This is a genomic window from Streptomyces sp. NPDC006552 (assembly GCF_040611655.1).
Classification (GTDB): Bacteria; Actinomycetota; Actinomycetes; order Streptomycetales; family Streptomycetaceae; genus Streptomyces.
The window spans coordinates 1-57671 of the sequence record NZ_JBEXOS010000037.1 but is presented as its reverse complement, the minus strand read 5'-3'; the positions used below and the strand labels follow the sequence as shown (position 1 = coordinate 57671).

At 71.0% G+C, this 57671-nt stretch carries 55 protein-coding genes and 1 riboswitch; of the genes, 19 read left to right on the top strand and 36 right to left on the bottom strand.

Annotated features, from left to right (window positions below; genetic code table 11):
* Positions 1-101: 101 nt before the first annotated feature.
* Positions 102-605 carry a DUF1990 domain-containing protein gene (locus ABZY33_RS21645; protein WP_356493245.1) on the bottom strand — a complete coding sequence of 168 codons (504 nt, stop codon included), beginning with the start codon at positions 603-605 and terminating at the stop codon, positions 102-104.
* The gene (locus ABZY33_RS21640; RefSeq protein WP_356493244.1) at positions 602-2053 is read right to left on the bottom strand and encodes a gamma-aminobutyraldehyde dehydrogenase; all 1452 of its coding nucleotides are present in this window, start codon (positions 2051-2053) and stop codon (positions 602-604) included. The genes ABZY33_RS21645 and ABZY33_RS21640 overlap by 4 nt, the downstream gene beginning before the upstream one ends.
* A gap of 164 nt (positions 2054-2217) precedes the next feature.
* On the opposite strand from ABZY33_RS21640, the gene ABZY33_RS21635 reads away from it, so the two are divergent.
* The 7 genes from ABZY33_RS21635 (at position 2218) to ABZY33_RS21605 (ending at position 8787) form a co-directional block, all read left to right on the top strand.
* Complete coding sequence (locus ABZY33_RS21635) at positions 2218-2733, top strand: Lrp/AsnC family transcriptional regulator (protein ID WP_356493243.1); 516 nt, start codon at positions 2218-2220, stop codon at positions 2731-2733.
* The gene (locus ABZY33_RS21630) at positions 2718-4097 is read left to right on the top strand and encodes an aspartate aminotransferase family protein (RefSeq protein ID WP_356493242.1); all 1380 of its coding nucleotides are present in this window, start codon (positions 2718-2720) and stop codon (positions 4095-4097) included. The genes ABZY33_RS21635 and ABZY33_RS21630 overlap by 16 nt, the downstream gene beginning before the upstream one ends.
* Positions 4098-4283: 186 nt before the next feature.
* Positions 4284-5024 carry an ATP-binding cassette domain-containing protein gene (locus tag ABZY33_RS21625; protein WP_356493241.1) on the top strand — a complete coding sequence of 247 codons (741 nt, stop codon included), beginning with the start codon at positions 4284-4286 and terminating at the stop codon, positions 5022-5024.
* Entirely contained in the window at positions 5006-6208 is a 1203-nt protein-coding gene (locus ABZY33_RS21620; RefSeq protein WP_356493240.1) for a hypothetical protein, read from the top strand. Before ABZY33_RS21625 ends, ABZY33_RS21620 begins: the two co-directional genes overlap by 19 nt.
* 72 nt (positions 6209-6280) lie before the next feature.
* Positions 6281-6688, top strand: coding sequence for a VOC family protein (locus ABZY33_RS21615; RefSeq protein WP_356493239.1), 408 nt, complete (start codon positions 6281-6283; stop codon positions 6686-6688).
* A 56-nt stretch (positions 6689-6744) separates the two neighbouring features.
* Positions 6745-7887 (top strand): LOG family protein, encoded by a 1143-nt coding sequence (locus tag ABZY33_RS21610; RefSeq protein ID WP_356493238.1) that lies wholly within the window; start codon positions 6745-6747, stop codon positions 7885-7887.
* A 201-nt stretch (positions 7888-8088) separates the two neighbouring features.
* Positions 8089-8787 (top strand): LAETG motif-containing sortase-dependent surface protein, encoded by a 699-nt coding sequence (locus ABZY33_RS21605; RefSeq protein ID WP_356493237.1) that lies wholly within the window; start codon positions 8089-8091, stop codon positions 8785-8787.
* A 100-nt stretch (positions 8788-8887) separates the two neighbouring features.
* Here ABZY33_RS21605 and ABZY33_RS21600 read toward each other — a convergent pair whose 3' ends face one another.
* The 5 genes from ABZY33_RS21600 to rlmN all read right to left on the bottom strand — a co-directional run bounded on the left by ABZY33_RS21600 (position 8888) and on the right by rlmN (position 14852).
* Positions 8888-9697, bottom strand: coding sequence for a maleylpyruvate isomerase N-terminal domain-containing protein (locus ABZY33_RS21600; RefSeq protein WP_356493236.1), 810 nt, complete (start codon positions 9695-9697; stop codon positions 8888-8890).
* Positions 9698-9706: 9 nt separating this feature from the next.
* Entirely contained in the window at positions 9707-10759 is a 1053-nt protein-coding gene (locus tag ABZY33_RS21595) for an ABC transporter ATP-binding protein (protein ID WP_356493266.1), read from the bottom strand.
* Positions 10756-12441 (bottom strand): iron ABC transporter permease, encoded by a 1686-nt coding sequence (locus ABZY33_RS21590; RefSeq protein ID WP_356493235.1) that lies wholly within the window; start codon positions 12439-12441, stop codon positions 10756-10758. The genes ABZY33_RS21595 and ABZY33_RS21590 overlap by 4 nt, the downstream gene beginning before the upstream one ends.
* A complete protein-coding gene (locus ABZY33_RS21585; protein WP_356493234.1) occupies positions 12417-13523 on the bottom strand; it encodes a thiamine ABC transporter substrate-binding protein in 1107 nt (368 codons plus the stop codon). The genes ABZY33_RS21590 and ABZY33_RS21585 overlap by 25 nt, the downstream gene beginning before the upstream one ends.
* A gap of 81 nt (positions 13524-13604) precedes the next feature.
* A riboswitch (TPP riboswitch) is annotated at positions 13605-13721 on the bottom strand.
* Positions 13722-13745: 24 nt separating this feature from the next.
* Positions 13746-14852, bottom strand: coding sequence for a 23S rRNA (adenine(2503)-C(2))-methyltransferase RlmN (rlmN, locus tag ABZY33_RS21580; RefSeq protein ID WP_356493233.1), 1107 nt, complete (start codon positions 14850-14852; stop codon positions 13746-13748).
* A 300-nt stretch (positions 14853-15152) separates the two neighbouring features.
* Here rlmN and ABZY33_RS21575 point away from each other — a divergent pair, with 300 nt between their 5' ends.
* Entirely contained in the window at positions 15153-15986 is an 834-nt protein-coding gene (locus ABZY33_RS21575) for a hypothetical protein (RefSeq protein ID WP_356493232.1), read from the top strand.
* A gap of 79 nt (positions 15987-16065) precedes the next feature.
* Here ABZY33_RS21575 and ABZY33_RS21570 read toward each other — a convergent pair whose 3' ends face one another.
* The 5 genes from ABZY33_RS21570 to rpsB form a co-directional block, all read right to left on the bottom strand.
* Positions 16066-17277: a phosphatidate cytidylyltransferase gene (locus ABZY33_RS21570; RefSeq protein WP_356493231.1), complete on the bottom strand. Its 1212-nt coding sequence runs from the start codon at positions 17275-17277 to the stop codon at positions 16066-16068.
* 32 nt (positions 17278-17309) lie between these two features.
* Complete coding sequence (frr, locus tag ABZY33_RS21565) at positions 17310-17867, bottom strand: ribosome recycling factor (RefSeq protein ID WP_356493230.1); 558 nt, start codon at positions 17865-17867, stop codon at positions 17310-17312.
* A gap of 165 nt (positions 17868-18032) precedes the next feature.
* Positions 18033-18803: a UMP kinase gene (gene pyrH / locus ABZY33_RS21560; RefSeq protein ID WP_356493229.1), complete on the bottom strand. Its 771-nt coding sequence runs from the start codon at positions 18801-18803 to the stop codon at positions 18033-18035.
* Between the two features lie 179 nt (positions 18804-18982).
* Positions 18983-19819, bottom strand: coding sequence for a translation elongation factor Ts (gene tsf, locus ABZY33_RS21555; RefSeq protein ID WP_356493228.1), 837 nt, complete (start codon positions 19817-19819; stop codon positions 18983-18985).
* Between the two features lie 117 nt (positions 19820-19936).
* A complete protein-coding gene (gene rpsB, locus ABZY33_RS21550; RefSeq protein ID WP_356493227.1) occupies positions 19937-20860 on the bottom strand; it encodes a 30S ribosomal protein S2 in 924 nt (307 codons plus the stop codon).
* Positions 20861-21240: 380 nt separating this feature from the next.
* On the opposite strand from rpsB, the gene ABZY33_RS21545 reads away from it, so the two are divergent.
* Positions 21241-21963: a M23 family metallopeptidase gene (locus ABZY33_RS21545; protein ID WP_356493265.1), complete on the top strand. Its 723-nt coding sequence runs from the start codon at positions 21241-21243 to the stop codon at positions 21961-21963.
* A 596-nt stretch (positions 21964-22559) separates the two neighbouring features.
* Here ABZY33_RS21545 and ABZY33_RS21540 read toward each other — a convergent pair.
* The 18 genes from ABZY33_RS21540 to proS form a co-directional block, all read right to left on the bottom strand.
* Positions 22560-23117, bottom strand: coding sequence for a helix-turn-helix domain-containing protein (locus ABZY33_RS21540; RefSeq protein WP_356493264.1), 558 nt, complete (start codon positions 23115-23117; stop codon positions 22560-22562).
* Positions 23118-23278: 161 nt separating this feature from the next.
* Positions 23279-24118 (bottom strand): RNA polymerase sigma factor WhiG, encoded by an 840-nt coding sequence (gene whiG, locus ABZY33_RS21535; protein WP_356493226.1) that lies wholly within the window; start codon positions 24116-24118, stop codon positions 23279-23281.
* A 363-nt stretch (positions 24119-24481) separates the two neighbouring features.
* Positions 24482-25663, bottom strand: coding sequence for a DNA-processing protein DprA (dprA, locus tag ABZY33_RS21530; RefSeq protein ID WP_356493225.1), 1182 nt, complete (start codon positions 25661-25663; stop codon positions 24482-24484).
* Positions 25660-27270, bottom strand: coding sequence for a YifB family Mg chelatase-like AAA ATPase (locus ABZY33_RS21525; RefSeq protein ID WP_356493224.1), 1611 nt, complete (start codon positions 27268-27270; stop codon positions 25660-25662). The genes dprA and ABZY33_RS21525 overlap by 4 nt, the downstream gene beginning before the upstream one ends.
* Positions 27270-27629 carry a YraN family protein gene (locus ABZY33_RS21520; protein WP_356493263.1) on the bottom strand — a complete coding sequence of 120 codons (360 nt, stop codon included), beginning with the start codon at positions 27627-27629 and terminating at the stop codon, positions 27270-27272. The genes ABZY33_RS21525 and ABZY33_RS21520 overlap by 1 nt, the downstream gene beginning before the upstream one ends.
* A 174-nt stretch (positions 27630-27803) precedes the next feature.
* Positions 27804-28112, bottom strand: coding sequence for a DUF2469 domain-containing protein (locus tag ABZY33_RS21515; RefSeq protein WP_005311352.1), 309 nt, complete (start codon positions 28110-28112; stop codon positions 27804-27806).
* Between the two features lie 55 nt (positions 28113-28167).
* The gene (locus ABZY33_RS21510) at positions 28168-28677 is read right to left on the bottom strand and encodes an NUDIX hydrolase (protein ID WP_356493223.1); all 510 of its coding nucleotides are present in this window, start codon (positions 28675-28677) and stop codon (positions 28168-28170) included.
* Positions 28670-29410: a signal peptidase I gene (gene lepB / locus ABZY33_RS21505; RefSeq protein WP_356493222.1), complete on the bottom strand. Its 741-nt coding sequence runs from the start codon at positions 29408-29410 to the stop codon at positions 28670-28672. Before lepB (ABZY33_RS21505) ends, ABZY33_RS21510 begins: the two co-directional genes overlap by 8 nt.
* A 90-nt stretch (positions 29411-29500) precedes the next feature.
* Positions 29501-30478, bottom strand: a complete 978-nt coding sequence (lepB, locus tag ABZY33_RS21500) for a signal peptidase I (protein ID WP_356493221.1) — start codon at positions 30476-30478, stop codon at positions 29501-29503.
* Positions 30366-31490: a signal peptidase I gene (gene lepB / locus ABZY33_RS21495; protein WP_356493220.1), complete on the bottom strand. Its 1125-nt coding sequence runs from the start codon at positions 31488-31490 to the stop codon at positions 30366-30368. The genes lepB (ABZY33_RS21500) and lepB (ABZY33_RS21495) overlap by 113 nt, the downstream gene beginning before the upstream one ends.
* A complete protein-coding gene (gene lepB, locus ABZY33_RS21490) occupies positions 31474-32178 on the bottom strand; it encodes a signal peptidase I (RefSeq protein ID WP_356493219.1) in 705 nt (234 codons plus the stop codon). The genes lepB (ABZY33_RS21495) and lepB (ABZY33_RS21490) overlap by 17 nt, the downstream gene beginning before the upstream one ends.
* 66 nt (positions 32179-32244) lie before the next feature.
* On the bottom strand, positions 32245-32595 hold the full coding sequence (gene rplS / locus ABZY33_RS21485; protein WP_356493218.1) for a 50S ribosomal protein L19: 351 nt from the start codon (positions 32593-32595) through the stop codon (positions 32245-32247).
* Between the two features lie 132 nt (positions 32596-32727).
* Positions 32728-33549 carry a tRNA (guanosine(37)-N1)-methyltransferase TrmD gene (gene trmD, locus ABZY33_RS21480; RefSeq protein WP_356493217.1) on the bottom strand — a complete coding sequence of 274 codons (822 nt, stop codon included), beginning with the start codon at positions 33547-33549 and terminating at the stop codon, positions 32728-32730.
* Positions 33546-34109, bottom strand: coding sequence for a ribosome maturation factor RimM (rimM, locus tag ABZY33_RS21475; protein WP_356493216.1), 564 nt, complete (start codon positions 34107-34109; stop codon positions 33546-33548). The genes trmD and rimM overlap by 4 nt, the downstream gene beginning before the upstream one ends.
* A 91-nt stretch (positions 34110-34200) precedes the next feature.
* Positions 34201-34440: an RNA-binding protein gene (locus ABZY33_RS21470; protein WP_356493215.1), complete on the bottom strand. Its 240-nt coding sequence runs from the start codon at positions 34438-34440 to the stop codon at positions 34201-34203.
* A 2-nt stretch (positions 34441-34442) separates the two neighbouring features.
* Positions 34443-34865 carry a 30S ribosomal protein S16 gene (gene rpsP / locus ABZY33_RS21465; protein ID WP_356493214.1) on the bottom strand — a complete coding sequence of 141 codons (423 nt, stop codon included), beginning with the start codon at positions 34863-34865 and terminating at the stop codon, positions 34443-34445.
* Between the two features lie 251 nt (positions 34866-35116).
* The gene (locus ABZY33_RS21460; RefSeq protein WP_356493213.1) at positions 35117-35713 is read right to left on the bottom strand and encodes a hypothetical protein; all 597 of its coding nucleotides are present in this window, start codon (positions 35711-35713) and stop codon (positions 35117-35119) included.
* Positions 35714-35969: 256 nt separating this feature from the next.
* Positions 35970-37385, bottom strand: a complete 1416-nt coding sequence (gene proS, locus ABZY33_RS21455; RefSeq protein ID WP_356493212.1) for a proline--tRNA ligase — start codon at positions 37383-37385, stop codon at positions 35970-35972.
* A 261-nt stretch (positions 37386-37646) separates the two neighbouring features.
* On the opposite strand from proS, the gene ABZY33_RS21450 reads away from it, so the two are divergent.
* On the top strand, positions 37647-38522 hold the full coding sequence (locus ABZY33_RS21450; RefSeq protein ID WP_356493211.1) for an SAM-dependent methyltransferase: 876 nt from the start codon (positions 37647-37649) through the stop codon (positions 38520-38522).
* Positions 38523-38588: 66 nt separating this feature from the next.
* Here the strand turns inward: ABZY33_RS21450 and ftsH are convergent, their stop codons facing one another.
* Positions 38589-40529 (bottom strand): ATP-dependent zinc metalloprotease FtsH, encoded by a 1941-nt coding sequence (ftsH, locus tag ABZY33_RS21445; protein WP_356493210.1) that lies wholly within the window; start codon positions 40527-40529, stop codon positions 38589-38591.
* A gap of 121 nt (positions 40530-40650) precedes the next feature.
* Between ftsH and yhfZ the strand changes: the two genes are divergently transcribed.
* The 8 genes from yhfZ (at position 40651) to ABZY33_RS21405 (ending at position 48540) form a co-directional block, all read left to right on the top strand.
* On the top strand, positions 40651-41595 hold the full coding sequence (gene yhfZ / locus ABZY33_RS21440) for a GntR family transcriptional regulator YhfZ (RefSeq protein ID WP_356493209.1): 945 nt from the start codon (positions 40651-40653) through the stop codon (positions 41593-41595).
* Positions 41596-41683: 88 nt separating this feature from the next.
* A complete protein-coding gene (locus ABZY33_RS21435; RefSeq protein ID WP_356493208.1) occupies positions 41684-42058 on the top strand; it encodes a PRD domain-containing protein in 375 nt (124 codons plus the stop codon).
* Between the two features lie 55 nt (positions 42059-42113).
* Complete coding sequence (locus tag ABZY33_RS21430; protein WP_356493207.1) at positions 42114-42470, top strand: DUF2620 domain-containing protein; 357 nt, start codon at positions 42114-42116, stop codon at positions 42468-42470.
* Between the two features lie 17 nt (positions 42471-42487).
* Positions 42488-43843, top strand: coding sequence for a YhfT family protein (locus tag ABZY33_RS21425; protein WP_356493206.1), 1356 nt, complete (start codon positions 42488-42490; stop codon positions 43841-43843).
* A 214-nt stretch (positions 43844-44057) separates the two neighbouring features.
* Positions 44058-45002 carry a phosphotriesterase gene (locus ABZY33_RS21420; RefSeq protein ID WP_356493205.1) on the top strand — a complete coding sequence of 315 codons (945 nt, stop codon included), beginning with the start codon at positions 44058-44060 and terminating at the stop codon, positions 45000-45002.
* Positions 45003-45004: 2 nt separating this feature from the next.
* The gene (locus ABZY33_RS21415) at positions 45005-46135 is read left to right on the top strand and encodes an aminotransferase class V-fold PLP-dependent enzyme (RefSeq protein ID WP_356493204.1); all 1131 of its coding nucleotides are present in this window, start codon (positions 45005-45007) and stop codon (positions 46133-46135) included.
* Between the two features lie 6 nt (positions 46136-46141).
* The gene (locus ABZY33_RS21410) at positions 46142-47308 is read left to right on the top strand and encodes an alanine racemase (RefSeq protein WP_356493203.1); all 1167 of its coding nucleotides are present in this window, start codon (positions 46142-46144) and stop codon (positions 47306-47308) included.
* Complete coding sequence (locus ABZY33_RS21405; RefSeq protein ID WP_356493202.1) at positions 47305-48540, top strand: phosphopentomutase; 1236 nt, start codon at positions 47305-47307, stop codon at positions 48538-48540. The genes ABZY33_RS21410 and ABZY33_RS21405 overlap by 4 nt, the downstream gene beginning before the upstream one ends.
* Before the next feature lie 86 nt (positions 48541-48626).
* Here the strand turns inward: ABZY33_RS21405 and ffh are convergent, their stop codons facing one another.
* The 5 genes from ffh to ABZY33_RS21380 all read right to left on the bottom strand — a co-directional run bounded on the left by ffh (position 48627) and on the right by ABZY33_RS21380 (position 56450).
* Positions 48627-50180, bottom strand: a complete 1554-nt coding sequence (gene ffh / locus ABZY33_RS21400) for a signal recognition particle protein (RefSeq protein ID WP_356493201.1) — start codon at positions 50178-50180, stop codon at positions 48627-48629.
* Between the two features lie 189 nt (positions 50181-50369).
* On the bottom strand, positions 50370-52931 hold the full coding sequence (locus ABZY33_RS21395; protein ID WP_356493200.1) for a [protein-PII] uridylyltransferase: 2562 nt from the start codon (positions 52929-52931) through the stop codon (positions 50370-50372).
* Positions 52932-52962: 31 nt separating this feature from the next.
* Positions 52963-53301, bottom strand: coding sequence for a P-II family nitrogen regulator (locus ABZY33_RS21390; protein WP_356493199.1), 339 nt, complete (start codon positions 53299-53301; stop codon positions 52963-52965).
* On the bottom strand, positions 53298-54650 hold the full coding sequence (locus ABZY33_RS21385; protein ID WP_356493198.1) for an ammonium transporter: 1353 nt from the start codon (positions 54648-54650) through the stop codon (positions 53298-53300). The genes ABZY33_RS21390 and ABZY33_RS21385 overlap by 4 nt, the downstream gene beginning before the upstream one ends.
* A 318-nt stretch (positions 54651-54968) precedes the next feature.
* Entirely contained in the window at positions 54969-56450 is a 1482-nt protein-coding gene (locus tag ABZY33_RS21380; protein WP_356493197.1) for a hypothetical protein, read from the bottom strand.
* A 460-nt stretch (positions 56451-56910) separates the two neighbouring features.
* Here ABZY33_RS21380 and ABZY33_RS21375 point away from each other — a divergent pair, with 460 nt between their 5' ends.
* Complete coding sequence (locus ABZY33_RS21375; RefSeq protein ID WP_356493196.1) at positions 56911-57579, top strand: bifunctional DNA primase/polymerase; 669 nt, start codon at positions 56911-56913, stop codon at positions 57577-57579.
* Positions 57580-57671 lie beyond the last annotated feature (92 nt).

Genomic DNA, 57671 nt, shown 5'->3' with positions numbered 1-57671 from the left:
GGCAGGATGCCGTCGCCGCCGGGGCCCGGGCAATGGACGCTGCGTCGAGCGGGCGGGTCCGCAGCCGACACCCTGTCGATCCGGGGCCGGGCGCCGGGGATTCAGGGCGCCGGACGGTCCCGGCAGGTGGCGGCCACGGCCCGCAGGTAGCGCCGGGTGGCCCACAGCTGGAAGCCCCGGGCGACCGGTCCGGCGAGCCGGGTGTACCAGCGTCCGGGCCGCGAGAACGCCCGGATGCGGAACCACACGGAGCCGTCCGCCTCCCGCGTCACGAGGAACGCCTCCTCGCCGCGCTCCGGGTGCCCCGGCAGCGTCCCGTAGGCGAACCCGATGCGGGAGGCGGAGCGGACGACCCCCACCACCCGGCAGGGGATGCGCAGCCACAGCAGGCGCAGGACGACGTCCGCGCCCTCGCGCGCGTCGCCGCCGGGCGCGACGCGCAGTCCGGCCCCGCGCTGGGCGCCCCACGCGAGCACCGCCGCGCCCGCCCGCTCGAAGCACTGCGGCCCCGAGCCGAGCCGGACGCGGCGGTCCAGGTGCGCGTACCCCGGCGGGAGTTCTCCCTCCGCCAGGGTCGCGCCCACTTCCTCGTAGGTGAGGCTCACGCGTCCAGCGACGTCATCACGTGCTTGATGCGCGTGTAGTCGTCGAAGCCGTAGCCGGACAGGTCCTTGCCGTAGCCGGACTTCTTGAAGCCGCCGTGCGGCATCTCGGCGACCAGCGGGATGTGGGTGTTGATCCACACACAGCCGAAGTCGAGCACCTTGGACATGCGCATCGCGCGCGCGTGGTCCTTGGTCCACACCGAGGAGGCCAGCGCGTAGTCCACGCCGTTGGCCCACTCGGTGGCCTGCGCCTCGTCGGTGAAGGACTGGACGGTGATGACGGGGCCGAAGACCTCGTTCTGGATGATCTCGTCGTCCTGCTTGAGGCCGGAGACGACGGTCGGGGCGTAGAAGAAGCCCACCTCGCCGACGCGGTGGCCGCCGGCCTCGACCTTGGCGTGCGCGGGCAGCCGCTCGATGAACCCGGAGACCTGCTTGAGCTGGTTGGGGTTGTTCAGCGGGCCGTAGAGCACGTCCTCGTCGTCCGGCTGCCCCGTCTTGGTGTCGGCGGCGGCCTTGGCGAGCGCGGTCACGAACTCGTCGTGGATCGACTCCTGGACCAGCACGCGCGTGGCGGCCGTGCAGTCCTGGCCGGCGTTGAAGAAGCCCGCCACCGAGATGTCCTCGACGGCCTTGGCGATATCGGTGTCCTCGAAGACGACGACCGGCGCCTTGCCGCCGAGCTCCAGGTGGACGCGCTTGAGGTCCTTGGCGGCGGACTCGGCGACCTGCATGCCGGCGCGCACGGAGCCGGTGATGGAGGCCATCGCCGGGGTCTCGTGCTCGACCATCATGCGGCCGGTGTCGCGGTCGCCGCACACCACGTTGAAGACGCCCTTGGGGACGATGGAGCCGATGATCTCGGCCATCAGGACCGTCGAGGCGGGGGTGGTGTCGGACGGCTTGAGGACGACGGTGTTGCCCGCGGCGAGCGCCGGGGCGAACTTCCACACGCCCATCATCATCGGGTAGTTCCACGGCGCGACCTGCGCGCAGACGCCGATCGGCTCGCGGCGCACGATGGAGGTGAGGCCCTCCATGTACTCCCCGGCGGCGCGGCCCTCGAGCATCCGGGCCGCGCCCGCGAAGAAGCGGATCTGGTCGACCATCGGCGGGATCTCTTCGGAGCGGGTCAGCCCGATGGGCTTGCCCGTGTTCTCCACCTCGGCCGCGATCAGCTCCTCGGCCCGCTCCTCGAACGCGTCCGCGATCTTGAGGAGGACCTTCTGCCGCTCGGCGGGGGTCTGGTCGCGCCAGGCCGGGAACGCGGCCGCGGCGGCGGCCATGGCGGCGTCGATGTCGGCCTGTCCGGACAGCGGTGCGGTCGCGTACGCGTCGCCCGTGACGGGGTTGACCACCTCGGTGGTCCGTCCGTCGGCGGCGTCCCGGAACTCGCCAGCGATGTAGTTCCGTAGTTTCCGCAGCTGACGCAGTTCACTGGTGGTCACTGACCGGCCTCCTTGTCGGGATGTCCACTGCTTGAGACACCACCCTAAGGCGTGGGCCGACGCTTTCAACACCCCCCACCGCTCCCGATCAACGAAATCCGCGACTATTGAGGCCGCAGACAACGGATTACATCGATCCGGGCTTGCGAAACCGACGAGTCCTCGTGCAGAGTGAAGTCGTGGCCAGTCGCAGCGCAGACCCCAAGGGACCCCGTTCGAGAAGCGGCGGGAGTCCGCCGCTGGACGCCGTCTCCCTCGCCATCATCGAGCAGCTCCAGGAGGACGGCAGGCGTCCGTACGCCGCCATCGGCAAGGCCGTGGGCCTCTCCGAGGCGGCCGTGCGCCAGCGCGTCCAGAAGCTGCTCGACCAGGGCGTGATGCAGATCGTCGCCGTCACGGACCCGCTCACCGTGGGATTCCGGCGCCAGGCGATGGTCGGCATACATGTCGAGGGCGACCTCGACCCGGTGGCGGACGCGCTGACGGCCATGCCGGAGTGCGAGTACGTCGTGATGACCGCGGGCTCGTTCGACCTGATGGTGGAGGTCGTCTGCGAGGACGACGACCACCTTCTGGAGGTCATCAACCGACGCATCCGGGCCCTTCCCGGAGTGCGCTCCACCGAGAGCTTCGTCTACCTCAAGCTCAAGAAGCAGACCTACATGTGGGGAACCCGATAGCCGTGAGCCAGGACCTCAGCCGAACCGCGTACGACCACCTGTGGATGCACTTCACGCGCATGTCGTCGTACGAGAACGCGCCCGTTCCCACCATCGTGCGTGGCGAGGGCACCTACATCTACGACGACAAGGGCAAGAAGTACCTCGACGGGCTCGCGGGCCTCTTCGTGGTCCAGGCCGGCCACGGCCGCCGCGAGCTGGCCGAGGTCGCCGCCAAGCAAGCCGCCGAGCTGGCCTTCTTCCCCATCTGGTCGTACGCCCACCCCAAGGCCGTGGAGCTGGCCGAGCGCCTGGCGCACTACGCGCCGGGCGACCTCAACAAGGTCTTCTTCACCACCGGCGGCGGCGAGGCCGTCGAGACCGCGTGGAAGCTGGCGAAGCAGTACCACAAGCTCACCGGCAACCACACGAAGTACAAGGTCATCTCCCGCGCGGTCGCCTACCACGGCACCCCGCAGGGCGCCCTGTCGATCACCGGTCTGCCCGCGCTCAAGGCCCCCTTCGAGCCGCTCGTCCCGGGCGCGCACAAGGTGCCGAACACGAACATCTACCGCGCGCCGATCCACGGCGACGACCCCGTGGCGTTCGGCCGCTGGGCCGCCGACCAGATCGAGCAGGAGATCCTCTTCGAGGGCCCGGAGACGGTCGCGGCCGTCTTCCTGGAGCCGGTCCAGAACGCGGGCGGCTGCTTCCCGCCCCCGCCCGGCTACTTCCAGCGCGTGCGCGAGATCTGCGACAAGTACGGCGTGCTGCTCGTCTCGGACGAGGTCATCTGCGCCTTCGGCCGCCTCGGCACGATGTTCGCCTGCGACAAGTTCGGCTACATCCCCGACATCATCACCTGCGCCAAGGGCATGACCTCGGGCTACTCCCCGATCGGCGCCGCGATCGTCTCGGACCGGATCGCCGAGCCGTTCTACAAGGGCGACAACACCTTCCTGCACGGCTACACCTTCGGCGGCCACCCGGTCTCCGCGGCGGTGGGCCTCGCCAACCTCGACGTGTTCGAGCGCGAGGGCCTCAACCAGCACGTGCTCGACAACGAGGCCAACTTCCTCCAGACGCTGGAGAAGCTGCACGACCTGCCGATCGTCGGCGACATCCGCGGCAACGGCTTCTTCTACGGCATCGAGCTCGTCAAGGACAAGGCCACCAAGGAGACCTTCACGGACGAGGAGTCGGAGCGCGTGCTCTACGGCTTCGTCTCCAAGAAGCTCTTCGAGTACGGCCTGTACTGCCGCGCCGACGACCGTGGCGACCCGGTCATCCAGCTCTCCCCGCCGCTGATCGCGGACCAGTCGACGTTCGACGAGATCGAGTCCATCGTCCGCCAGGTCCTCACGGAGGCCTGGGAGAAGATCTGATCACCCCGCCGGCCACGGCCCGGCCGCGCCCATCCGAGTGAGATGGGCGCGGCCGGGCCGCGTCTTTTGCGGACGCGTGGCCCGGAAAACCTAGCGTGCCCTGTGACCGATCGGCCCTGCCTTCGTTCCCCCGTACGGGGGACGGGAACTTCCCCGGCACAACTGATCTGAACCGAGGTGTACGCCATGGTGGCCCCGCCGGACAACGACGTGCTGTGGGCACGCGCCCTGCACTTCTCCCACAACGGCTCCCCCGCGCTCACGGGCGTCTCGCTGGAGATCCGCGACGGGGAGATCCTCGCGGTCACCGGTCCGCGCGGCGCGGGCAAGACGACGCTGCTGCGGTGCCTGTCCGGCCAGCTCCTGCCGCGCCAGGGCGAGGTGTGGTTCAACAGCACCCCGGTGCACACCATGGGCGCGCCCGCGCGTGAGCGGCTGCGCCGCGACCGGTTCGGCTGGATCGACCCCGAGCCCGTCCTCGTGCCCGAACTGAACGTGTGGGAGAACACGGCCCTGCCGCTGATGCTCCGCGGCACCGGCCGGCGCCCCGCGAAGAGCGCCGCCCAGGAGTGGCTCGACCGGCTCGACGTGGGCCACCTCGCCCGCAAGCGGCCCGGCGCCCTGCGGATGGCGGAGCGGCAGCGCGTCGCCATCGCCCGCGCCCTGGTGCACGACCCGGACGTGGTCTTCGCCGACGAGCCCACCGCGACCCTGCACCGCACCGACCGGGCGCACGTCCTGCGGACGCTGACGGCGGCGGCCCGCTCGCACGCCGTCACCGTCGTCCTGGCCACCCACGACCCCGAGGTCGGCGCGCTCGCCGACCGGACGGTGCCGCTGCTCGACGGACGCCGCGTCACCACCGTGCACCTGCCGGCCGCGGCCACCGACCCGGAAGGCCGTACCGCGTGCTCGCTCTCCGTCTAGTCCGCGGCGGACACCCCCTGGTCCAGCTCCGCAGGCTGCTGGTGGCCGCCGCGTCGGCGGGCACCGGCTTCCTGCTGCTGTGCACGCTGGGGTACGCGCTCGGCCACCCCGGCGCCCCCACGGCCGCCGTGCTACGCCTGTCCTGGTGCCTGGTTCCGCTCGCCGCCACCGTGTACCTCGCCGTCGCCGTGGCCCGCTCGGACCCGGGCACCCAGCTCCGCTCCGGCCTCAGCGCGGTCGGCCTCGGCCCGGCCCGCCTCACGCTGCTCGCCGCCGTCTCCACCGCGCTGGCCTGCGGGCTCGGCTCGATGCTGGCGCTGCTCTGCTTCCTGCATCTGCGCGGTGACCTCACAAGCCTCCCGTTCGGCGGCGCGGCGCGCCGGCTCCTCGCCGCCGACCGGCCGCTGCCGCTCGCCGCCACGCTCACGCTGCTGACCTTCGTACCGCTGGCCGCCTCCGCCGCCTGCGCCTTCGTGCTGCGCCCCCGCCGGACCGCGTCGGCGCGGCCCGCCCCCGCCGGCGCCGCGGACCCGGACGAGCCGGAGGAGCCGTTCGCCGCGCCCGTCGCCGCGCCGGCCGGGCTGCCCTGGGGCGTGGCCCTGCTCGCCGCCGGGCTCGCCGTGGAGACGTACACCTCGCACGCGCGCGCCGAGGACGGGCCCCCGATGCCGGGCGGTCTCGGCGGCAGCCCGGGCGGGGTGCTGGCCGGCTGGGCGCTGACCGCGCTCGGCCTCGCGCTGGTCGGGCCCGGTCTCGCTCATCTGTGCGGGCGGGCCCTGCAGGCCCTCCGGCCGGGCGCCGTGCGGCTGCTCGCCGGGCGCGTCCTGCAGGAGGAGGCGGGGCGCATCGGCCGCCCGCTCGGTGTCGTCTGCGCGGTGGCCTCGGGCGCCTACGCGGCCAACGCCCTGTACGGGCACGCCGGGCACGCCTCCCCCGGTCTCGGCCCGCTGACGGCGCTCGGTGCGACGCTCGTCGCCGGCTGCACCCTCGCCACGCTGCTGACCGCGGCCGTGGAGGCGCGCCAGGCGCGCCGGCACACCTACACCGCGCTGCTGCGGCTCGGCGCCCCCGCGGCGAAGCTGCGCGCCGCCGCCGCGGTGCGCGCGGTCACGTTGCTGGCCGTTTTCGCGCCGCTAACGTGGGCCGTCGCACAACTTTCGGCCGTTCCGCTGCTGTCCCGATGACTTTTGCCACCCCGGCCCGTCTATCCCTGCGTACACACGACACCGACCCACACAGAAGGCGACGGGCCTCCCATGTACCAGCAGATGATCTTCGTGAACCTGGCCGTGAACGACCTGGACGCCGCCAAGAAGTTCTACTCGGAGCTCGGGTACACCATCAACCAGCAGTTCACGGACGAGACCGCCTCCGCCGTGCAGCTCAGCGACACCATCGTGTTCATGCTGATGACCAAGGAGAAGTACGCGGGCTTCACTCACAAGACGATCGTCGACTCGACGCGCAGCAGCGAGGTGCTGCTGTGTCTGAGCGCCGAGAGCCGGGAGAAGGTCGACGAGCTGGTCGAGCAGGCGCTCGCGGCCGGCGGCACCGAGCACGGTGAGAAGCAGGACCACGGCTTCATGTACGGCCGCGCCTTCGACGACCTGGACGGCCACACCATCGAGGTGGCGTGGATGGACCCCTCGGCCATCGAGGGCTGAGCGGCCGCGGGCCGCCCGGGCATCGGGGCGCGGGGGCGGGCTCTTAGCATGGGCGGATGCAGCCGACCTCAGCAGAGTCCCCCGTGCCCGCCCGTCCCAGGACCACTTCCGACCGCGAGATCGAGACGCTCGCCGAGTTCGACACGACCCTCGCCCGAGGCGGCACGCTCGCCCATCACCGGGTGCAGGCCGTCGATCTGACGGAGCGTACGGACCGGCTGCTCGCCGCCGAGGTGGCGGGCGCCGTCTTCCTCGGCTGCCCGATGGAGCCGGCGGCGGCCGCGCGGGTCAGGGCCGCCGGGGCGCTCGTCTTCCCGCCGGTCCCGGGGTTGCCGTTCGACCCGTACCGGGGCCACCTGTACACCCCCGACGAGCTCTTCGACGGGCTGTCCGACCCGCAGGGGTACGACGCGACACCGGACGCCCGCGCGTACGCCTGGTTCCAGCGGACCAAGGACGACGGCGATGTGTTCGCGTCCATGCTGCGGGCCGTGCACGACGACTCGGTCTCGGACGCCCTCGACGAACTCCTCGTCGGGGAGCGGGTGGTGGGCGTCATGGGCGGCCACGCGATGATGCGCGGCACCGAGGAGTACGCCGGGGCGGCCCGGCTCGGCCGGACGCTCACCCGGGCCGGTCTCACCGTCGCGACGGGCGGCGGCCCCGGCGCCATGGAGGCCGCGAACCTCGGCGGGTACGCGGCACCGTTCGCCGACAGCATCCTGGACCAGGCGCTGCAAATCCTGGGCAAGACACCGTCGTTCACCCCCTCGGTCACCGACTGGGCGGCCGCCGCCTTCGAGGTGCGCGGCCGCTGGCCGGGCGGCGGTGCCTCGGTCGGCATCCCCACCTGGTTCTACGGGCACGAGCCGCCCAACGCGTTCGCCGCGCATCTCGCCAAGTACTTCGCCAACGCCACGCGGGAGGACGGCCTGTTGGCCCGGTCGAACGCGGGCGTCATCTTCCTGCCGGGCGCGGCCGGGACCGTGCAGGAGATCTTCGACAACGCCACTCCGAACTACTACGAGTCGCGCGGCGAGCCGACCCCGATGGTCCTCGTCGACCGTGACCACTGGACGCAACAGCTGCCCGCCTGGCCGCTGTTGCGGGCGCTCGCGCGCGGACGGGCGATGGAGTCGCGCATCGCGCTCGTCGACTCGGTGGACGAGGCGGGCGAGGCGCTGGCCCGGATGGTCTGAACGCGGTGTCCGGTAAAGCGGCTTTCAAACGTCGGTAGGGTCAAGTGCGGGTCAAGTCTCGATACCAAGTGCCGTCAGCATATTGACGTTGCGTTATAGGCGCTTGTAGACGTGAGGTGTCCGTGAGGACGCTGAGGCGAGAGCCACGCGTTCCCTCACGGCATCCGTCTCTTTTCTGCACTTACCCCGTGAAGGACAACTGTGTCCGTAACCCCCCGTATATCCGCACGTACCGCGCGCTTCGCCGGTGTGGCGGCCGCCGCCACCGCGCTCACCCTGGGCGTCGCCGGCTCCGCTTCCGCGTGCAACATCAGCGAGTTCAGCGCCGAGGCGATCTGCGACGGTGACCAGGGCGTCATCACCGTGAAGGACGTCGACTCCTCCGGAACGCTCGCCACCGTCACCCTGTTCACCGGGGAAGGCAGCGCCGAGAAGCTCGTCGGCACCAAGACCGTGGCGGGTTCCCGCGAGGGCACCACCATCACGTTCGCCGAGAACTGGGCGCCGAACACGCACTACCGCATCCACGTGAAGACCAAGCAGTACAACGTGGACGACGACATCAAGGGTGGCGTCACCACCCCGTCGACGGCCTGCGCCACCGAGAAGCCGACCACGCCGCCGGCCACCCCGGAGCCGTCCTCCCCGGCGCCGAGCGATGCGACGCCGAGCGCCTCGACCCCGGCGGAGACGGCCACGCCGTCCCCGTCGGTCGCGGAGTCCACCTCCCCGGCGGCCCCGGCCCCGGCCAACTCGGCTTCCCCGGCCGGTGGTTCGGACCTCGCCGAGACCGGTGCGAACAGCAACACCGGCCTCTTCGCCGGCATCGCCGCGGCCCTGGTCGTGGCGGGTGGCGGCGTGGTGTTCGCCCTGCGCAAGCGCGGTGCGGCCCAGCGCTAACACTCTGAAGGGGTCGTACGGGCGTCACCGGCCGGGCAGGCGGGCCGGGCGCGCCTCGTACGGCCCCTTTTCGCGTTCCGCCCGCTCCTGCCCGCTCCGGTCAGCCGAACGAGGCCCGCTCCAGCCAGAACTCCAGCAGCGACCGGTCGCCGAGCACCTCGACGTCTCCGCTGTCGAGCGGCGCGCGCCGGTAGAAGGCGAGCAGCACGGCCGTCAGCGGGCCGCGCAGGGCGACGTCGGCTCTGGCGTGGTCGCGACGCCACACGACGCCTTCGTCCCGCAGTTCGATCAGCCATTCGGCCGCCGCCTCCGGAGCCGTGTCGGTGGCGTGCAGATGGAGCGTGCGCCCGCCCGCCTTCAGCTCCTGGGCCGAGTCCCGCGCGTCGATGTCCTGGACGAACCGCACGATCCGCAGCCACTCGTCGACGGCGTCGGCGGCGATCTCCGGCGCCACGTCGTAGCCGGCCCCGGCGGCGAGCGCCGCGTCGGCCCGGTGGATCGCCGTCTCGTGGGTCATCCGGCGGGCCCAGAACCCGGCGTCCTGCTGCCAGGCCCAGCTCCAGCAGGCGGCGTCGGGCCCCGCCTCGCGCAGCGTCCGCGCGAGGCGTCCGGCCCCCTCGTCGAGCCAGTCGCGCAGGGTGGCGGGAGCGTCGTCCGCGGGTGCGCGGCCGGGCACCTGGTCCTCGGGCAGCGCCGCGGTGGCCCGGGTGCGCACCATCGCCTCGGCCCAGCGGTGGGCCCGCCCGACGTGCTGGGCGAGTTCCCGGACGCTCCACTCCGGGCAGGTGGGCACGGTCGCGGTGAGGTCGGCCTCGGCCAGTTGACCGGTCAACAGGCGTGTCTGCGCCACGATTTCGTCGCAGAACCGGTCATGCCCGAGCTGCCCGTGCGGCGGCGGAGAAGTCGTCATGCGCCGACCCTACGCAGCCGCGCCGCCGCCCAGCAGCACGATTTCCGCCGCGTCGAACGCGACGCCGACCTCGGCCCCCTGTTCCGGCGCCGCGCGCAGCGCGCACGCCGCTTCGAGCCGGGGCGCGTCGCGGGGCTGCAGGTGCAGCGCCACGTGCGTGCCGCGGAAGGTGCGGGCGGCGACGGTACAGGTCAGCTGGGCGTCGGCGGGGTCGACCAGGCGGACGCCGGCGGGCCGGACGAGGAGCCGGCCGGGCCCCTGCGGCGAGCCGGCCGGGACCGGCACCTTGCCCCACGGGGTGTCCGCGGCGTCGCCCGAGACGGAGACGGTCGCCTCGACGACGTTGTCGAAGCCGAGGAAGCGGGCCACGAACGCGTCGGCCGGATGGCGCCACACGTCGAGCGGTGTGCCGGACTGGGCGATCCGTCCGTCGCGCATGACGACGACCCGGTCGGCGAGCGCGAACGCCTCGCCCTGGTCGTGGGTGACGGCCAGCACGGTGGTGCCCAGTTCGCCGAAGAGGGCGCGCAGTTCGACGACGAGACGTTCGCGCAGCGACCGGTCGAGCTGGCCGAGCGGTTCGTCCAGCATCAGCAGCCGGGGCCGCGGCGCGAGCGCCCGGGCCAGCGCGACCCGCTGCTGCTCACCGCCGGAGAGCGCGGCGACGGCCCGGCGTTCGGCCCCCGGAAGGCCGACCAGCTCCAGCAACTCCCGCACCCGGGCGCCCTGTTCGCGCTTGCCGGCGCCGTGCATGCGCAGCCCGAACGCCACGTTGCCGCCGACGTCCCGCTGCGGGAACAGCTGGTGGTCCTGGAACATCAGACCCACGCCCCGCTTGTGCGCGGGCACGCCGCCCTGGTCCTGGCCGCTCAGCAGGACCCGTCCGCCGTCGAGGGGTTGCAGGCCCGCGACGGCCCGCAGGAGCGTGGACTTGCCGCTGCCGCTGGGGCCGAGCACACACACGATCTCGTGCTCCGCGACCGCCAGGTCCACGCCGTCTAGCGCGGCGCGCCCCCGGAACCGTACGGTCGCGTCGTCGAGTGCGAGCAAGGCCGCCATCAGAACTCCCCGGTCGTGGCCCGTGCGGGCCTGATGCGTTCGAGCAGCAGCAGACAGACGGCGCAGACGACCATGAGGACGGTCGAAAGGGCCATCGCCTGCCCGTAGTTGAGGTCCCCGGCCCGGCCGAGCAGGCGCGCCACGGCGACCGGCAGCGTCGGGTTGTCGGGCCGCGCGATGAAGACGGTGGCGCCGAACTCGCCGAGGGAGACCGCGAACGCGAACCCGGCCGCGACCAGCAGCGCCCGGCGCACCAGAGGCAGATCGACCTCACGCCAGGCCCGCAGCGGCGAGGCCCCGAGCACGGCGGCGGCCTCCCGCAGCCGCCCGTCCACGGCCCGCAGCACCGGCAGCATGGTCCGTACGACGAACGGGACGCCGACCAGGGCCTGGGCGAGCGGCACCAAGATCCAGGAGGCTCGCAGGTCCAGCGGCGGCTTGTCGAGGGTGATCAGGAACCCGAACCCGACGGTCACCGCGGAGACGCCGAGCGGCAGCATCAGCAGGGCGTCGAACCCGCGGACCAGGCGGCCCGCGCGGCGGGTCAGCGCCGCCGCGGCGAGGCCGCCGATGACGAGCGCGATGCCGGTGGCGGCGAGCGCGTACTCCAGGGAGTTCCCGACGGCGTCGATCGGCGGCACGAGGAAGGTCCCGCCGTCGGCGTCGCCGAGCGCCCGGTAGTAGCCGAACCCGTACCCGCCCGGTGTGTCCAGGGAGCGCTGCACGAGCACGCCGAGCGGCAGGAGGATCAGGACGGCGACGGTCGCGAGGACGCCGGCGAGGAGCGCGCGCTGGCCCGCGCCGCGCGGTCTGCGCGCCGTGTGCGCGGCGTCGACGAGCCGCAGCGCGCTCTCGCGGCGCCGCGCGCTCCAGGCGTGCACGGCCAGGATGAGCCCCACCGCGACGAACTGCACGAGCGTCAGGACGGCGGCGGTCGACAGGTCGAAGATCTGCGCGGTCTGCCGGTAGATCTCCACTTCGAGCGTGGAGTAACCGGGGCCGCCGAGGATCTGCACGACCCCGAAGGAGGTGAAGGTGAACAGGAAGACCATCAGGGCCGCCGCCGCCACGGCCGGTCCGAGGGCGGGCAGCGTCACCGTGCGCCAGGCCGCGAACCGGGAGGCGCCGAGCATCCGCGCGGCCTCCTCCTGCCGCGGATCGAGCTGCGCCCACAGCCCGCCGACGGTCCGCACGACCACGGCGTAGTTGAAGAAGACGTGCGCGAGCAGGATCGCCCACACCGTGGTGTCGAGCCGTACGCCCCACACCGCGTCGAGCAGCCCGCCCCGGCCGAGCAGCGCCAGGAACGCCGTGCCCACGACGACGGTCGGCAGGACGAACGGCACGGTGACGACGGCCCGCAGCAGCTGCTTGCCGGGAAAGTCGAGCCGGGCGAACACGTACGCGCCCGGCAGCCCGATCAGTAGCGTCAGGGCGGTCGAGGCGAGGGCCTGCCAGACCGTGAACCACAGGACGTGCCGGATGTCGGACTGCCCCAGCACGTCCACGATCCGCCCGAACTGCCAGGCGCCGCCGACGAGCAGCCCCCGCCGGACGATGGCGAGGACCGGGTAGGCGAAGAAGACGGCGAAGAACGCGACGGGCACCGCCATCAGGCCGAGCCGCGCCGCGCTCCCGCCGCGCGGCCGGACCGTGGCGGTCACTTGCGGACGAGCGAGGTCCACGACTTGACCCAGTCGTCCCGGTGGTCCGCGATCGTGCGCGGGCTCATGGTCTCGGGGTCCCCGACCCGCACCGCGTACTTGCGGTAGTCGGCGGGCGCGGAGGCGTCCTCGGTCACCGGGTCGACGAACATGTTGAGCGGCATGTCCTGCTGGAACTCCTTCGAGATCAGGAAGTCGAGCAGCGCCCGGCCGCCCTTCTCGTTCTTCGCCCCGTCGAGCAGCCCGGCGAACTCGACCTGCCGGAAGCAGGTCCCGGTGGCGACCCCGACCGGCGACGTCTTCGGCTGCGGGTCGGCGTAGATCGCCTCGGCGGGCGGCGAGGAGGCGTACGAGACGACGAGCGGACGCTCGCCGCCGGCCTTCTTGCCGCCGGCGCTGCCGCTGAACTCCTCGTTGTAGGCCTGGTCCCAGCCGTCGACGACCTGCACGCCGTTGGCGACGAGCTTCTTCCAGTACCCCTGCCAGCCGTCGCCGCCGTACTTCGCGGCGGAGCCGAGCAGGAAGCCGAGGCCGGGCGAGGAGGTGGCCGCGTTCTCGGTGACCAGCAGGTTCTTGTACGCGGGCTTGGCCAGATCGGCGAACGAGGACGGCACCGCCAGCTTGTGCCGCGCGAAGTACTCCTTGTCGTAGTTGACGCAGATGTCGCCGGTGTCGACCGGGGTGACGCGGTGCTTCGCGACGTCGAGCTGGTACTCGCTGGGCACCCGTTCCAGTCCCTTGGCCCGGTACGGGGCGAAGATCCCGTTGTCGAGCGCACGGGACAGCAAGGTGTTGTCGACACCGAAGAAGACGTCGCCCTGCGGGTTCCCCTTGGACAGGATCGCCTTGTTGACGGCCTGCCCGGCGTCGCCGTCCTCCAGCACCTTGACCTGGTAGCCGGACTTCTTCTCGAAGTCCTTCAGGACGTTCTTGGAGACGGCCCACGAGTCGTGGCTGACGAGGGTGACGGTCGCGGACTCACCGGAGGTCCCTTCGCCGGACGACCCGCAGGCGGACAGCGCGAGCATCCCGAGGACGCAGCCGACGGCGACGACCACGGACGTCGTCCTACGCGTGGTGCTGGTGGTGCTGGTGGTGCTCATTACGAATTCCTCCTGGAATGACCAGGAGAAGACGCGGCCCTGCCCGGCGACCCCTGAGGACCGCCGGGCAGGGCGCAACAGCATGAGTGATGACCGAACTTCCTACCCGGAATGACCCGGGCGAGGTTCAGAGGGTCTGCGGCCTGTCCTGCTTCGGTGCCGCACTCTCAGCGCTGTGGCGCTCCCCTGTCGGAATATGAAGATGTGGGTACGGGCCCCAGGCTACCGCTCGGTGGCGGCGAGCTGACCACACGCCCCGTCGATCTCCTGGCCACGGGTGTCGCGGATGGTGACGGGCACCCCGTGCGCGGCGATCGCGTCGACGAACGCCTTCTCGTCCTCGGGCCGCGAGGCGGTCCACTTCGAGCCGGGCGTCGGGTTGAGCGGGATGAGGTTGACGTGCACCGGCTTGCCCTTGAGCATCCGGCCGAGCCGGTCGCCGCGCCACGCCTGGTCGTTGATGTCGCGGATCAGCGCGTACTCGATGGAGAGCCGGCGCCCGGACCTGGCCGCGTACTCGAACCCGGCGTCGAGCACCTCCCGCACCTTCCACCGTGTGTTGACCGGTACGAGGGTGTCGCGCAGCTCGTCGTCGGGGGCGTGCAGCGAGATGGCGAGACGGCACTTGAAGCCCTCGTCGGCGAACCGGTTGATGGCAGGGACGAGCCCGACCGTCGACACGGTGATGCCGCGCTGCGAGAGGCCGAGCCCGTCCGGCTCGGGGTCGGTCAGCGCGCGGATGGCCTGCACGACGCGCTTGTAGTTGGCGAGCGGCTCGCCCATCCCCATGAAGACGATGTTGCTCAGCCGCGCCGGGCCGCCGGGGATCTCCCCGTCGCGCAGCGCCCGCATCCCGTCGACGATCTGGTGCACGATCTCGCCGGTCGACAGGTTCCGGTCGAGACCGGCCTGCCCGGTGGCGCAGAACGGACAGTTCATCCCGCACCCGGCCTGCGACGAGATGCACATCGTCACACGGTCCGGGTAGCGCATCAGCACGGACTCGACGAGCGTCCCGTCGAACAGCCGCCACAGGGTCTTGCGCGTGGTGTCCTGGTCGGTCGAGAGGTGCCGCACGACGGTCATCAGCTCGGGCAGCAACGCCTCCCGCAGCTTCTCGCGCGACCCGGCGGGGATGTCGGTCCACTCGGCGGGGTCGTGCGCGTACCGCGCGAAGTAGTGCTGCGACAGCTGCTTGGCGCGAAACGGCTTCTCCCCGATCGCGGCGACGGCTTCCTTCCGCTCGGCGGGCGAGAGGTCGGCGAGGTGCCGCGGCGGCTTCTTGGCTGCGCGGGGGGCGACGAAAGTGAGTTCTCCGGGCTTAGGCATGGCTGTACCAGTGTCGCAGATGGATGGGGGTGACCGTCCTCGGCATCCTGTGGTGGGGTTCAGCGGCAGCAGCGGAGCCGGCCAGGGCACGAAAAGCAACAAGACCGTTCCATGCCCCCGAAGGTCACCCCTCAACGCTCCTCAGATCTGCACCCGTCGCACCGATCATCTGTGAAGGCGGGACGCTACAGAAACCCGGGTGGACAGTGTGGACAAGTTCAGCTCGCCTACGCACATCCATTAAGAGAATCCGCCCGCTGCCGGTGACAACCATCATGATCCGCTGGCACTATCCCGCGCATGACACTGCTCACGGTCGCCCTTTCCGGGAAGTTCATACCGGACACTTGCACGAAGGGACCTGGAGACTGGAATCCCATCGGCTCCGCCGAATCTCTCAGCGCGTTCTGCGGAATCTTCGCCGGCTTCGTGTTTTCCGGTGTGGTGATGGTCATCGGCCAGAAGAACGCGGCGGGCAGTGACGGGCATGCGTCCCGCGGCCTACGCCTGCTGTTACCCAGCTTCTTCGGGCTTGCGATCGCCGCCTACTTGTACGCACTGACCTCCGGCGAACTGGTGTGCAAGCGGGCCTTGGTCGAGCAGCTGTTCGCTGGAGCCATTCTGGCCGCCGACGCAATCGTCGTGATCGCCGGCCTGGCTTGGCTACTTCTGGCGTATGAACGTAATTCCCACGGCGAGGTGCGTTTTTTCCGCAGGCTCATCCTGGTCGCAGCGATCTTTGTGTTGCTGATGCTGGCGGTGTCTTCGGTCGGTTTTCACAACACGTGGACGAATCGCTCCGCAGCACCGGAAGCAGACTGGATGGCGTGGGGGACATTCGGCGTACTGGTGGCGGGAGTGGTTCTCCTGTGGCGGCGCAAAGTCCCCCCGTCCCCACCAGGGGCTGTCGCGGACTGGGAACATGCGCATTACCTCAATCGGCATGTCACTGTCTCAGCCTGGCTCACCTTGATCATCAGTGGAATTCTGGCCGCCCTGAGCGCAGTCTTCGTCAGCGTCCCCTATGACAAGCTGGATCTGTCGAGAGGGTTGGTCTACACCATGAGTGAAGCGGCCCTCGTCGTCCCCGCCCTGATTGTCGTCGGCGCGATCCGTGCGCTGCCCCGGTCCTGACGAGCCGAAGATCTCACGACAACGGGCCCCCACCTCAGCGGCAGGGGCCCGTCGCGCATGAGCAAAATGCGGGGCGAGGTCAGGACCCCACGAAGAGCACCAGCAGCAACCACACCACCGGCGCCGTTGGCAGCAGGGAGTCGAGGCGGTCCATGATTCCGCCGTGCCCGGGGAGCAGCGTGCCCATGTCCTTGATGCCGAGGTCCCGCTTGATCATGGACTCGCCGAGGTCACCGAGGGTCGCGCTGGCCGCGACACAGGCACCCATGACGAGCCCCTGCCACCAGCTCCCGTCGTCGATCAGGAACTGCATGCAGAGCACGCCCGCCACCATCGCGAACGTCACCGCGCCGACCAGCCCCTCGCGGGTCTTGCCGGGGCTGATGCGCGGCGCGAGCTTGTGCCTGCCGAACCGCCAGCCGATCGCGTACGCCCCGGTGTCGCTGACCACGGTGAGGATCAGGAAGGTCAGGACGCGCCAGGCACCGTCGTCCGCGGTGAGCATCATCGCGACGAACGTCGCGAGGAACGGCACGTAGAACGCGGCGAAGACACCCGCCGTGACGTCCTTCAGGTAGCCCTCGGGCGGCTCGGTCATCCGCCACACCAGGACGGCGAGCGCGGTCAGGGCCATCGCCACCCAGGCGCCCTCGGCGCCCCGGACGTAGCCGGCGACGACCATCGCGGCCCCGCCGACGGCGAGCGGCACGAGCGGCGCCTTGATGGCCTTGCGCTCCTCCAGCCGCGACGTCAGCTCCCACAGGCCGACGACGACGGCGACCGCTATGACGCCGACGAAGACCGCCTTGACAATGAAGAGCGACGCCACGATCACCACACCGAGCCCGACGCCGACTCCTATGGCCGCCCCCAGGTCCCGGCCCGCGCTCTTCTTCGGCTGCTGCGCCGGGGACGGCGCCTGCGGCTGCGGCTGAGACTGCGGCTGCGGCTGCGGCTGCGAAGGAGCGGCCGGGGCGGGTTGCGCGGCGCCGGGCATCGGCTCCCGCGGCGTATGCGGCGGCTGCGGGGTCGTCTCGTCGCGGAACAGGGGGCCGCTCAGCCGAGCGGCCCCTCGGTCCTCCTGGTCCCCGTCACCGCCACCGGCGGGCACGTCAGGCATATCGGGCACGATGGGCATGGGCCGAGTCTCCTCAACCGTGTGCCGTTCATACGCGGGACCCGCCGGAGCGCGCCCCTGGTCGTACGCGGGTCCCTGCCCGTAGGCGGGCCCGTGGGCGGAAGGCCCCCAGTGCCCGGGCCCGGACGGCGCCCCCCAGGAAGAGTCGTTCACGGATTCCTCGAACCTCGATGTTCCGCGCTCACTCAGACTTCGAGCAGCTCGGCTTCCTTGTGCTTGAGCAGCTCGTCCACCTGGGTCACGTACTTGGCGGTGGTGTCGTCCAGCTCCTTCTCGCCGCGACGGCCCTCGTCCTCGCCGATGTCGCCGTCCTTGATCGCCTTGTCGATGGCGTCCTTGGCCTTGCGGCGGACCGAACGGATGGAGACCTTGCTGTCCTCCGCCTTGGTCTTGGCGACCTTGATGTAGTCGCGGCGGCGCTCCTCGGTGAGCTCGGGGAACGTCACTCGAATGATGCTGCCGTCGTTGCTCGGGTTGACGCCCAGGTCGGAGTCGCGGATCGCCTGCTCGATGTTACGCAGCGCGCTCTTGTCGAACGGGGTCACCACGGCCATCCGCGGCTCGGGCACCGAGAACGAGGCCAGCTGGTTGATCGGCGTCAGCGCACCGTAGTAGTCCGCCACGATCTTGTTGAACATCGCCGGGTGCGCACGACCGGTGCGGATCGCGGCGAAGTCCTCCTTGGCGACGACGACGGCCTTCTCCATCTTCTCCTCGGCCTCGAGGAGGGTCTCTTCGATCACCACTTGCTCCTGCGTGTCTTGAGTGAGGCCCGGCTTGCACGGGGCGGCCGGCTGCGTCGCGTGTCTGTTTCCCGCGCGGTTTCCTGCGTGTCCTGCGGTGTCCTTGCACGGTGTCCGACCGGCAGGACATTGTCCATCCCTCGCGGGGCGGTACGGACGTGTGGGTCAGGCGCGGGTGCCCTGGTCGCCCACGAGCGTGCCGATCTTCTCACCCTTGACGGCCCGGGCGATATTGCCCGACGTCAGCAGCTCGAAGACGAGAATGGGCAGCTTGTTGTCGCGGCACAGGGTGATCGCGGTCATGTCGGCGACCTTCAGGTCGCGGGTGATGACCTCGCTGTAGCTGAGCGCGTCGAACTTGACGGCCTCGGGGTTGGTCTTCGGGTCCGAGTCGTAGACGCCGTCCACGCCGTTCTTGCCCATGAGCAGCGCCTCGGCGTGGATCTCCAGGGCGCGCTGCGCGGCGGTGGTGTCGGTGGAGAAGTACGGCATGCCCATGCCGGCGCCGAAGATGACGACGCGGCCCTTCTCCAGGTGACGTACGGCGCGCAGCGGGATGTACGGCTCGGCGACCTGGCCCATCGTGATGGCGGTCTGGACGCGGCTGTCGATGCCCTCCTTCTCCAGGAAGTCCTGGAGGGCCAGGCAGTTCATGACCGTGCCTAGCATGCCCATGTAGTCGGAGCGGGCCCGGTCCATGCCGCGCTGCTGCAGCTCCGCGCCACGGAAGAAGTTGCCGCCGCCGATGACGACGGCGATCTGCGCTCCGCCGCGGACGACGGCCGCGATCTCCCGGGCGATGGCGTGCACCACGTCGGGGTCGACACCCAGACCCCCGCCCCCGGCGAACGCCTCGCCGGACAGCTTCAGCAGAAAGCGGCCCGCGCCTTTGCCGTCGTCGCTCTTGTCGCCGTTGCCGGCCTGGGTGGTGGTCATGGTTTCTCGCCTCTTTACTTGGCACACATACAAAGAAGGCCACTGCCGGTGGGGTGTTCGCATCCCATGCGCGGCAATGGCCTCCTCGTCACATCTGCGGTCGCCCGGCGCGTACCCGGGCGACTGCTGTCGACCCTAGCGGGGTCTCGCGGCTGTCGCGTACGGAGTCACGTACGGACTCAGATGCCAACCTTGATGCGCGCGAAGCGCTTCAGGGTGACACCGGCCTCCTGGAGGACCTTCTCGACGGACTTCTTGTTGTCGAGGGCGTACGGCTGACCGAGCAGCGTGGCCTCCTTGAAGAAGCCGTTGACGCGACCCTCGACGATCTTCGGGAGCGCGGCCTCGGGCTTGCCCTCGGCGCGGGTGGTCTCCTCGGCGACGCGACGCTCGGACTCGACGACCTCGGCCGGGACGTCCTCGCGGGAGAGGTACTTCGGCGCGAACGCGGCGATGTGCTGGGCGACACCCTTGGCGATCTCGGCGTTCTCCTTGTCGAGCTCGACGAGGACACCGATCTGCGGGGGCAGGTCAGGCATGGTGCGGTGCATGTACGCGGTGACGTAACCGTCGCTGAACTGCGCGAAGCGGTCCAGGACGATCTTCTCGCCGAGGGTGGCGTTGGCCTCGTCGACGAAGGCCTGGACGGTCTTGCCGGCCTCGATCTCGGAGGAGAGCAGCGCCTGGATGTCGGCCGGGTTCGTCTGGGCGACGTGCGCGGCGAGCTGGTTCGCCACCGCCTGGAACTTCTCGCCCTTGGCGACGAAGTCCGTCTCACACTTCAGCTCGACGATGACACCGGAGGTGTTGTCGTCGGCGATGAGGGAGACGACGGCACCGTTCTCGGCGGAACGGCCCTCGCGCTTGGCGACGCCCTTCTGACCCTTGATGCGCAGGGCCTCGACGGCCTTGTCGACACTGCCGTCGGCCTCGTCGAGCGCCTTCTTGCAGTCCATCATGCCGGCGCCCGTGAGCTCGCGGAGCTTCTTGACGTCAGCGGCGGTGTAGTTCGCCATGATCCTGGTTTTCTCTCTACGAAGTCTGAAGACGAAGGTCACGGGTGGACGGCGGGGGCCGCTGGGGCCCCCGCCGTCACCTCATGCAACCGGTGTTGATCCCGGTACCCGTACGGGTCAGGCCTGCTCGGCGTCCGCGGCCGGAGCCTCGGTGGCCTCGGCCTCGGCGGCGGGCGCCTCGGCGGCGGGGGCCTCGTCGGCCGGAGCCTCAGGCGCAGCAGCCTCGGCGGCCGGGGCCTCCGCGGGCTTCTCGTCGGCCTTCTTCTCGCCCTCGAGCAGGTCGCGCTCCCACTCGGCGAGCGGCTCGGCGGCGGCCTTCTCGCCCGGCTTCTGGTCGCCGGTCGCAGCGCCGGAGCGGGCGATGAGGCCCTCGGCGACGGCGTCGGCGATCACGCGGGTGAGCAGCGTGACGGAGCGGATCGCGTCGTCGTTGCCCGGGATCTTGTAGTCGACCTCGTCGGGGTCGCAGTTGGTGTCGAGGATGGCGACGACCGGAATGTTGAGCTTCCGGGCCTCACCGACCGCGATGTGCTCCTTCTTGGTGTCCACGATCCAGACGGCGCTGGGCACCTTGGACATCTCGCGGATACCACCGAGGGTCTTCTCCAGCTTGGCCTTCTCGCGCGAGAGCACGAGAAGCTCCTTCTTGGTGAGACCCGACGCGGCGACGTCCTCGAAGTCGATCTGCTCGAGCTCCTTGAGGCGCTGCAGACGCTTGTAGACGGTCGAGAAGTTGGTGAGCATGCCGCCCAGCCAGCGCTGGTTCACGTAGGGCATGCCGACGCGGGTCGCCTGCTCGGCGATCGCCTCCTGCGCCTGCTTCTTCGTGCCGACGAACATGACCGTGCCGCCGTGGGCGACGGTCTCCTTGACGAACTCGTAGGCGCGGTCGATGTACGACAGCGACTGGAGCAGGTCGATGATGTAGATGCCGTTGCGCTCCGTGAAGATGAAACGCTTCATCTTCGGGTTCCAACGACGGGTCTGGTGACCGAAGTGGACGCCGCTTTCCAGCAGCTCCCGCATCGTGACGACGGCCATGGCCGTACTCCTTGTGTGTTCTCGGTTGTTTCCTGACGCCCCGGGGCGCGCCTGCCACGTACGTGAGTACGGGACCGAAAGACGCTGACACGAACGGTGAGGCTCGGTGTCGGGGCGTGCGAAGTCGATCCGGTGGCCCGGATCGCCACATGAAGTGTACGGGACCCGCGAGGCAGGGGGTGACGCCCCTGTCCACAACCGGTCGGTAGTCCACGGTTCCAGGCCATGATCCGCCGGACTCCGCCGGAGCGAGGATCGTCTCCGCCATGGGAAAACTACTCAGCGTTACGTGGTGGGCGGGGCCGGCGCGGTGGGCCCGCACGCCGAGGCCGCCGCGCTCAAGCGCGGCCCGTGTCGCAGGTGCCTTGGCCGCCGGCGTCATCTGTGCCCTCGTCGGCGTCCTCACCGGGGTAGTCGGCAGCGGCGTCGCGTGGGGTGCGACACACGGCGCCGCGGATGCGGTCCACCACGCTACGGGGCACGGCGACGCCCGGTTCTGGCCCGTCGGCGACCGTCCGGCGGTGGTCCGTCCCTGGGCCCCGCCGACGACGCCCTACGGTCCTGGCCACCGCGGAGTCGACCTGTCCGCCCCCATCGGCGCCCCGGTCCGCACGGTCGCGGCGGGCCGGGTCTCCTTCGCCGGTGAGGTGGCGGGCCGGGGCGTGGTGACCGTGGAACTGACGGGCACGGGAGACCCGCCCCTGCGCACGACGTACGAACCGGTGACGGCGACGGTCGAGAAAGGCGATCGCGTGGCGCCGGGTGACCCGCTCGGAGTCCTCCAACTCCCTACGGGCCACTGCCCGCCCTCATCCCCCTCGTGCCTGCACTGGGGCCTCCTGAAAGGCGCGGTCTACCTGGACCCGCTCTCCCTGCTGGACCCGTCCCTGCTGCACGGACACCCGTCCCGGTTGCTGCCGGTGTGGGGGTGGGGCTCTCTGTGGGACGGGGGCTCTGTGTGGGGCGGGGGCCCTGTGTGGGGCGGGGGTTCCGTGCGGGGCTGGGGCCCAGTGTGGGGGCAGGGTTCGGCACGTGGCTTGGGCTCGGTGGGAAGTTCGGGGTCGATGGGAGGTTCTGGCTGGCGTGAGGCTGGGACTCGGTAGGAGGTTCGGGGTCGATGGGAGGTTCTGGCTGGCGTGCGGCTGGGGCTCGGTAGAAGGTTCGGGCTCGGTGGGAGGTTGAGACCGGACGCAAGGGTCAGGACCCGGCAGGTCCTAAGGCCCGGTCCGGCATTGGAGGCCGGTGGGAGGTTCGGCATCAGGGTGAGGTTGAGACCGGACGCCGGGGGCGGGGCCTGGCGTGGGCTTGGGGCCCGGTCCGGGACTGGGACCCGGTAGGAGGTTCGGGCCGAACGTGGAGGCTGGGGCGCGGTGGGAGATTGGGGCCCGGAGCGGGAGCGAGGCCCAGCACGAGGGGGCGGGGCCCGATCCCGGGTCTGGGGCCCGATCCCGGGTCTGGGGCCTGGCCCGGAGTCAGGGGCCTGGCCCGGAGTCAGGGGCCCGGTCCGGAGTCAGGGGCCCGGTCCGGAGTCAGGGGCCCGGTCCGGAGTCAGGGGCCCGGTCCGGGGTCTGGGCCCAGACCCAGAGCCAACGTCCGGCCCGGACTTAGTGCCCGGCCCGGGCTCAATGCCCGGCCCGCAGTCAGCGCCCGGCCCGGGTCGGAGATAGGCCAGAGACGAGAGGTTCGCCGGAACCCACCCCTAACCCCCCACGCCCCGCAACACCATCCCCACAGCCGCGTCCACGATCACGCCCGGATCCTCCGCGGCGCCGAACTCGATCCGCCGCACCGCCGCGTCCACCACGCCCTGCAACAACATCGCGGCCAACCTGGGCTGCTCGTGCCCCATCTCCCCGAGCGCCTCGACGATCATCGCGACGAGCCCGCCGTGCGCGGCGCGGATCTTCTCGCGCGCCCCCGCGTCCAGCTCGCTCGCCGAGATGGCGACCACGGCGCGATGCCGCCGGTCCCCGACCAGGGCCAGCTGCTCCCGCACATACGCCTCGACCTTGCCCTCGGGCGTCGCGGCCCGGGCCATCGCGCCCTCGACCTCCGCGGCCCAGACCGGGAAGTCGACCTCGCACAGCTCCTCGACCACGGCCGCGCGGGATTTGAAGTACTCGTACACGGACGACCGCGCGAGCCCCGTCCGCTCGGCCAGAGCGGGGAACGTCAGCGCCTCCGTCCCCCCTTCGGACAACAGGGAACGCGCAGCGTCCAGGAGGGCGCCGCGCTGCATCGACCGGTGCTCGGCCACAGAGGCCGCTCGAATCCTTGGCACAGCTCCACTTTACGGACGGGCCACCCGGGACGGGAGCCTCACCGGCCACCACGCACCCCGGCCACACAGGCCCGGCAGGGACGATTCACCACCAGCCACCGGCCACCGCTCACCGCTCACCGCTCACCGCTCACCGCTCACCGACCGAAACTGGCCAGCTTCGCCCTCAGCTGCAGCACCGACTTCGTGTGGATCTGACTGACCCGGCTCTCCGTGACCCCCAGCACGTTCCCGATCTCGGCGAGTGTCAGGCCCTCGTAGTAGTAGAGCGTCACGACGGTCTTCTCCCGCTCCGGCAGCGTGTTGATCGCCCGCGCCAGGAACCGCCGCAGCTCCCGGTCCTCCGCGACCTCCACCGGATTGTCCGCCGCCCGGTCCTCAAGGGTGTCCATGAGGCTGAGCCGGTCCCCGGCCTCGCCGCCGACGTGCAGCAACTCCTCCAGCGCCACCACGTTCGCCAGCGACAACTGGCTGAAAACGGCGTGCAGTTCCTCCAGCGCAACCCCCATCTCCGCGGCGACCTCGCCCTCGGAGGGGCTGCGCCGCAGCCTGGCCTCGAGCGTCGCGTAGGCCCGCTCCACATTGCGCGCCTTCTGCCGCACGGAGCGCGGGATCCAGTCCAGGGCGCGCAGCTCGTCGATCATCGCGCCCCGGATCCGGGTGATCGCGTACGTCTCGAACTTGATCTCGCGTCCGATGTCGAATTTCTCGATCGCGTCGATGAGCCCGAAGACACCGGACGAGACGAAGTCCGCCTGCTCCACATTGGGCGGCAGCCCCACGCTGACCCGGCCGGCGACATACTTCACCAGCGGCGAGTAGTGCAGGATCAGCTGCTCGCGCAGTCGCTCGTCACCGGTGGCCTTGTACGACCTCCACAGCTCCTCGAGTGAGGAGGGCGCGGGAGGCCGCACGTCGGAGCCGCGGGCGGCGGGGGGTACCGCTGCCCGGTCGGATCCGGAGGTGTGCTGTGGCATGCGCCGCCTTGTGCCGTTCTGCTGCGTACCGAGGGTGTCGGAGAGGGAGCCGGGGTGCCTGGCCTGAACTGTGGTCTCTGTAGTCGCTTTGCTGGTGAAGATGCCGTCATGCCCGTCTGGTGGTGACTGTTCCGGAACCGCCTGCCTGATCACGGATTGAGGGGACGAACCCGAATCCTGGTGAGCGTAGCGTGACTGGAGAGTCGCAGTGTGCGAAGGCTATGGGATCGTACGCGCGCAGATACGTTCCGTTGGGGGACTTGCGGGAGCGCTTCGGTTGCCGTACGTGACCGGGCCGGAGCCGCCAACTGCCGGAACTGTCAAGGTCATCGGGGGTTCATCCGTAAGGCGCAATACGCTGCGTCAGGGAACCCCTCCGTCCGAAATCACCGCGCGGATCGCCTGGCGTGTCAACTTCCAGCCCTCGCCGTGTCGTTCGACGAACCCCAACGAGCGCAGTTCGTACAACCTCCCGATCGTGTCGTCCGCGCTCGTCCCTGCCTCCCGGCCGATCTCCGCCACGGTGTGTGTCCCCCGCCCGGGCAGCGCGGCCAGGACGCGCGCCGTGGCCGGCGGCAGCAGATCGCGCGGCAGGACGGGGCCCCGGCGCTCCGGCGCCAGCTCCCCCATCGAACCGACCAGCTCGATGACCTCTTCGGCGTCGGTGACGAGCACGCCTTCCTTGCGCAGCAGTTCATGCACGCCGCCGGAGACACCGCTGGTCACCGGGCCCGGCACCCCCATCGCGTGCCGCCCCAGGCGCTGCGCCCAGCGAGCGGTGCCCAGCGCCCCGCTGCGGTAGGCCGCCTCGACGACGACCGTGCCTCTGGTGAGGGCGGCGATCACGCGGTTCCGCAGGATGAAGCGGCTGGGCGTCGGATGGTCGCCTGGTGGCAACTCGCCGATCACGAGTCCCTGTTCCGCGATCCTGTCGATCAACTGGGTGTGGCCGCGCGGATATACCCGGTCGACTCCGCAGGCGAGGACCGCGACGGTGGCCCCCGCGGCGCCGAGCGCCCCGCGGTGCGCCGCCGCGTCGATGCCGTACGCACCCCCGGAGACGACGACCCAGCCGCGCTCGGCCAGGCCGGCCCCGAGGCTCGCGCTCATCCGGACCCCGTAGTCCGTGCACGCCCGCGCGCCGACGACGGCCACCGAGCGCAGCGCCCACATCCGCAGGTTCACCCCGCCCCGCACCCACAACCCGACCGGCCGTTCGTCCCCCAGGTCGTCCAACTGCCCGGGCCACTCGGCATCCCCCGGGCACACGAACCGCACCCCGAGCTTCTCCATGCGCGCCAAGTCCCGCTCGGCGGGCGGTGCTTCGCGGGCCCGCGCGAGGAGCCCGGCCCAGCGCTCGGCCCGCACCCCCGGCAACGGCGGCGGGCCCTCCGCCTTCTCCTCGGCCCCGTCGATGCGCCGCACGGTCTCCACGGGCCCGAACTCCCTGAGCCAGCGGCCGGCCACGGCCCAGCCCGGCTCGACGATCCGGGTCAGCCGGGCCCGTGCGAGCCGTACCACTTCGGGGACGCGCGCCGGGGTCACGAGACGGCTCCGATGGTCATCGGGACCCCGCGCGAGATGCCGGTCCGCAGCTGCAACGCGAGCGCCACGTCTTGCGCGAAGGGCCGGTCGTGTCCGGCGAGGTCGGCCACGGTCCAGGCGACGCGGAGAACCCGGTCGAGCCCGCGTGCGGTCAGGAACCCGCGCTCCAGGTCCGCCTCGGCCTCGTCCAGGGCTCCGGGCATGGCGGGCCACCGGGTGCGCAGGGCGTGTCCCGGCACTTCGCTGTTGGTCCGCCACGGCGTGTCCGCGAACCGGGCCACCGCCCGCTCCCGGGCCGCCCGCACCCGGTCGGCGACGACTTGGGTGCTCTCTCCACGTGGCGCGTAACCGGACAGTTCGCTGCGGGTGACCGCGTCCACTTCGACCCGCAGGTCGACCCGGTCGAGGAGCGGCCCGGAGAGCCGGGCCTGATAGCGGCGCACGGTGGCGGCCGGGCAGTCGCACTCGCCCCCGTGCACCCGGTACTGCCCGCACGGGCAGGGGTTCGCGGCGAGCGCCATCAGGAAGCGCGCGGGCAGCCGCACCACCCCGGCGCTACGGGCGATCACCACCTGTCCCGCTTCGAGCGGCTGGCGTAGGGCATCAAGGGCCTGGCTGCTGAATTCAGGCGCTTCGTCCAGAAAAAGTACCCCTCTGTGTGACAGAGAGACCGCTCCCGGCCGCGCGACGCCCGGCCCGCCACCGACCAGGGACTGCATGGTCGCCGAGTGGTGCGGCGCACAGTACGGCGCGGTGTCGATCATCGATGTGCCCGGCGGCAGCATGCCCGCCACCGAGTGGATCGCCGTGACCTCCAGCGACTCCATGCGGGTGAGCGGTGGCAGGACGGCCGGCAGCCGCTCGGCGAGCATCGTCTTGCCCGCGCCGGGCGGCCCCGAGAGCATCACGTGGTGTCCGCCCGCGGCGGCGACCTCGATCGCCGTGCGGGCCGATGTCTGGCCGACGACGTCCGCCAGATCGAGGGCCGGTCCCTCGTGCAGGAGTCCCGCGCCGGCGCCGCCGCCCGGCATGCTCAGGGCGGAGAGCATGGCGTCGGGGCGGCCTCGCTCGTCCGCTTCCTCGTCCGGCACCGGCTCGTCGGCGAGGACCGCGATGAGCTGGCGCAGGGTCCGCACGCCGAGCACGGAGACGCCCGGCACCAGCGTCGCCTCACCCGCCGTGCACTCGGGCACGACGACCTGCTCGTACCCCGCGTCCGCCGCGGCGAGAACGGCGGGCAGCACGCCCCGCACCGGGCGCACCCGCCCGTCGAGCCCCAGCTCCCCGATCATCACGATGTCGGCGAGGACCCGCGGGTCGATCCGCTCGGCGGCACCGAGCACTGCGCAAGCGACAGCGAGATCGAAACCCGAACCGCCTTTCGGTACGGACGCCGGGCTGAGGCCGACCGTCAGTTTCTTCTGCGGCCAGCCCGCCCCCGAGTTGACCACGGCGGCCCGCACCCGGTCGCGGCTCTCGATCAGACTCTTGTCCGGCAGCCCCACGAGCGTGAAGGCCGCGATACCCGGCTCCAGATCCGCCTGCACCTCGACGACGACGCCCTCGACCCCCACCAGCGCCACGGAACACGTACGCGCGAACCCCATCAGGCGGCCCCCCGCACATGCTCGACGCGCGCGGCGCCACGCTCCGGCAGCAGCACCCCGACCAGATCGATCCGGACGCCGCCGGGTGGCGCTCCCCCGTGCTCCTGGACCCAGCGCTCCGCGAGATCCCGCAGGCGTCGCGCCTTGATCGGGGTGATCGCGGCCATGGGGTGCTCGAAGACCCCGTCCCCTGCACCGCGCCCCCGACGGGTCTTGACCTCGCACACGACGATCGCGTCGCCCTCGCGGGCCACGATGTCGAGCTCACCCGTCCGTCCCGCTCGCCAGTTCCGCGCGAGCACCGTCATCCCGGCGTCGGTCAGCCGCCTCGCGGCCAGATCCTCGCCGTACTTCCCCATCGCGCCCCGTGCGTTCACGTCGGCACCACCTCCGACGCCCACGCTGACGCAGCGGCCGAACCGAAGTGGATCTTGGTGAACTACTCACGGGTTGTGGAAAACCCGGCCACTCACCGGAGGGTGACGAAGCGGATACTCAGCCGCCCGGCCGGCTACCGGCTCAGTCCGCAGGACTCAACTCCCCGGAAGCTCCAGATCGCTCTTGTTGAGTTCCTCGATGTTCACGTCCTTGAACGTGAGTACCCGCACCTGCTTCACGAAGCGCGCCGGCCGGTACATGTCCCACACCCAGGCATCCGCCATCGACACCTCGAAGAACACCTCACCCTGGACCGAATGCACCTGCATCTCGTAGTCGTTGGTGAGGTAGAAACGCCGCTCGGTCTCGATCACGTATTTGAACAGACCGACGACATCGCGGTACTCCCGGTAGAGCTTCAGCTCCATCTCGGTCTCGTACTTCTCGAGGTCCTCGGCACTCATGGCATGTTCCCCTTCAGCCGCGCGTCCCCCTATTGTGCGCCAGCCCCTGGAACCTCTAGACGATTTCCGTGTCGAGAACCAGCGGCCGGCTGGGAGGACCTTCGTCGAGCAGCCGGTGCAGCAGCTCGGCGAGTCTGGTCGGATACACCGTCTCATGCGCGTCGGCGAGTTCCCGGTACGTCCACCAGCGTGCTCCGGCGACGCTGCGACGCTCCAGGTCGGTCAGGCCTGTCGCGTTGATCTGCGGCCGCACCGTCGAGGAGGCCGTGCGTGCCAGGAAGTACCACTCGTCCTGGTCCCAGCGCCGCCCGTCGAAGGGAAAGGAGCAGACCCGCTGCCACAGCACGGGCCCCAGCTCCACGTCGGTGAGGCCCGTCTCCTCCGCGAGTTCGCGCAGCGCGGCCTCTTCCCGCGTCTCGTCGCCCTCCAGGCCGCCACCGGGCGTGAACCACCAGTCGTCGGCCTTGTCACCGGGCTCGTGCCCGTGCAACAGCAGGACGCGGTTCTCCGGGTCGAGCAGCACGACCCGGGCCACCCGGCGCAGTGCACGGCCGGATTCAGACACCGACCGGCTCCGAGGCCCTGGTGCGGGGGCGCCGGGCGCGTTTGGCAATGGGGCCGTACGCGGCTCCGGCCAGCACCAGGACGGCGCCGGCGATCACCGTGGCCACGATGAGCCTGAGCGGGCCCGGCCGGGAGATCCCGCCGGGCAGCTCCTCGAAGCCGGTGGGCTTGGCCAGCATGCCGTCCATCGGCCAGGCCACCGCGTCCACGCGGGCCCGCACGGCACCGCGCTCCACCGAACCGTGGTCGGCGTCGCCGAGGTGGACGCTGGAGTCGAGGGAGCCGCTGCGCTCGTCGCCGAGGAGGAACAGCCGGCCCTCGGGCACGGTCGTGGACTTGATCCCGGTGAGCGAGGCGTTCGTATCGGCGGGCAGATACGGTTCTTCGATCTTTTTGCCGTTGACCGTCAGCTGTCCGTCCGTGCAGCAGGCGACCCGGTCACCGCCGATACCGACGACCCGCTTGACCATGGGCATGTCGCCCCAGGTCGCTTCCTGGAACACGACGACGTCACCGCGCTTCACGTCGCTGCCGTCGATCCGCTGGGCGAGGACCCGGTCGCCGGCGCCGATGGTCGGCGTCATCGAGTCGGTGGGCACTGTGTAGGGCTGGTAGACGATGGCGCCCCACACGAACCCGCCGAGGAACAGCACACAGCCGAGGGCCACGGCTATGCCCGACAGCATGCTGCCGGCCCGGCCGCGGCCCTCGCCCGTACGACGTGTCCTGCTCATCCCAGTTGCTCCCCGCGTTGGAGACATCGACCTTCGGTCCGGCCTCGGTGCGGCGCGGACCGTGGAAGATCGGCGATCTGGGACGGCACCCTACCTGTCGGTTTCGGTCGCAGAAACCCTGCTGTTTCCCTCGGTAAGGCGCTGGTTGATCTTGCGCCTGCGCCACAGGACCAGTGGCGCGGCACCCGCGAGTCCGAGCGCGCCCGGAACCGCGCCCGCGGCCGCGTTGATGCCCGACTGGTCGAAGGTGTCCGGCACGGGCAGTGTCGACCAGTGCGTGGGCGGCCAGGCGACGACGATGGCGCGGCCCACGACGTTGCCGACCGGCACGAAGCCGTTGTTCGCGTCGCTCTGGTGGTAGCGCGAGTCCATCGAGTCCTGGCGGTGGTCGCCCATGACCCAAACTTTGCCGTCGGGAACCTTCACCTTGAAGGTCCCACCCGCGTTGTCGGCACTGCACGGGGTGTTGCCGGGGTACACGTACGGCTCGCTGAGGGCCTTGCCGTTGACCTTGAGCGGGCCCGTGCCGTTGCACTCGACGGTGTCACCACCGACGCCGATGACGCGCTTGATGAGGTCCTTCTCGTCGGCGGACGGCATCAGGCCGACCCAGCTGAGGACCTTCTGCACCGCGTTCGGCTCCGCCGTGGGCTCGCCCTCCAGCCACCCGTCGGGGTCGTGGAAGACGATGACCTCGCCGCGCTCCGGCTCCGAGCCGAACCACGGAGTGAGCTTGTCGACGAGGACGCGGTCGCCGATCTGCAGCGTGTTCTCCATCGACGCCGACGGGATCGAGAACGCCTGGACCAGGAACGTCTTGATGACGAGCGCCAGGACGAGCGCGATGACGATGAGGAGCGGCAACTCCTTCCAGAAGGAGCGCGGCTTCTTCTGCCTGCTCCCGGCCTCGTCGCTGCCGGACCTCGCTTCGTCCGCGGTCACGGGCTCCACCGCGTCACCGTCCTCGGGAACGCGGTCCGTCACGGCCGGCCTCACCGCGTCGTCGGATCGCCCGGGCTGCTCTTCGGGTCCATGCCCTGACCGTGCGCCGACCGCCAAGTCCCCCACATCCACTCCTCACTCCGTGCCGCTGCCTGATCCCTACGCGATGCAGGCCCACCATTCCCATAACGAGCGGGAGTTCCGCAGGGGTCGGGAGGGGGATCGATCCGTCCGAATCCGGTGCGCTCGGATTCGGTCCGGTGCTGTTCGCGGTGGCCAGCCTATGCGACGTGGCAAGGGCGGCGGCCGATCCGTCGCCATGCGCGTCGGCCACCGCGGCGAACGTGTCCGGCTCGGCGAGCCCGGACCAGTGCCCGAAGGGCCATACGATCCAGCGGGCGCGGCCCACGACGGACTTCTCGGACACGGTCCCGTTGAATTTGTCGGCCAGGTGGTAGCGCGAGTCCGCCGAGTTGGCGCGGTGGTCCCCCATGACGAACAGCCGGCCCTCGGGCACCTTCACCGAGAAGTCGAACTTGGAGGGGGCGTTGCCCGGGTGGATGTACGCAGCCTCCTTCAGCGGGATGCCGTTGACCGTGACGCGGCCCTGCGCGTCACAGCACTTCACGGTGTCGCCCCCGACGCCGACGACCCGTTTGATCAGGTCGCGCTCATTGTCGGACGGCAGCAGTCCGATCCAGGTCAGACCCGCCTTGATCTGCTTGACCCCGACGGGGGCCTCCTTCGTGGGGCCGGCCTCCTGCTCCAGCCACTTGCCGGGGTCCCGGAAGACGACCACATCGCCGCGGTGCACCTCCGCGCCGAACCACGGTGTGAGCTTGTCGACGACGACCCGGTCACCGATCTTGATCGTCTGTTCCATGGAGCCCGACGGGATCACGAAGGCCTGCACGAGGAACGTCTTCAGGACAAGGGCGATGAGCAGAGCCACGCCTACGAGGAGAGGTATCTCCTTGATCGCGGAGCGCTGTCTGCGGCGCTTCACCTTGCGGGCCAGCTTGCGCCGCTCGGCCCGCCCTGGCAGGGCCGGGCCGCTGGTGGGCCGGGTCCCGGTGGGCAGCTGCTCGTCGGGGCCGGGGCCCGAGCGGTCCTTGCCGCGCCTACCCACGAGCGCCACCGGGGTTGGGCACGCGCGCGTAGAGGTCCGCACGCGACAAAGAGTGCCAGTGCCCGGCCGGCCAGGCGATCCACTGGGCCTTGCCGATCACCTGGTCGACGGGGACGAAGCCGCCGCCGGGAGCGCCCAGGTAGTCACGGGAGTCCCGGGAGTCGCTGCGGTGGTCGCCGAGCAGAAAGAGGGTGCCGTCGGGAACTTTGATGTCGAAGGGCACTTCCGAAGGCGCGTCTCCGGCGTGCAGCACGGGACGCTCGTTCACGGACTGCCCGTTCACCTCGATCGTCCCCTTGCTGTCGCAGCAGACCACGTGGTCTCCCCCTGTGCCGACAACGCGCTTGACGTAGTCGGCGTCCCCGAAGTACCCGCTTCCGTCGAAGACGACCACGTCACCGCGGCCCGGTTCGGCACCAAAACGGTACGCCAACTTATTTACGAGAACGCGGTCACCGACCCTCAATGTGCTCTCCATGGAGCCGCTGGGGATCTGGAAGGGCTGCATGACGAAGACGCTGACGGCCAACAAGAACGCCATGCAGACGAGCAGGGTGAGAGTGAGGCGACCGCCCGGCAGCCAGGAGAGGACGCCGGACAGCGCAGAGGAGCGCGACCGGTCCTCCTCGCCCGCTGCGGTGTGCTCCGGGGGCTCGGAGGAGCGATCGCGCTCCACGTGTCGTGCTTCGGTGTCCATCGAGGCCAGATGCTATCCGGCCGTGCTGTGACGCCGTCCGCGAGAGGGACTCTCGCGTGCGCGAGATCAGTTCTCGCGCTTCTCCTTGATCTTCGCGGCCTTGCCGCGCAGCTCGCGCAGGTAGTAGAGCTTGGCGCGACGGACGTCACCGCGGGTCACGAGCTCGATCTTCTCGACGATCGGCGTGTGCACCGGGAAGGTGCGCTCGACGCCGACGGAGAAGGAGACCTTGCGGACCGTGAAGGTCTCGCGGACACCGGCGCCCTGGCGGCGGATGACGACGCCCTTGAACTGCTGCACACGGGAGCGGTTGCCCTCGATGACGCGGACGTGGACGTTGACGGTGTCACCCGGGCGGAAGGCCGGGAGGTCGCTGCGGAGCGACGCGGCGTCGACGGAGTCGAGCAGGTGAGTCATGATCGTCTGCTTTCTTCACCGATGCCACAGGTCATCGGCGGGAGGTATGCGATGAGTTTCGGTAGCTGATCGCGTCGGGCCTTGCGTCGTTCCCCCTGTGGCAGGGGCGCAGGCTGGACGTACAGCAGCGGCCTATTCTTCCACGGCGTCGGGCGTTGGCCCAAATCGCCCGTCGGGGCCCGGCCGCCAGCCCAGGATGGAGAGCATTTCCCGGTCCTTCTTGTCGAAGGCCTTCGGGTCGGTGCGCCGGACGAGGTCCGGGCGGTTGCGCACAGTGCGGCGCAGCGCCTCGTCCCGGCGCCAGCGGGCGATCTTGCCGTGATGGCCGCTGAGGAGGACCTCCGGAATGTCCCGGCCGCGCCACTCGGGCGGCTTGGTGTAGACGGGCCCCTCCAGGAGGTTGGCCATGGTGCCGGGCGCGAAGGAGTCGTCCTGGTGGGAGGCGGCATTGCCGAGCACACCCGGCAGCAGGCGGGCGACCGCCTCGGTGATGACGAGCACCGCGGCTTCCCCGCCGGCGAGGACGTAGTCGCCGATGGAGACCTCGTAGACGGGCATGCGGGTCGCGTACTCGTCGATGACGCGGCGGTCGATGCCTTCGTAGCGGGCGGGCGTGAAGACCAGCCAGGGGCGCTCGGAGAGCTCCACGGCGAGTTCCTGGGTGAAGGGGCGCCCGCTGGGCGTGGGGACGACCAGGACGGGCCCCTGTGCCCCGTTCTCGTACCCGTCGGCCAGGACGTCGTCGAGCGCCTCGCCCCAGGGCTCGGTCTTCATGACCATGCCGGGGCCGCCGCCGTAGGGGGTGTCGTCGACCGTGTTGTGCCGGTCGTGCGTCCACTCCCGCAAGTCGTGCAGACGCACGTCCAGTTGCCCACGCGCGCGTGCCTTGCCGACGAGCGAGACGTTCAGCGGTTCGAGGTACTCGGGGAAGATCGTGACGACGTCGAGCCTCATGCGGTCTCGTCCTGCGCGCTGTCGGCGTCGCGGCTGGAGACGATCTCCGCCTGGTCGTCGATGAGGCCGGGCGGCGGGGTGATGACCGCCCTCTGCTCCTCGAGGTCGATCTCGGTGACGATCTCCTCGACGAACGGGATCATGACCTCGGTGCCGTCGGGCCGTTCCACGATGAACAGGTCCTGCGAGGGCAGGTGCGAGATCTCGGTGATGCGGCCGACCTCGGTGCCGTCGGCCGTGACGACGTCGAGGTCCATGAGCTGGTGGTCGTAGAACTCGTCCGGGTCCTCCGGCAGTTCCTCCGGGTCGACCTCGGCGATCAGCAGCGTGTTGCGCAGCGCCTCCGCCCCGGTCCGGTCGTGCACGCCCGCGAAGCGCAGCAGCAGTCGGCCGCTGTGCACACGTCCGGACTCGATGGTGAGCGGGCCGGTGGCGGCGGGGTCCGTGGCGAGCACCGCGCCGGGACCGAGCCGCAGCTCGGGCTCGTCGGTGCGCACCTCGATGGTGACGTCGCCCTTGATGCCGTGGGCGCGGCCGATGCGCCCGACTACCAACTGCACGATCGGTGACTCTCCTGTCATGCCTGTTCAAACGACTAGGGCCGGGGACGGCTCGTAAGCCCTCCCCGGCCCGAGCCGGTGTTCAACTTTGTCAGCGAGCCTGGTCGACGTCGATGAGATCGACGCGGACACCGCGCCCGCCGATGGCGCCCACGACAGTACGCAGAGCACGCGCGGTGCGGCCGTTGCGGCCGATCACCTTGCCGAGGTCGTCGGGGTGGACCCTGACCTCGAGTACGCGCCCACGCCGCAGGTTGCGCGAGGCGACCTGCACGTCGTCGGGGTTGTCGACAATGCCCTTCACGAGGTGCTCAAGAGCCTCCTCGAGCATGCTCAGGCCTCGGTCGACTCGGACGCAGCCTCAGCGGCCTCGTCCTTCTTCTCAGCCTTCTTCTTCTGGGTGATGGCCTCACCCTTGGGCTCGTCGGCCGTGGCAAGCGCCTCGAAGGAGGGGCGGGCCTTCTTCGGCTCGGCGACCTTCAGCGGCTCCGGGGCGGGCAGACCCTTGTGCTTCTGCCAGTCACCGGTGAGCTTCAGGATGGCCATGACCGGCTCGGTCGGCTGCGCGCCGACACTCAGCCAGTACTGCGCGCGCTCCGAGTCGACCTCGATGCGCGACGGGTTCTGCACCGGGTGGTACAGGCCGATCTCCTCGATGGCCCGGCCGTCACGGCGGGTACGGGAGTCGGCGACGACGATGCGGTAGTGAGGCGCACGGATCTTGCCCAGACGCTTCAGCTTGATCTTGACTGCCACGGAAGTGGTGTCTCCTGGTCTTGACGTGGGTGGGCACGGCGAGATTGCCGCGTGGGGTTGCGGTACCCGAGTGCCCGATGGACGCGTCAGCCGGAGGAGAGAGGGGTCCTATGCGACTGTCGAGTACAGCTAGCCATTGTGCCATACGTCGCCGGGACGGCCGAATCCTCCCCTGAGCTCCCCACCGCGTTCGAGCAGGGGCGTTCGTGCGGGGAGGAGCCTCTTCGGCCACCTCACCAGTCACGGGGTGGTCAGCCCGCGGCGGCTCCGACCACCTCCGGGATACGGAACGGCTTGCCGCACCCGCCGCACATGATCGGGGCCTGGGCGAGCACCGACGGTACGACCCGGACATTGCGGCCGCAGTCGCAGACGGCCTTCACGCGGACGCCGCCGCCGGAGGAGCCGTGGCGGGCGGCGGGGCCGCGGAAGCTGCGCTTGGTGTCGGCGGCGGTCGCGACCGTGTGCGCCTTGAGGGCGCGGTGCAGCCGCTCGATCGTCTGCCGGTAGCGCTGCTTGGCCTCCGAGTTGAGCGTGACCAGGGAGAAGCCGCTGCTGGGGTGCGGCTCCTCGGGGTGGTCGAGGCCCAACTCCTCGGCGATGGCCAGGAATCTGCGGTTGTGGTACCGGCCGGCGCGCGAGGTGTCGCGGATTCCGCGCGCGGCGGCGATGCCGTGGACTGCCTCATGGAGGAGTCGCTCGAAGGAGAGCTCGTGCCCGCAGGCGGACGACGACTCCCCGATCAGGGATTCGGGCGCGGCGAGATCCGGCAGTTCGGGGTGGTGCCGCTGAATGTCGGCCCACGCCCCTGCCAGCTCTGCGGCGAGAACAGGTGGTGTCGTGCTCACGTCGTGACAACGAGCCGGAGTGCCTCTGTGTTCCTATTCCGGGGCATCCCAAATATTTTGCACGTACCAGTCAGTTGCCGCTCATGTATCCGGACGAGGGCGGGTGCGCTGATCTGCGGAGAAGCCGCACAGCTCGCATCAAGGTGGTGCGTAGTAACACGTACGCCCCGGCGCGTAGTGTCCCGCTCGCGCCGGGGCGTATGTGTCCGTCCGAAGCGCAAGCGGCGTTTCGGCCTCTTGCGCCCGGCGGGGTCGCTCAGTAGGCGCGTGCCACGACCGCGACGTTACCGGGTGCGTCGTCGGCGGTCGGCACCGCCCCGTCGGCGGTGAGCAGACACCGTACGGAGATGGCGTGCTCGGCGAGCCTCGCCTCGCCCGCCTCGCCGAGTGTGGCCCAGGGGATGCGGGCCCACCCACCGGCGGCGGTCGCCTCGACGGCCTCCTCCAGGGTCGCGATGTCGCTGGTGCGCGACGTGCGGCGGTCCCGCGACTCCTTCAGGAGCAGCGCCTGGTCCTCCTCCAGGACGGTGGGCAGCAGTCCGGGCAGGCTGTCGACGGGCACGGCCTCCTTGCCGCCGGGAATGCGGCGGACGAGCATCGCGGTGCCGCTCTCCAGGTCGCGGGGTCCGACCTCGACGCGTACGGGGACACCTTTGAGTTCCCAGTCGACGGCGCGGCGCCCGAAGGGGGTGTCCGTACGGTCGTCGATGCGGACGCGGAGGCCGGCCGCCTTCAGGGCGGCCCCGATCTCGCGCACCTTGGCGAGCACGGCCTCGTCGCCCTTGATGGCGAGGACCACGACCTGGATGGGGGCGAGCCGGGGCGGTACGCGCAGTCCCTTGTCGTCGCCGTGCATCATCACCAGCGCGCCGATCATCCGGGTCGTCGAGCCCCAGGAGGTCTGCCAGACCAGTTCCTGCGTGCCTTCCTTGGACAGGTACCGGGTCTGGAACGCCTTGGCGAAGTTCTGGCCGAGTTCGTGGCTGGTGCCCATCTGGAGGGCCTTGCCGTCGCCCATCATCCCTTCGAGGGTGAGGGTGTTGATGGCGCCCGCGAAGCGCTCCTTGGCCGTCTTGCGCCCCAGGACGACATCCATGGCGAGCACGTTCTCCATGAAGTCGGCGTAAACGTGCCGGTGGATGCGTGCCGCGAAATCGCGCGCCTCCTCGTACGTCGCGTGCGCCGTGTGGCCTTCTTGCCACAGGAATTCCGTCGTACGGAGGAAGAGGCGCGGCCGCAGCTCCCAGCGCACCACGTTGGCCCACTGGTTGATGAGAAGCGGGAGGTCGCGGTAGCTCTGGACCCACTTGGAGAAGTACTCGTTGACGATCATCTCGGAGGTGGGCCGGACGACGGCCGGCTCCTCCAGTTCCTTGCCGCCGCCGTGGGTCACTACGGCCAGCTCGGGCGCGAAGCCCTCGACGTGGTCGGCCTCCCTGGCCAGGTAGGACTGCGGGATCAGGAGCGGGAAGTACGCGTTCTGCGTGCCCGTGTCCTTGATGCGGGCGTCCATGTCCTGCTGCATCCGCTCCCACAGCCCGTAGCCGTACGGTCGGATGACCATCGTGCCGCGCACCGGGCCGTTGTCGGCCAGTTCGGCCTTGGAGATCAGGTCCTGGTACCAGCGCGGGAAGTCTTCCGCCTGGGGCGTGAGAACAGGGGCTTTGGCCATGGCGCGCATGCTACGGCGCGGGCGGCCAGTCCCTCACATCCTTTTTCGCCCGGATGCCCGCCTCGTGGCCGCCCGCTGTTGCCGCCCGGGGGCGCACGACGGTGCATGCGCGCATTGTCGGCACACCTGCCAGACACCCCCTAGACGAGAGGGACGATGCGGAGTTCCCTGGCTTACGGGGGGAGAGCGAGCAGCGCGCGACACGGTTGACACACCACAGCGACAACTCTCGGCATCTCTCGGCGGATTGGGGCACTTTCGATGACACCTACGCTCGTGCGGCGACACCTTTCCCACGTGGCCCACGCGCCACGCGCGGACCGGGGCGCACGCGCGCGTGACTGGTCGGAGATTCAGGAGCGGATGCTGGTTCCTGTCTACGAAGCGGTGTACGAGCGGCTCGAGGTCGGCTCGGGCACCCGACTCCTGGGTCTGGAGTGCGGTAGCGGACTCGCTCTGCTCATGGCGGCCTCGCGCGGCGCCGCTGTGACCGGCGTCGAGCCCAGGGACCCCGCGCGACTGGCACTTGCCCGGGACCGGCTGCTGCGCTCTGGTGGGCAGCGCCGCGGCCCGGGAACGGCCCGCCTCACGGACGGCGGCATGGACGGCGGCATGGACGGCGTTCCCGGGGCGGCGCCCGGCGAGCCCGCGTACAACGTGATCACCGCCTTCCAGCCGATCGGCTGCACAGCGGGCGACTCGGCCGGCCTGTCCACACTTCTGAGGAGCGTGACGCCCCTGGCGGAGCCGGGTTCCTGTGTGGTGCTCGTCGGGTGGGGCCCACCCGAGCGTTGCACGACGTCAGCGGTCCTCCGGGTGGCCGCGAAACTCGCCGACCCTCTTCGTAGTACCGGCAGTTGGCGGGCCGCCCTCCGTGACGACCTGGAAGAGGTGGCGCAGCGGGCCGGGTTGCGGCCCGACGGGTCGGGGCGAGTGGCGTGCCCCTTCGGATACTCCGACGCGGAGAGCGCGGTACGTGGCCTGTTGTCCACGGGATTGTTCGACGCGGCGGTGGAGGCGACGGATCTGACGCAGGTCGGCAAGGAGATGACCGAGGCACTCCAGCCGTACGTGCGCTCGGACGGCACCGTGTGGATGCCGAACGTCTTCCGCTACCTGATCGCCCGAACGCCGTGACCTCGTAGGACGCGGACGCGTCGGGACCTGGTCAGGGCTCCTTCAGGATCGGCTCCGGGGAGCCCCTCAGTCCTTGGCGAGGCGGGTGATACCGGCGACCCGGTAGGCGTGCGCCTCTTCGAGCGTCTCGTTCTCCAGTAGCGCGGCGGCGAGCGCGTCCAGCTTGTCGCGGTTCTCCCGTAGCTTGTCGCACGCCTCCTGGTAGCACTCGTCCACGATGCGGCGCATCTCGCCGTCGATCGTGTCGAGGGTGTCGGGGGCGGCGGCGAGCCCGTAAGCCTGCTGGGCGTCGTTCGGGAGGGCCGACAGGCGGCCGACCTTCTCGCTCATGCCCCAGCGGGCGACCATGGCGCGGGCGATGTTGGTGACCTGTTCGAGGTCGTTCTCGGCTCCGGTCGTGACGACTCCGTAGACGACCTGTTCGGCCGCCATGCCACCCAGAGCGCCGATGATGCGGCCACGGAGGTACTCCTCCGTATACGCGTATTTGTCGGCGTCGGGGGTGGACAGGGTCACGCCCAGCGCCCGGCCGCGCGGCACGATCGTGATCTTGCGGACGGGGTCGGCGCCGGGCTGGAGCATGCCCAGGAGTGCGTGACCGCTCTCGTGGTAGGCAGTGCGGCGGCGCTCCTCGTCGGGCATGACCAGCGGCCGTTCCGCGCCGAGCTGGACCTTCTCCAGCGCTTCGGAGAGGTCGGTCTGGGTGACCTGCTGCTGTTTGCGCTTGACGGCGAGGAGGGCGGCCTCGTTGGTGAGGTTGGCGAGATCGGCGCCGGTCATGCCCGGCGTCGTCCGCGCCACCTGGGCGAGGTCCACGTCGGAGGCGAGCGGGATCTCGCGTGAGTGGATCTTGAGGATCGCCTCGCGTCCGCCGCGGTCGGGGGGCGAGACGCTGACGACGCGGTCGAAGCGGCCGGGGCGCGTGAGGGCGGGGTCGAGGACGTCGGCGCGATTGGTGGCGGCGATGACGATGACGCCTTCGGAGCCGCTGAACCCGTCCATCTCGGTGAGGATCTGGTTCAGGGTCTGCTCGCGTTCGTCATGGCCGCCCATGCCGCTGCCGCCGCCCCGGGCCCGGCCGATGGTGTCGATCTCGTCGATGAAGATGATCGACGGGGCGACCTTGCGGGACTCGGCGAACAGCTCCCGCACACGTGAGGCGCCGACGCCGACGATCATCTCGATGAACTCCGAGGCGGAGGCCGAGAAGAACGGCACGCCCGCCTCGCCGGCGACCGCGCGGGCCAGCAGTGTCTTGCCGGTGCCCGGCGGGCCCGCCAGGAGGACGCCACGGGGCATCTTGGCGCCCATCTTGCGGTAGGCCTCGGGGTTCTTGAGGAAGTCGACGACGTCGTTCAGCTCGCCCTCGACCTCGTCGATCCCGGCGACATCCTCGAAGGTGGTGCGCTTCTTGCCGGGTTCCAGCTCGACCGGCCTGGGCGGCTGCTTGCGGCCGAGCATGCCGCCCGCCCCGCCCATGCCCTGACCCATGCGGCGCGCGATGAAGATCCACAGGAAGACCAGGAGCAGCATCGGGGCGAGCGAGATGAGCAGGTTGGACAGGAAGCTGCGTTCCTGGACGACCGGTTCGGCCGTCACGGTCACGTCGTGCTTCTCCAGGTTCGCCCACAGGTTGTCGTCGGCGAAGGACGGTCTCTGGGTCGTGAACTTCGTGTACTTCTTGCCGCCGCTGTCGCTGTCGTCCGGGGTGGGCTGCTCCTTCTTGAGCTGTCCCTGGATCGCGTCACCCTTGGCGTAGATCTTGGTGACGTTGTCGTCGGCGACCTGCTTGCTGAACTCCGTGTACGAGATCGTCGGCTCGTCGCCTTCGTTGAAGAACGACAGGACCAGATTGGCGACAAGGTAGACGACCAGGGCCGTGAGGATGAGGCCGCCCCAGCCGCCGGGCATCTTGCGCTTGGGGCTCTGTGGTGGCGGTGGCGGCGGTGCTCCCTCGGAGCGCCAGGGCTGATCGGTCCGATCGCGCGGGGGTACGGGGTTCGCCACGCCTGTTCTCCTCCTGCCGCCCGCCGCCGGGAGCGCCGTCCGGGCCCATGGGCCTTGGGCCCATGACCGCACAGATCACCGACCCTTGCCAGTATCCAGAATCCTGGTTACTGTCTGATTCGTGAACGGTTTCGACGATCGCTTCCTTACGCGCAACGGCCTCGCGGCCCGGCAGCTCGCGGTCCTGCTGATGGGCCACGAGCCGGACACCCGGCTGCCGCGCGTGAAGGACTTCGCCCAGGAGCTGGGCTGCGGGAACGGAACCGTCCAGGCCGCACTGCGCCTCCTTGAGGAGTCCGGCGGGATCGCGACGGCCGCCCGGGGCCACCTGGGCACCTTCCTGGTCCGCTCGGACCGCGCCATACTGTGGCGCCTCTCCGGCCTCGGCACCCTGTTGGCCGCAATGCCGCTCCCCTACTCGCGTCGCTACGAAGGACTGGCCACGGGCTTGCGCGCGGCCTTCGAAGCCGCGGGCACGCCGTTTGCCATCACCTTCATGCGAGGCGCCGGCGACCGAACCGCCGCCCTCCTGGAAGGCAAGGTCGACCTGGTGGTCCTGTCGCGGCTCGCGGCCGACGGCCTCGTCGAGCAGCACCAGGACGAGCTGGCGCTCGTCGCCGATCTCGGACCGGCCACCTACGTAGGCGCGCACGGTTTCCTGGTGCGTGAGGGCGCCTCCCTGGACGCCCCCGGGCTGCGGGTCGCGGTCGACCACGCTTCGGAGGACCAGCGGATGCTCGCGGAGCGTGCCTTCGCGGGGCGCAGTGACATCCAGTGGGTCGAGTCGTCGTACATGCAGCTGCGCGACCTGTTCGCACAGAAGCAGGCCGATGCCACGGTCTGGAACCTCGACGAGGTGCAGGGCCGGCTCGGCATGGAGGTGGACGTGCTGCCTCTGGGCGACGAGGTCACCCGCGATCTGGCGCTGCGCAACTCCAGTGCGGCCATCATCAGCCGGACAGAGGGCGCCAAGGCGCTCTCCGCCGTGCGTGATGCCCTGGACCTCTCCCAGGTGGCACAGCTGCAGTCCGAGGTCCTGCGAGGCGAGCGCATCCCTTCGTACTGACGCCAGCCGTTCGCGGCCGCGGAAGGCCGGGGCTCCGGTCCCGGCTCAAAATCCAAAATCCCGGTTACTGTCTCGCTGAGGAGGTCCCATGGACGACCAACTAGCCCTCCGCATCCGGCTGTTCCGCGAGAGCGGCCAGGTGGCGCCGGAGGTCGCCGACTTCGTGGCCACTGAACTGGCGGCGCTGGAGAGCGAGGGCCGCACCGTGACGGAGGAGAGCGCCGGGATGCTCACCAGCCATCTGATGATGGCGCTCACCCGGCTCCTGAGCGGCGCACCCATCGATCAGTTCCTCACGGACGAGCAGGTCGCCGCCGAACTGGCGGACCACCCCGAGGCCGTCGAGCGGGCCCGGCGCACCTCCGCGCGGGCGCACGCGGATCTCGGCGCCTCCCTGCCCGACTCGGAGATCAACTTCCTGGCGATGCACCTCGCTGTCCTGGCGCGGCGCCCCGCCCACTGAGCCCCCCTCAGGTCCCACCGGGCCCTGGTGGGCCCTACGAAAGAAGGAACCAGTCATGACGAAGATCCTCACCGGCGGCGTCGGCAAGGTCGAAGTGGCGAACACGGTCAAGGAACTGGGGCTCGACGGCGTCGAGGTCACCCTCTCCAGCGACATGGACGCGGCGATGAAGCTGCGCGCCGGGCAGGCCGACTACTTCCTGGGCACCTGCCACACCGGTGCCGGAGCCTCCCTCGGCGTGCTCGTCGGCCTGATGGGCCGGCCCGCCTGCCACACCTTCGGGCGCGGCGTGCCGACCGAGGACGAGGTCAACGCCTTGCTGGCGGACGGCAAGCAGGTGTTCGGCTTCTCCATGGACCAGATCGACAAGATCGCCCCGCTGATCGCGCGGGCGATCGCGGCCCGCTCGTAACCGCGTAGGACACCACCATGCACACCTCGACGGGTACCGTCATCGCCGCCGGCGCGAACCTCGACTTCACGCTCGCGCAGCAGCTCACCGTGATCGCCCTGTGCGCGCTGACCGCGTTCATCTCGCACATGGCCCTGGCCGTCTTCAACGACGGCGTGCGCCCCTTCATGCTCGACTTCATCCAGGGGCGGTCCACCCGCAGCGCCACCACGGCGGTCTCCTTCGGCCTGTCCGCCGGGTTCATCTTCGGCCTGGGCGCGCCGATGGCCCTGTCCACCGGTGTCCTCAACCCGTGGCTGGTGTTCCTGCCCACCGACATCCTGGGCATCCTCGCGCCCAAGAAGTGGCTCGCGCCGATCCTGGGCGCCGCGTGGGGCGCCATCGTCGTCTTCGGTCTGAACGGCGCCAACAACCTCGCGCACGATCTGCCTGTCGACTTCCTGACGGCGATGCAGCAGATGTCGACGCCGATCCTCTTCCTCTTCACGCTGTTCCCGGTGCTCGCCATCACCAAGCAGTTCGGGCGCAAGTGGGGCGGGATCGCCGGCGTCGTCGAACTGGCGCTGGTCGTCATGACCATGAAGCTGTGGCCGAACGTCTTCGCGGGCGCCATCGCCATGGCCGTCGGCGTCCTGATGCTGATCGGCCTCGCGATCGCCAAGGACCTCGGGCAACGCAAGGCGGACCGCGCGCAGAAGGTCGAGGAGGTCGAGGAGAGTGACCCCGCCGATGACCCGATGGCGTCCCTGTTCAGTGCGAGCGCGGCCCGGCTGCGCCGCTACCTGCCGCTGTTCATGCTGCTCGGCGCGGGTGTCTGTGTCCTGGCCCAGATGCACATATTCGGCGGCGGCGAGGCCACCAGTTTCCTGATCGCCAAGGGGCAGTACGGAGAGGCGGCCCAGGTCGACTTCTACCGCGTCTTCGGCTTCATCCCGCTGATCGCGACCACGGCCCTGGCCTCCGGCGCGTACGGCATCGCGGGCTTCACGCTCGTCTACCCCATCGGTTATCTGCTGCCGAACCCGTTCCTCGCGGCCGTCGTCGGCGCCCTCGTCTTCGCGGTCGAGGTGCTCGCCCTCTCCTACATCGGCAAGCTCCTCGGCAAGCTGCCGAGCGTGCGCGACTCGTCCGAGCACCTGCGCAGCGCCATCTCCGACACGCTCCAACTGGCCATCCTGTTCGGTTCGCTGATGGCGGCGAACGCGATGGGAGCGGGGCTCGGCATCCTCATCGTGGGCGGGCTGTACCTGCTCAACGAGGCGATGGGCCGGCCCGTCGTGCGGATGGCGGCAGCGCCCGCGGCGGTGATCGTCGGCGGCATCGCGCTCAATGTCCTGTACTGGCTCGACCTGTTCACCCCGCTGAAGACGTGAGGGACGCGGACGCCGGGCGGTACCGGACCCGCCGCCCCTTCCGCCGGCCGACTCACCTGCTGTTTCACACTCCGTGAAATTCTCCCCACATTTCGTCACTCTCCGTGGAACTCGTGCGGAACGCGGACCGTTGAGAAGGGTGAGCGGCCGACGACCGAGGCCGAGAGCACCACCCGGCCCACGGGATCAGCACGCGGAAAGGAACACCCCCACCATGCACACCACCCTCCACACCGTCACGGGACCCCTTTCCTATGAGGCCGTCCGCGGCCCCGCTCTCACCCACGAGCACCTCGCGCTCGATCTGGATCTCGCGGGCGACGACGGAGCCGTTCTGGACCCCGTGCGGCACGGGCCGGCGATCGCCGCCGAACTCGCGGCGCTGCGCGAGGAGTTCGACCTCTCCCTGGTCATCGACCTGACCTGCCGCGGAATGGGACGCGATCCGCGCGCACTCGCCGCCCTCGCGCGGGAAGCAGGGGTCGCCGTCGTCGCCGCCACCGGCTGGTACTACGAGCCCTTCCACACCCCCGAGGTGGCCTCGGCCAGTGTGGAAGCGCTCGCGGAGAGCCTCGTGCGCGAGATCGAGGACGGGTTCGGCACCACCGGTATCCGGCCCGGCGTCCTCGGTGAGGTAGGCAGCCACGGGGATGTGCCGAGCGCCCCCGAGACCCGATCGCTGCGCGCGGCCGCCCGGGCGGCCCTCGCCACGGGCCTCTCCGTCGCCACGCACGCCCAGCTCGGACACGGTGGCCTCGCCCAGCTGGAGCTGCTCATAGATGAAGGGCTGCCCGCGCACCGCGTCTGCCTCGGCCACCAGGACCTTCTGGACGATCCGGCCGTGCACAAGGAGCTGGCGTCGCGCGGGGCCTACGTAGCCTTCGACACGGTCGGCAAGGAGAGCTACCAGAGCGACTCCACCCGGCTGCGCCTCCTGCTCGGCCTCATCGAGGCGGGCCACGCCGACCGGGCCTTGCTGAGCTGCGACATCTCCCGGCACGCGTACCTGGTGTCGGAAGGCGGCCAGGGTTACGGACATCTGTTCCGCTCGTTCCTGCCCCGGCTGCGCGCCGCCGGCGTGGACGACGACCTGATCGACCTGATGACACGGCGCAACCCCCTGCGCTTCCTGACCGGCGCCGACACGGAGGAGATCTGACCATGGCCCTGACGGACTCCCCTCCTCAGCCGCCCGCCCTGCCGACGACCCACCCGCTCGCCACCGTCCCCGTCGAGGAGGCCGCGGCCCGCCAGTTCCGCCTGCTGGAATGCACCGCCGCCCACCTCGAGGGCGCCGAACTGTTCGCCGCGGACGCGGGTGTCGTGCCCGGCCTCGGCCGGCCCCGGACCACCGCCCAGGTGGAGGCCGTCCTCGCCGACTTCTTCGGCGCCGAGGACGCCGCTCTCGTCCAGGGAGCGGGCACGGGTGCGATCCGGGCGGCGCTGAGCGCGGCGGTGCGCGCGGGCGACCCGCTGCTCATCCACCAGGCACCCGTCTACCGCACCACCGAGGTCACCTTGCGCGGCCTCGGCGTACGGACGCACGAGGTCGACTTCAACGACGCTGAGGCGCTGCGCACGGCCCTGGCCTCGGGGCAGTTCCGCTGGGCGTACGTGCAGCACACCCGGCAGCGGCTCGCCGACTCCTACGATCCGGGCGCCGTGCTGGCGGCGTGCCGCGCGGCCGGGGTGCGCACGGTCGTCGACGACAACTACGCGGTGCTGCGTGTCCCGGCCGCCGGGGTCGAACTGGGCGCCGACGCCTCCTGCTTCTCCCTGTTCAAGCTGCACGGCCCGGAGGGCGTCGGGGCGGTGGTCGGCGCCCGGGACCTCGTCGAGCACGTGCGCGCGGACAACTACTCCGGGGGCGGCCAGGTCCAAGGGCACCAGGCGCTCGACGCGCTGCGTGCGCTCACGCACGTGCCGGTGATGTGGGCGCTGCAGTCCCGCGTCGGCGCGGAGGTGGCCGAGCGCCTCACGGCCGGCGAGGTGCCGGGCGTCGCCGAGGTGCGGATCGCCAACGCGCAGGACCGTTGTCTGCTGGTGCGGCTCGACCGGCCGGTGGCGCGGGAGCTGCCCTCCGTGGCGGCGAGGTTCGGAGCGGCGCCCTACCCGGTGGGCTCCAACTCCCGGTACGAGATCGCACCGCTCTTCTACCGCATGTCCAGCTCCTCCCTGGACGACGCCCCCGGGCTCGCCGACTGGACGGTCCGGATCAACCCGATGCGCGCGGGCGCCGATCTGGTCGTCTCCATCCTGCGCCGCTCGCTCCACGAACTCAGCAAGGACTGACCGACCGTGTTCCTCGACAGTCTGCTCGCCCGCAACCCCGCGCTGATCGACGCGGCGGCCGACCTCCATCGGCGCGGCGCCGTCCCACCGGACACCTATGTGATGGACCTCGACGCGATCGAGGCGAACGCGGAGCTGCTCGCCGCCGAGGCCGAGCGGCTCGGCCTCGGCCTCTGGTTCGTCGTCAAACAGCTGGGCCGCAATCCCGAGTTGATCAAGGCCATCGCGCGGCACATCCCGAAGTACGCCGCGATCGATCCGCCCGAGGCCCGGACGCTGCACGCGGCCGGTGCGCAGGCGGGCAACCTCGGCCACCTGGTACAGATCCCGCACCGCGCGCTGCCCGAGATGCTCTCCTGGCGTCCCGAGACGGTGACCGTCTACGACCTGGCGAACGCGCGGGCGGTGTCCGACGCCGCGCTTGGGCTCGGCCGGGTGCAGGACATCCTGATCCGGCTCGAAGGGGCGCCGGGGGCGGTGTATCCCGGGCAGGAGGGCGGGGTCCCGCTCGCCGGGATCGAGGCGTTCGCGGCGGCCGTGGAGCAGCTTCCCGGGGTGCGGATCGGCGGCGTCACAGCGTTCCCGTGCGTGTTGTGCGATCCGGCGACGGGCCTGCCGGCGCCCACGGCCAACTTCGACCTCGCCCTCGCGGCGCGCCGGACACTGGCCGCGCGCGGGCACGAGGACCTCAGGCTCAGCGCCCCCAGTGCCACCTCCGTGGCGACGCTCCCGCTCCTCGCCGAACTCGGGGCCACCCACGGCGAGCCCGGCCACTCCCTCACCGGTACCACTCCGCTGCACGCGCGGGACCTCGGCCAGCCAGAGAAGCCCGCTTATGTGTACGTCACCGAGGTCGCGCACACCCTCGCCGACGGCCGGCCCGCGGTCTTCGGCGGTGGTTTCTACGCGCGTTCCCACATCACGTCGGCGCTGCTCCCCCGCACCGGAGTGCGCCTGCCGGTACAAGAGGCGCCGCCGGAGAACATCGACTACTACCGGCTGCTCGACGCGCCCGGGGCGGGCGCGGGGCCGAGGCCGGGTGACACCGCTCTGCTGGCATTCCGTACGCAGATCTTCGTGACGCGTTCGACGGTCGCCGTGGTGGCCGGCCTCTCGACGGGGGCGCCACGCCTCGTCGGCCTGTTCGACGCACAGGGGAAGGCCGCCTCATGAGCAGGACCGTGATCGTGGTGGTGGACGGGTTCGGTATCGGCGCCATGCCGGACGCGGGCGTCCTGCGCCCGGGCGACCTGGCCGCCGACACCTGCGGGCACGTGCTGGACCGGTGCCGGGAGGCGTTCGGCAGGCCGCTGCGGCTGCCCGTCCTCGGCGCGCTCGGCCTCGGCCTGGTCCACCCGCACCCCGACCTGGCCCGGCGCACTCGGCTGCCAGTGGCGGCGGGACGGGCCGCGCTCGGTTATCCGGGGGCGGACACGTTCGCCGGGCACCAGACGATGATGGGGGCGGACTTCAGCCGGGTGACGGTGGCGCGGCTCGCCGAGCACCTGGACGAGGTGCGGCGGGTCCTCACGGACGCGGGCCACCAGGTCGAACTGCTGGACGGCAAGCCCCTGTTGGTTGTCGACGGCACGGTTCTCGTGCACGACAACCTGGAGGCGGACCCGGGGATCAACTGGAACGCGTCGGGCCGGCTCGACGCCGTCGGCTTCGACGCCGTCCTGTCCATCGCCCGCACGGTCCGGACGATCGCCCCGGTGGCCCGGGTCATCGCGGTCGGGGGGCACGCGGACGGGCCGCTGAGCGCGTTCGTGCGGCCGGGCGACGGCGGCACGGTCGGCCTGGACACTCCGGCGACCGGTTTCTACCGCAACGGCGGACTTCAGGTGCAGCATCTGGGGGCCGAGCTCGACCACACCCGGCAGCTGCCGGAGCTGGCGGCGCGGGCAGGCGTGCCGGTGACGCTGGTCGGCAAGGCCGCGGACATCCTGGTCTGCGAGACGGCGGTGCGCCGGCCCGCCGTGGACACGGCCGAGGTCCTCGCGCACACGGTGGAGGCGGCCCGGTCCGCGGGCGACGCACTGGTCGTGGCCAATGTGCAGGAGACCGATCTCGCCGGGCACCAGCAGGACGCCGAGCGGCACGGACGCATCCTGGAGCAGGTCGACGCGGGTCTCGCGGCGCTGCTGTCGCTGCTCAGCGAGGCCGGCGACCGGCTGATCGTGACGGGCGACCACGGCAACGACCCGACGATCGGCCACGCCTTCCACACGCGCGAGTACGTCCCCGTACTGATCCACCGTCCCGAGGCGGCGGGCGCGGAACTGCTGCCGGACGCGGCGAGCCTGGCCGACGTGGGCGCCACCGCCGCGGCGGCGCTCGGCCTCGATCCGGCGGGCCTGGCCAACGGCGCGGAGATACGCGGGGCCGCCCCGCGGGCCTCCTGACCACCTCCGTACAGGGGTGAGGGGCGCCCGCACCAGCGAGCGCCCCTCACCCCCTCCGCGTACGGAAAGGTCACCGGTCCATGACGTCAGCCCATGAACTTCTTGAACTCGTCGGGCAGTTCGAAGTCCTTGCCGGCCTGCCCGGCGCCGGGCAGGCCGAGCGCGCCGCCTGCCTCGGCGGCGGCCGCACGCCGGGCGGCCTCCTCCTGCTCCTGCTGCTTGCGCTTCATCGGGTTTCCGGAGCGCTGCTTGCCCTTGGCCTTCTTCGCCTGCTTCTTCTGCCGGCCCGCGCCGCCCATGCCGGGCAACCCGGGCATCCCCGGCATGCCGCCGCCCTGAGCCATGCGGGACATCATCTTGCGGGCCTCGAAGAACCGCTCGACCAGGTTCTTCACCGCGCTGACGTCGACGCCGGAGCCCCTCGCGATACGGGCGCGGCGCGAACCGTTGATGATCGAGGCGTCGGCGCGCTCGGCCGGGGTCATCGACTTGATGATGGCGGCGGTGCGGTCGACGTCGCGCTCGTCGAGGTTGGCGATCTGGTCCTTCACCTGGGCCATCCCCGGCAGCATGCCGAGCAGCTTGGAGATGGAGCCCATCTTCCGGACCTGCTCCATCTGCGCCAGGAAGTCGTCGAGCGTGAAGTCCTGGCCCTTCTTGGAGGCCAGCTTCGAGGCCATCTTCTCGGCCTCTTGCTGCGAGAAGGTCTGCTCGGCCTTCTCGATCAGCGTGAGCATGTCGCCCATGCCGAGGATGCGGGACGCCATCCGGTCCGGGTGGAACGCGTCGAAGTCGTCCAGCTTCTCGCCGTTGGAGGCGAACATGATCTGGCGGCCGGTGACGTGAGCGATCGACAGCGCCGCACCACCACGCGCGTCACCGTCGAGCTTCGACAGCACGACACCGTCGAAGCCGACGCCGTCGCGGAACGCCTCGGCGGTGTTGACCGCGTCCTGACCGATCATCGCGTCGACGACGAAGAGGACCTCGTCCGGGGAGACGGCGTCACGGATGTCCGCGGCCTGCCGCATCAGCTCCTGGTCGATGCCCAGGCGGCCGGCGGTGTCGACGATGACGACGTCGAAGACCTTGGACTTCGCGTACTCGATGGAGTCCTTGGCGACCTTGACCGGGTCGCCCACGCCGTTGCCCGGCTCGGGGGCGTAGATGCCGACGCCGGCGCGCTCGGCGACGACGCTGAGCTGGTTCACGGCGTTCGGGCGCTGCAGGTCACAGGCGACGAGCAGCGGCGAGTGGCCCTGGGACTTGAGCCAGTGGCCGAGCTTGCCGGCGAGGGTCGTCTTACCGGCACCCTGCAGACCCGCGAGCATGATCACGGTCGGTGCGGTCTTGGCGAAGCGCAGGCGGCGGGTCTCGCCACCGAGGATGCCGACGAGCTCCTCGTTGACGATCTTGATGACCTGCTGGGCGGGGTTGAGCGCCTGGGAGACCTCGGCGCCTGCCGCCCGCTCCTTCACCTGCTTGATGAAGGAGCGGACGACGGGCAGGGCGACGTCGGCTTCCAGCAGGGCGATCCGGATCTCGCGCGCCGTGGCGTCGATGTCCGCCTCGCTGAGGCGACCCTTGCCGCGGAGATTCTTGAATGTCGCTGCGAGGCGATCGGAAAGAGTGTCGAACACGGCGGTCGCGAATCCTCGGGTCGGGTGGCTCTACGGACAGGTCGCCTTCCAGGGTATCGGTCGCGGCGGATTGGGTCTGCGCCCCGTCAGCGGCAGAAGCAGTCCGGGACCCGGCCGACCGCATTCCGCTTCACCCGGCGCCCCTGCGAACGGCAGTCGCAAAGGGTGTCGGGCCCCCGGCCGCGCGGTTCAGCGGCCGGACGGGTTCGGCCGCAGCGCCGCCTCCAGGGAGCGGGCCACCGCTACGGCTTCCTCCGCGGGCAGCGGCGTGCCCTCGGGCCCGGTGACGTAGAAGGCGTCGACCGCGTTGGCGCCCAGCGTGGAGACGTGCGCGGAGCGCATACGCACGTCGGAGACCTCAAGGGCCCGGCCGATGCGGTGCAGCAACCCCGGGGCGTCCTGGGCCCGCACTTCGATGACGGTCGCGAGCCGGGACCCGGCGGGCGCCACCCTGACCCGGGCCGGGGGCGCCACCACGCCGCGCCGTCGCGGGTAGGCCGCGTCCCGCTCGGCGAGCCGCGCCGCGATGTCGAGCGAGCCGTCGAGGGCGCGGACGAGGTCGGCGCGGAGCCGGGCGGCCTGGGGCAGCGAGCCGTACTCGGCGGAGACCCGCCAGTTCAGGAGCAGGACCGAGCGGTCCCCGGTGCGCCCCTCTGCTTTCCGGGGCCGGGCGCCCTGGCCCCACTCCTCGGGCAGCGACAGGGACCGCAGCTCCGCGGTGCGCACGGTCAGCCGGTGCAGGGCGAGTACGCCGGCGACCGCCGGGAGCACCCCGGGCTGATCCGGCACCGCGATCAGCAGCTCCGCGCCCTGCCGCTCCGCACCCTGCGGTTCCGCTCCTTGCGACTCCGCACCCTGCGGCCCCGGAGCGGCCGGCTCGCCGCCCTCCTCGGCCGAGGCTGCCGCGTCCGCCTGCGCCTGCAGCGTGAGCACCGGCCCCCCGGTGCGGAACGCCTCGACCGCGAGCCGTTCCTGGTGGGCGGTGGGCTCGACGGCGTCGGGGTCCAGCGGCTCGTCCCCGGCGAGCACCGCGGCGACCCGCTTGACCAGGTCGGCCACGAGCGAGCCGCGCCAGGACGACCAGGCGGCGGGGCCGGTGGCCAGCGCGTCCGCCTCGGTGAGGGCGTGCAGCAGTTCCAGCGTCCCGTGCGAGCCGACCGCGTCGGCGACGGCTCGTACGGTGGCCGGGTCGTCCAGGTCGCGCCGGGTGGCGGTCTCGATGAGCAGCAGGTGGTGGCGGACGAGGGCGGCGAGCACCGCGGCATCGGCCCGGTCGAAGCCGATCCGCGTCGCGACGTCCCGGGCGATGGTCTCGCCCGCGACCGAGTGGTCGCCGGGCCAGCCCTTGCCGATGTCGTGCAGGAGCGCCGCCACGAGCAGCAGGTCCGGCCGTCCCACCCGCCGCGTCAGCTCCGAGGCGCGTACGGCGGTCTCGACGAGGTGCCGGTCGACGGTCCAGGTGTGGACGGCGTTGCGCTGCGGCCGGCAGCGGACCCGCTCCCAGTCCGGCAGCAACCGGGTGACCAGCCCCTCGGCCTCCAGGGCCTCCCAGACCTCTACCGTCGGGCGGCCGGCGCCGAGCAGGGTCACGAGTTGTTCGCGGGCCTCGGCGGGCCAGGGGGTGGGGAGCGGCCGGGTAGCCGCGGCCAGCCGGCGGACCGCGTGCAGCGACAGCGGCAGGCCGGCCTGGGCCGCGGCCGCGGCCGCGCGCAGCGGCAGCACCGGGTCCCGCTCGGGCCGGGCCGCGCGCGCGAGGACGACCTCGCCGTCCATCTCGACGACGCCCTCGGCGAGCGGCGAGCGCTCGACGGGCGCGCTCCTGCCGCCCAGCATGGCGCGCAGGCGGGGGCGGACGGACCGGGAGGCGAGGACCCGGCCGACCTCGCGCCAGGTGACGTCACTGGCGTAGGACACCGTGCGCGCCGCTTCGTACACCTGTCGCAGCAGGGTGTCGGCGTCGAGCAGGCCGAGTTCGGCGGCGACCTGGTCCTGTTCCTGGAGCGCGAGCCGGTCGGTGGCGCGGCCGGTCGCCAGGTGCAGCGCGTCCCGTACGTCGAGCAGGCGGCGGCGGGCGTCGGCGAGGCCTTCGCGCGGCGCGTCGGCCAGCCACGAGGCGGCGACGGCCCGCAGCGCGGTGGCGTCGCGCAGGCCGCCGCGCGCCTCCTTCAGATCGGGTTCGAGAAGGTACTGAAGTTCGCCCTGGCGCTCGGCCCGCTCCGCGCACAGTTCGCGCAGTTCGGGCAGGCGCTTGGGCGCCTGGTTGCGCCAGTCCGCGAGGACGGCGGTGCGCAGCCCGGCGGTGAGGCCGAGATCGCCGACGAGGTGGCGGGCGTCGAGCAGCCCCAGCTGCACCTTGAGGTCGTCGCCGGCCGTCTTGCGCGCCTCCGCGGGGGTGCGCACGGAGTGGTCGAGGGCGAGGCCGAGGTCCCAGACCGGGTACCAGATCCGGTCGGCGAGGGCGGCGACGGTGTCGGGATCGGCCGCGCCGTCGTGCAGAAGCAGGAGGTCGAGGTCGCTGCGCGGGGAGAGTTCACCGCGTCCGTAGCCGCCGACGGCGACCAGCGAGATGCCCGGCCCCGGTTTCCCGGCGCGGAACAGCCGCGCCAACCAGTCGTCGGTGAGGTCGGCGAGGGCGGAACGGCGCGGCGGCCCGAACCGCGCCTCTCCTTGGAGGAGGCGCAGCCGGGCCGCCGCGTAGCCGCCGGGTTCGTCGCCCGCGTCGTCGGTCCGTACGTCGTTCACACTCGTCACCCAGCGGCTCCCGTTCCGTGCGTCGAATCGCTTACAGCGCGTCCGGTCCGCGCTCGCCGGTCCGGACCCGCACGGCCGTCTCCACGGGGACCGCCCAGACCTTGCCGTCCCCGATCTTGCCGGTGCGGGCGGCTTTGACGACGACCTCGACCAGTTGCTCGGCGTCGTCGTCCTCGACCAGGACCTCGATCCGGATCTTGGGCACCAGATCGACGGTGTACTCCGCCCCACGGTAGACCTCGGTGTGCCCGCGCTGGCGGCCGTACCCGCTGGCCTCCGTCACGGTCAGGCCCTGGACGCCGAAGGCCTGGAGGGCCTCCTTGATCTCGTCGAGCCGGTGCGGCTTGACGACCGCGGTGATGAGCTTCATGCGTCCACCTTCTTGGTGTGCGGTGCGGTCGTGGCGGCCGGGGTGGGCAGGGGTGCCCGGGTGGCGGTGCCACCGCCCGCGCCGCTGAAGTCATAGGCGGTCTCGGCGTGCTCGACCTGGTCGATGCCGCCGACCTCGACGTCCTCGCTGACCCGCATGCCCATGGTCCTGTCGATGAGGAAGGCGAGGATCGCGGAGACGACGAGCGAGTAGGCGAGGACGCCGCCGACGCCGGCGCACTGCTTCCAGAACTGGGTGAGGCCGCCGCCGTAGAAGAGGCCGGCCACGTCGGACTGGCCGCCACCGGTGGCGAAGAAGCCGATGAGCAGGGAGCCGGCGATACCGCCGACCAGGTGGACGCCGACGACGTCGAGGGAGTCGTCGTAGCCGAACTTGTACTTGAGGCCGACGGCCATGGCGCACAGCACACCGGCGATGACGCCGACGGCGATCGCGCCGAGCGGGGAGACCGCGCCACCGGAGGGGGTGATCGCGACGAGTCCGGCGACGGCGCCGGAGGCGGCGCCGAGCGAGGTGAACGCGCCGTGGCGCAGCTTCTCGTAGAGGAGCCAGGCGAGCATGGCGGCGGCGGTGGCGACCTGGGTGTTGACGAACATCAGCGCGCCGACACCGTCGTCGTTGCCGAGCCAGGAGCCGGCGTTGAAGCCGAACCAGCCGAACCAGAGGAGGCCGGCGCCGAGCATCGTCCAGGGCAGCGAGTGCGGCCGCATCGGGTCCTTCTTGAACCCGGTGCGCTTGCCGATGACGAGGATGACGCCGAGGGCCGCGGCACCGGCGTTGATGTGCACGGCCGTGCCGCCCGCGAAGTCGATGACGCCGAGGTCGAAGGCCCAGCCGCCGGTCCCCCAGACCCAGTGCGCGACCGGGAAGTAGACGATCGTGGCCCACAGGGTGATGAACAGCGCCCAGGCGGTGAACTTGACGCGGTCCGCGAGGGCGCCGCTGATCAGGGCGGGCGTGATGATGGCGAACATCAGCTGGAAGACGGCGAAGACGTAGACCGGGACGGTGTAGCCGTCCCAGAGCTGGGTCAGCCCGATCCCGCTGAGGCCGACGAAGTCGCCGTCCCAGCCGATGAGCGACCCCTTGTCGGTGCCGAACGCGAGGGAGAAGCCGTACAGCACCCACAGGATCGTGACGATCCCGAGGCTGATGAAGCTCATCATCAGCATGTTCAGGGTGCTCTTGACCCGGACCATGCCTCCGTAGAAGAAGGCCAGGCCCGGCGTCATGAGCATCACCAGGGCGGAACAGATCAACATGAAGCCTGTGTTCGCGGCGGAGAGCTTGGGCGCCTCCGCGGCGAGCGTGATGGCGGCTGGTGCCATCGGCGTCTCCTCGTCATTGGTACGGCCCCGTGCGGGCGAAGCCAGAAGCGGTCATGAGGGGTGGGCCGGTTATGCGCCAGAAGACTGGCGCAGCGCGGTTTCCGGGGGCGCCCCTCGATGTTTCGCCGCAGTGACGAAGAGGTCCTGGGTGTTACGCGTAGGTGAAGTGCCGGATGACGGCGGTGCCGGGCGTGGTCGCGGTGCGGCCGGGCCGGGTCACGGAGAACCGGCCGCGGTCTTCCGTCCGTGCTGACCTGGCTGGGGGAGCCGAGTCGGATGGTGAGGGGACGGTCGGCCGCGGCCGGCGTTCACGGGAGGTCAGACGGCTGCTTCGGCGGTCTCGGGCAGTTGGACTGCCAGCCGTTCGGTCAGCTGCATGACCTCCGCGACGTCCCCGAAGTCACGCACCGCGGTGTCCACGGTCTTGCGGATGCGGGTGTTGACGCGCTCGGAGCGGACCTTGCGGGCGATCGACAGCGCGCGCTCCGCCAGCACGGTGGCCTGCTCGGGCTCCTTCTGGATCAGGTGCACGGTGGCCATGCCGATCAGGTTCAGCGCGTACGAGCGCTGGTGCTCGCTGTCCTTGCCGAAGAGTTCGACGGCCTGCTGCATCACGGGCTCGGCCATCGACGCGTACGTGGGGCTGCGTCCCGCCACGTAGGCGAGGTCGCGGAACGAGTGGCTGTTCTCCCCGTGCAGCTCGGCCTCGGAGAAGAAGCGGATCCAGTCGGGGTCCGGGTCGTCCCAGTCGTCGGCGTCGGTGAAGGTGTCCTCGGCCATCCGCACGGCGCGCTTGCACTTGCCGGGCTGCCCCATGTTCGCGTAGGCGCGGGCCTCCATCGCATACAGCATGGCCTGGGTGCGCGGGCCGGCGCATTCGCGGCTGCCGTACTGGGCGAGGTGGATGAGTTCCAGGGCGTCCTCGGGGCGGCCGAGGTGGATCATCTGCCGGCTCATGCTGCTCAGGACGTACGAACCGAGCGGCTTGTCGCCGGCTTCCTTCGCGGCGTGCAGGGCGAGCACGAAGTACTTCTGCGCGGTGGGTTGCAGGCCCACGTCGTAGCTCATCCACCCGGCCAGCTCGGCCAGTTCGGCCGCGACCTTGAACAGGCGTTTCGTGGTGGCCTCGGGCTGCGGCTCCTGGAGGAGGTCGGTGACCTCGTGCAGCTGCCCCACGACGGCCTTGCGGCGCAGGCCGCCGCCGCACTGGGCGTCCCACTGGCGGAACATGACGGTGGTGGACTCCAGCAGGTCCAGCTCCGGCCGTGACAGCCGGTTCCCGCGGCGCTGCCCGGCGGGCTCGGCTTCGCCGGCGGTCTTCGCGCCGCCGGGGCCGGGCACCAGCCAGCGCTGCATGGGTTCGATGAGCGAGGGCCCCGCCGCGAGGGCGAGCGAGCTGCCGAGGAAGCCGCGGCGCGCCAGCATCAGGTCGCTGCGCGAGAACTCGCCAATGAGCGCGACCGTCTGGGGTCCGGTCCAGGGCAGGTCGACCCCGGAGACCGAGGGGGCCTGGTGCGCGGCCCGCAGTCCGAGGTCCTCGACGGCGACGACGCAGCCGAACCGCTCGGAGAACAGCTCGCTGAGGATGCGCGGGATCGGCTCGCGCGGATTCTCCCCGTCGAGCCAGCGCCGCACGCGCGAGGTGTCGGTGGAGATGTGATTGGCGCCCAACTGCCGGGCGCGCCGGTTCACTTGACGCGCCAGCTCGCCCTTGGACCAGCCGCTGCGCACGAACCACGAGCCGAGCAGTTCGTTCGGGCGCTTCTCAGCGTTCGTCACGCTTCCGTCGCTGCCGCCCACTGAACGCCCCCATCCCTGAAGTCACCGAGACCCGCTGCCATGCCCTGCCGACCACTCTCGACCGCAAGCCTTACCAGGATGCCGTCAACCACGGCCTCCCGTCCGCCAGTTGTCACTCCTCGAACAGGAAAGCGACTTGCCTGCGGCATACCCACGGGTGCACATACCCCGAGGCGTTGTGTACTGAAAGTAATCCTACGATCACCCCTCCGGCGAGGGCGAACCCGGAAACGCCACCATTCGCCACCCCTTCGAATGAACTCAGGGACGGCTGTACGCGATTCACTTGACATAGGACAGCCGGAAGTAGGCGAAGCGGAGTGCGCGCCGGGCGCGCGGCGCTGGGTTCACCACCCCGGATACGACTCTCCGCCGCCCACGACCGGGCGGCGCGTGCACACTGGGTCACGATCCGATTCCGTCACGTAACCACCGGTGCGCAGGACCCGTTGGAGGGGGCATGGGCTTCACGATCGGCGGCATTCGAGAGATGCGCTCCGGCACACGGCGTCGCGGCCGGGCGGTCGGCCGCGCTTCGGACTGCACCACGGTGGCGGAGTTCACCGGCCTGTGGGGCTGGGACGTCGTGCCCGGCGCCCGTGCCGTGGGGCCGGACTGCTCCTGCGGCAAGGCGGAGTGCGCGGCGCCCGGCGCCCACCCGCTCGACCCGGCGGCGGTGGTACCGGCCGGCGCCACCCTCGACGATGTGACCGCCTCCTGGGGCCGCTTCCCCGGCGCCGCCGTCCTGCTCCCGGTGGGCCGCGCCTTCGACGTCATCGACGTCCCCGAACCGGCCGGCCGGCGCGCCCTGGTCCGCCTGGAGCGGATGGGCCTGCCCCTCGGCCCGGTGATCGCCACCCCTGAGGGCCGCGCCCACTTCTTCGTGGCGCCCGGCGCCGCGGCACAGCTCCCGTCCCTGCTCTACCGCACGGGCTGGGACGACGCGCCCCTCGACCTGCACGCGCTCGGCCCGGGTGCGTACGTCACCGCCCCGCCCTCGGACCGTGGCGGTCTCGGTCCGGCGACCTGGCTGCGCGCCCCGTCGCTCGACACGGCGACGCAACCGCCGCAGGCGCGGCTGCTGTTGGGCACCCTGGCGTACGCCGCCCACCGCTCCCCCTGCGCCTGAACGAACCGCACCGGCGGCCGAACGCGCAACGGGGAGTGGCGGGCCGCTCCGGCCCGCCCCACCCCCCCCGCCAGAGAACCCCCAGCGCCCCA

Coding starts and splice junctions, on each gene's coding strand:
- ABZY33_RS21625 (WP_356493241.1), top strand. CDS start 4,284: ATGGTGGCCCCGCCGGACAACGACGTGCTGTGGGCACGCGCCCTGCAC.
- ABZY33_RS21615 (WP_356493239.1), top strand. CDS start 6,281: ATGTACCAGCAGATGATCTTCGTGAACCTGGCCGTGAACGACCTGGAC.
- ABZY33_RS21610 (WP_356493238.1), top strand. CDS start 6,745: ATGCAGCCGACCTCAGCAGAGTCCCCCGTGCCCGCCCGTCCCAGGACC.
- ABZY33_RS21600 (WP_356493236.1), bottom strand. CDS start 9,697: ATGACGACTTCTCCGCCGCCGCACGGGCAGCTCGGGCATGACCGGTTC.
- ABZY33_RS21585 (WP_356493234.1), bottom strand. CDS start 13,523: ATGAGCACCACCAGCACCACCAGCACCACGCGTAGGACGACGTCCGTG.
- rlmN (WP_356493233.1), bottom strand. CDS start 14,852: ATGCCTAAGCCCGGAGAACTCACTTTCGTCGCCCCCCGCGCAGCCAAG.
- ABZY33_RS21575 (WP_356493232.1), top strand. CDS start 15,153: ATGACACTGCTCACGGTCGCCCTTTCCGGGAAGTTCATACCGGACACT.
- pyrH (WP_356493229.1), bottom strand. CDS start 18,803: ATGACCACCACCCAGGCCGGCAACGGCGACAAGAGCGACGACGGCAAA.
- tsf (WP_356493228.1), bottom strand. CDS start 19,819: ATGGCGAACTACACCGCCGCTGACGTCAAGAAGCTCCGCGAGCTCACG.
- rpsB (WP_356493227.1), bottom strand. CDS start 20,860: ATGGCCGTCGTCACGATGCGGGAGCTGCTGGAAAGCGGCGTCCACTTC.
- whiG (WP_356493226.1), bottom strand. CDS start 24,118: ATGCCACAGCACACCTCCGGATCCGACCGGGCAGCGGTACCCCCCGCC.
- ABZY33_RS21525 (WP_356493224.1), bottom strand. CDS start 27,270: ATGGGGTTCGCGCGTACGTGTTCCGTGGCGCTGGTGGGGGTCGAGGGC.
- ABZY33_RS21520 (WP_356493263.1), bottom strand. CDS start 27,629: ATGGGGAAGTACGGCGAGGATCTGGCCGCGAGGCGGCTGACCGACGCC.
- ABZY33_RS21515 (WP_005311352.1), bottom strand. CDS start 28,112: ATGAGTGCCGAGGACCTCGAGAAGTACGAGACCGAGATGGAGCTGAAG.
- lepB (WP_356493222.1), bottom strand. CDS start 29,410: ATGAGCAGGACACGTCGTACGGGCGAGGGCCGCGGCCGGGCCGGCAGC.
- lepB (WP_356493219.1), bottom strand. CDS start 32,178: ATGGACACCGAAGCACGACACGTGGAGCGCGATCGCTCCTCCGAGCCC.
- rplS (WP_356493218.1), bottom strand. CDS start 32,595: ATGACTCACCTGCTCGACTCCGTCGACGCCGCGTCGCTCCGCAGCGAC.
- trmD (WP_356493217.1), bottom strand. CDS start 33,549: ATGAGGCTCGACGTCGTCACGATCTTCCCCGAGTACCTCGAACCGCTG.
- ABZY33_RS21470 (WP_356493215.1), bottom strand. CDS start 34,440: ATGCTCGAGGAGGCTCTTGAGCACCTCGTGAAGGGCATTGTCGACAAC.
- proS (WP_356493212.1), bottom strand. CDS start 37,385: ATGGCCAAAGCCCCTGTTCTCACGCCCCAGGCGGAAGACTTCCCGCGC.
- ABZY33_RS21450 (WP_356493211.1), top strand. CDS start 37,647: ATGACACCTACGCTCGTGCGGCGACACCTTTCCCACGTGGCCCACGCG.
- ABZY33_RS21435 (WP_356493208.1), top strand. CDS start 41,684: ATGGACGACCAACTAGCCCTCCGCATCCGGCTGTTCCGCGAGAGCGGC.
- ABZY33_RS21430 (WP_356493207.1), top strand. CDS start 42,114: ATGACGAAGATCCTCACCGGCGGCGTCGGCAAGGTCGAAGTGGCGAAC.
- ABZY33_RS21425 (WP_356493206.1), top strand. CDS start 42,488: ATGCACACCTCGACGGGTACCGTCATCGCCGCCGGCGCGAACCTCGAC.
- ABZY33_RS21420 (WP_356493205.1), top strand. CDS start 44,058: ATGCACACCACCCTCCACACCGTCACGGGACCCCTTTCCTATGAGGCC.
- ABZY33_RS21415 (WP_356493204.1), top strand. CDS start 45,005: ATGGCCCTGACGGACTCCCCTCCTCAGCCGCCCGCCCTGCCGACGACC.
- ABZY33_RS21405 (WP_356493202.1), top strand. CDS start 47,305: ATGAGCAGGACCGTGATCGTGGTGGTGGACGGGTTCGGTATCGGCGCC.
- ABZY33_RS21390 (WP_356493199.1), bottom strand. CDS start 53,301: ATGAAGCTCATCACCGCGGTCGTCAAGCCGCACCGGCTCGACGAGATC.
- ABZY33_RS21385 (WP_356493198.1), bottom strand. CDS start 54,650: ATGGCACCAGCCGCCATCACGCTCGCCGCGGAGGCGCCCAAGCTCTCC.
- ABZY33_RS21375 (WP_356493196.1), top strand. CDS start 56,911: ATGGGCTTCACGATCGGCGGCATTCGAGAGATGCGCTCCGGCACACGG.